At 62.4% G+C, this 57,671-nt stretch carries 54 protein-coding genes (2 of these 54 running past the window's edge); 9 read left to right on the top strand and 45 right to left on the bottom strand.

The window, feature by feature from the left end:
* The 5 genes from P3G66_RS05520 to P3G66_RS05540 all read right to left on the bottom strand — a co-directional run.
* Positions 1–327, bottom strand: the 5' portion of a protein-coding gene (locus P3G66_RS05520; protein WP_007735104.1) for a tyrosine-protein phosphatase. The gene continues 588 nt to the left of window position 1, outside the view; 327 of the gene's 915 nt are visible here — the first part of the coding sequence; it begins with the start codon at positions 325–327; its stop codon lies beyond the left edge, outside the window.
* Positions 328–434: 107 nt separating this feature from the next.
* Positions 435–590, bottom strand: coding sequence for a hypothetical protein (locus P3G66_RS05525; protein ID WP_155419219.1), 156 nt, complete (start codon positions 588–590; stop codon positions 435–437).
* A 50-nt stretch (positions 591–640) separates the two neighbouring features.
* On the bottom strand, positions 641–2,230 hold the full coding sequence (locus P3G66_RS05530) for an amidohydrolase (protein ID WP_065455803.1): 1,590 nt from the start codon (positions 2,228–2,230) through the stop codon (positions 641–643).
* Positions 2,227–3,723, bottom strand: a complete 1,497-nt coding sequence (locus P3G66_RS05535) for a sodium:solute symporter (RefSeq protein WP_276116300.1) — start codon at positions 3,721–3,723, stop codon at positions 2,227–2,229. Before P3G66_RS05535 ends, P3G66_RS05530 begins: the two co-directional genes overlap by 4 nt.
* A complete protein-coding gene (locus tag P3G66_RS05540; RefSeq protein ID WP_003942271.1) occupies positions 3,720–3,977 on the bottom strand; it encodes a DUF3311 domain-containing protein in 258 nt (85 codons plus the stop codon). The genes P3G66_RS05535 and P3G66_RS05540 overlap by 4 nt, the downstream gene beginning before the upstream one ends.
* Before the next feature lie 196 nt (positions 3,978–4,173).
* Between P3G66_RS05540 and P3G66_RS05545 the strand changes: the two genes are divergently transcribed.
* Complete coding sequence (locus P3G66_RS05545) at positions 4,174–5,376, top strand: helix-turn-helix domain-containing protein (RefSeq protein WP_042922652.1); 1,203 nt, start codon at positions 4,174–4,176, stop codon at positions 5,374–5,376.
* A gap of 16 nt (positions 5,377–5,392) precedes the next feature.
* Here P3G66_RS05545 and P3G66_RS05550 read toward each other — a convergent pair whose 3' ends face one another.
* Complete coding sequence (locus tag P3G66_RS05550) at positions 5,393–6,313, bottom strand: alpha/beta hydrolase (RefSeq protein ID WP_042922586.1); 921 nt, start codon at positions 6,311–6,313, stop codon at positions 5,393–5,395.
* 176 nt (positions 6,314–6,489) lie between these two features.
* Here P3G66_RS05550 and P3G66_RS05555 point away from each other — a divergent pair, with 176 nt between their 5' ends.
* Complete coding sequence (locus P3G66_RS05555; protein ID WP_064444503.1) at positions 6,490–7,953, top strand: cellulase family glycosylhydrolase; 1,464 nt, start codon at positions 6,490–6,492, stop codon at positions 7,951–7,953.
* 51 nt (positions 7,954–8,004) lie between these two features.
* Here the strand turns inward: P3G66_RS05555 and P3G66_RS05560 are convergent, their stop codons facing one another.
* The 3 genes from P3G66_RS05560 to P3G66_RS05570 form a co-directional block, all read right to left on the bottom strand.
* A complete protein-coding gene (locus tag P3G66_RS05560) occupies positions 8,005–8,667 on the bottom strand; it encodes a GAP family protein (RefSeq protein WP_042922581.1) in 663 nt (220 codons plus the stop codon).
* A gap of 313 nt (positions 8,668–8,980) precedes the next feature.
* The gene (locus tag P3G66_RS05565) at positions 8,981–10,408 is read right to left on the bottom strand and encodes a hypothetical protein (RefSeq protein WP_047271399.1); all 1,428 of its coding nucleotides are present in this window, start codon (positions 10,406–10,408) and stop codon (positions 8,981–8,983) included.
* Between the two features lie 103 nt (positions 10,409–10,511).
* Positions 10,512–12,176, bottom strand: coding sequence for an alpha/beta-hydrolase family protein (locus P3G66_RS05570; protein ID WP_047271397.1), 1,665 nt, complete (start codon positions 12,174–12,176; stop codon positions 10,512–10,514).
* A 234-nt stretch (positions 12,177–12,410) separates the two neighbouring features.
* On the opposite strand from P3G66_RS05570, the gene P3G66_RS05575 reads away from it, so the two are divergent.
* Positions 12,411–14,735: a LuxR C-terminal-related transcriptional regulator gene (locus P3G66_RS05575; RefSeq protein ID WP_051720813.1), complete on the top strand. Its 2,325-nt coding sequence runs from the start codon at positions 12,411–12,413 to the stop codon at positions 14,733–14,735.
* An 82-nt stretch (positions 14,736–14,817) separates the two neighbouring features.
* Here the strand turns inward: P3G66_RS05575 and P3G66_RS05580 are convergent, their stop codons facing one another.
* The 22 genes from P3G66_RS05580 to P3G66_RS05685 form a co-directional block, all read right to left on the bottom strand.
* Entirely contained in the window at positions 14,818–16,635 is a 1,818-nt protein-coding gene (locus tag P3G66_RS05580; RefSeq protein WP_276116301.1) for an ABC transporter ATP-binding protein/permease, read from the bottom strand.
* Between the two features lie 31 nt (positions 16,636–16,666).
* Entirely contained in the window at positions 16,667–17,416 is a 750-nt protein-coding gene (locus P3G66_RS05585; RefSeq protein ID WP_276116302.1) for a DUF6390 family protein, read from the bottom strand.
* The gene (gene hypE / locus P3G66_RS05590) at positions 17,416–18,486 is read right to left on the bottom strand and encodes a hydrogenase expression/formation protein HypE (RefSeq protein WP_058038669.1); all 1,071 of its coding nucleotides are present in this window, start codon (positions 18,484–18,486) and stop codon (positions 17,416–17,418) included. Before hypE ends, P3G66_RS05585 begins: the two co-directional genes overlap by 1 nt.
* Positions 18,476–19,588: a hydrogenase formation protein HypD gene (hypD, locus tag P3G66_RS05595; protein WP_276116303.1), complete on the bottom strand. Its 1,113-nt coding sequence runs from the start codon at positions 19,586–19,588 to the stop codon at positions 18,476–18,478. The genes hypE and hypD overlap by 11 nt, the downstream gene beginning before the upstream one ends.
* Positions 19,585–19,884 (bottom strand): HypC/HybG/HupF family hydrogenase formation chaperone, encoded by a 300-nt coding sequence (locus P3G66_RS05600; protein WP_003942168.1) that lies wholly within the window; start codon positions 19,882–19,884, stop codon positions 19,585–19,587. Before P3G66_RS05600 ends, hypD begins: the two co-directional genes overlap by 4 nt.
* Positions 19,885–19,900: 16 nt before the next feature.
* A complete protein-coding gene (gene hypF / locus P3G66_RS05605; RefSeq protein ID WP_073512266.1) occupies positions 19,901–22,189 on the bottom strand; it encodes a carbamoyltransferase HypF in 2,289 nt (762 codons plus the stop codon).
* Positions 22,186–22,473: a HypC/HybG/HupF family hydrogenase formation chaperone gene (locus tag P3G66_RS05610; RefSeq protein ID WP_073512267.1), complete on the bottom strand. Its 288-nt coding sequence runs from the start codon at positions 22,471–22,473 to the stop codon at positions 22,186–22,188. The genes hypF and P3G66_RS05610 overlap by 4 nt, the downstream gene beginning before the upstream one ends.
* A gap of 3 nt (positions 22,474–22,476) precedes the next feature.
* Entirely contained in the window at positions 22,477–22,971 is a 495-nt protein-coding gene (locus P3G66_RS05615) for a hydrogenase maturation protease (protein ID WP_003942183.1), read from the bottom strand.
* Positions 22,972–23,145: 174 nt separating this feature from the next.
* Entirely contained in the window at positions 23,146–24,507 is a 1,362-nt protein-coding gene (locus tag P3G66_RS05620; protein WP_042450716.1) for a hypothetical protein, read from the bottom strand.
* Positions 24,504–25,142, bottom strand: coding sequence for a DUF6084 family protein (locus P3G66_RS05625; protein WP_276116304.1), 639 nt, complete (start codon positions 25,140–25,142; stop codon positions 24,504–24,506). Before P3G66_RS05625 ends, P3G66_RS05620 begins: the two co-directional genes overlap by 4 nt.
* The gene (locus tag P3G66_RS05630; protein ID WP_042922570.1) at positions 25,139–25,759 is read right to left on the bottom strand and encodes a DUF5947 family protein; all 621 of its coding nucleotides are present in this window, start codon (positions 25,757–25,759) and stop codon (positions 25,139–25,141) included. Before P3G66_RS05630 ends, P3G66_RS05625 begins: the two co-directional genes overlap by 4 nt.
* 19 nt (positions 25,760–25,778) lie before the next feature.
* Entirely contained in the window at positions 25,779–26,681 is a 903-nt protein-coding gene (locus P3G66_RS05635; protein WP_030535602.1) for a NifU family protein, read from the bottom strand.
* Between the two features lie 3 nt (positions 26,682–26,684).
* A complete protein-coding gene (locus tag P3G66_RS05640) occupies positions 26,685–28,478 on the bottom strand; it encodes a nickel-dependent hydrogenase large subunit (RefSeq protein ID WP_007735075.1) in 1,794 nt (597 codons plus the stop codon).
* Between the two features lie 54 nt (positions 28,479–28,532).
* A complete protein-coding gene (locus tag P3G66_RS05645) occupies positions 28,533–29,648 on the bottom strand; it encodes a hydrogenase expression protein HypE (protein ID WP_256669892.1) in 1,116 nt (371 codons plus the stop codon).
* Positions 29,649–29,829: 181 nt separating this feature from the next.
* Positions 29,830–30,636 carry a hydrogenase nickel incorporation protein HypB gene (gene hypB / locus P3G66_RS05650; protein WP_042450725.1) on the bottom strand — a complete coding sequence of 269 codons (807 nt, stop codon included), beginning with the start codon at positions 30,634–30,636 and terminating at the stop codon, positions 29,830–29,832.
* A gap of 2 nt (positions 30,637–30,638) precedes the next feature.
* On the bottom strand, positions 30,639–30,968 hold the full coding sequence (gene hypA, locus P3G66_RS05655) for a hydrogenase maturation nickel metallochaperone HypA (RefSeq protein ID WP_073512368.1): 330 nt from the start codon (positions 30,966–30,968) through the stop codon (positions 30,639–30,641).
* Positions 30,969–31,128: 160 nt separating this feature from the next.
* The gene (locus P3G66_RS05660; RefSeq protein WP_007735070.1) at positions 31,129–32,823 is read right to left on the bottom strand and encodes a cutinase family protein; all 1,695 of its coding nucleotides are present in this window, start codon (positions 32,821–32,823) and stop codon (positions 31,129–31,131) included.
* 181 nt (positions 32,824–33,004) lie between these two features.
* Positions 33,005–34,117 carry an alcohol dehydrogenase catalytic domain-containing protein gene (locus P3G66_RS05665; protein WP_007735068.1) on the bottom strand — a complete coding sequence of 371 codons (1,113 nt, stop codon included), beginning with the start codon at positions 34,115–34,117 and terminating at the stop codon, positions 33,005–33,007.
* Positions 34,118–34,145: 28 nt separating this feature from the next.
* The gene (locus P3G66_RS05670) at positions 34,146–35,504 is read right to left on the bottom strand and encodes a pitrilysin family protein (protein WP_073512270.1); all 1,359 of its coding nucleotides are present in this window, start codon (positions 35,502–35,504) and stop codon (positions 34,146–34,148) included.
* Between the two features lie 127 nt (positions 35,505–35,631).
* Entirely contained in the window at positions 35,632–37,902 is a 2,271-nt protein-coding gene (locus tag P3G66_RS05675; RefSeq protein ID WP_003942275.1) for a polyribonucleotide nucleotidyltransferase, read from the bottom strand.
* A gap of 438 nt (positions 37,903–38,340) precedes the next feature.
* A complete protein-coding gene (rpsO, locus tag P3G66_RS05680) occupies positions 38,341–38,610 on the bottom strand; it encodes a 30S ribosomal protein S15 (RefSeq protein ID WP_007735061.1) in 270 nt (89 codons plus the stop codon).
* A gap of 158 nt (positions 38,611–38,768) precedes the next feature.
* Entirely contained in the window at positions 38,769–39,749 is a 981-nt protein-coding gene (locus P3G66_RS05685) for a bifunctional riboflavin kinase/FAD synthetase (protein ID WP_003942148.1), read from the bottom strand.
* A 117-nt stretch (positions 39,750–39,866) separates the two neighbouring features.
* On the opposite strand from P3G66_RS05685, the gene P3G66_RS05690 reads away from it, so the two are divergent.
* Positions 39,867–40,613 carry a metal-dependent transcriptional regulator gene (locus tag P3G66_RS05690; RefSeq protein ID WP_030535607.1) on the top strand — a complete coding sequence of 249 codons (747 nt, stop codon included), beginning with the start codon at positions 39,867–39,869 and terminating at the stop codon, positions 40,611–40,613.
* A gap of 9 nt (positions 40,614–40,622) precedes the next feature.
* Here the strand turns inward: P3G66_RS05690 and P3G66_RS05695 are convergent, their stop codons facing one another.
* The 12 genes from P3G66_RS05695 to rimP form a co-directional block, all read right to left on the bottom strand.
* On the bottom strand, positions 40,623–41,099 hold the full coding sequence (locus P3G66_RS05695) for a GNAT family N-acetyltransferase (protein WP_054188567.1): 477 nt from the start codon (positions 41,097–41,099) through the stop codon (positions 40,623–40,625).
* Complete coding sequence (truB, locus tag P3G66_RS05700; protein WP_020907442.1) at positions 41,096–42,016, bottom strand: tRNA pseudouridine(55) synthase TruB; 921 nt, start codon at positions 42,014–42,016, stop codon at positions 41,096–41,098. The genes P3G66_RS05695 and truB overlap by 4 nt, the downstream gene beginning before the upstream one ends.
* Before the next feature lie 24 nt (positions 42,017–42,040).
* Positions 42,041–42,700 carry a 4'-phosphopantetheinyl transferase gene (locus tag P3G66_RS05705; RefSeq protein WP_003942126.1) on the bottom strand — a complete coding sequence of 220 codons (660 nt, stop codon included), beginning with the start codon at positions 42,698–42,700 and terminating at the stop codon, positions 42,041–42,043.
* A 13-nt stretch (positions 42,701–42,713) separates the two neighbouring features.
* On the bottom strand, positions 42,714–43,637 hold the full coding sequence (locus tag P3G66_RS05710; RefSeq protein WP_073512271.1) for a metallophosphoesterase: 924 nt from the start codon (positions 43,635–43,637) through the stop codon (positions 42,714–42,716).
* Positions 43,622–44,959, bottom strand: a complete 1,338-nt coding sequence (locus P3G66_RS05715) for an MATE family efflux transporter (RefSeq protein WP_269616211.1) — start codon at positions 44,957–44,959, stop codon at positions 43,622–43,624. The genes P3G66_RS05710 and P3G66_RS05715 overlap by 16 nt, the downstream gene beginning before the upstream one ends.
* 76 nt (positions 44,960–45,035) lie before the next feature.
* Positions 45,036–46,028, bottom strand: a complete 993-nt coding sequence (locus P3G66_RS05720) for a bifunctional oligoribonuclease/PAP phosphatase NrnA (protein ID WP_054188570.1) — start codon at positions 46,026–46,028, stop codon at positions 45,036–45,038.
* Positions 46,029–46,040: 12 nt separating this feature from the next.
* On the bottom strand, positions 46,041–46,520 hold the full coding sequence (gene rbfA / locus P3G66_RS05725; RefSeq protein ID WP_003942248.1) for a 30S ribosome-binding factor RbfA: 480 nt from the start codon (positions 46,518–46,520) through the stop codon (positions 46,041–46,043).
* An 810-nt stretch (positions 46,521–47,330) separates the two neighbouring features.
* Positions 47,331–47,621 (bottom strand): DUF503 domain-containing protein, encoded by a 291-nt coding sequence (locus P3G66_RS05730; RefSeq protein WP_003942205.1) that lies wholly within the window; start codon positions 47,619–47,621, stop codon positions 47,331–47,333.
* A gap of 113 nt (positions 47,622–47,734) precedes the next feature.
* Positions 47,735–50,680 carry a translation initiation factor IF-2 gene (gene infB, locus P3G66_RS05735; protein ID WP_030535614.1) on the bottom strand — a complete coding sequence of 982 codons (2,946 nt, stop codon included), beginning with the start codon at positions 50,678–50,680 and terminating at the stop codon, positions 47,735–47,737.
* A 108-nt stretch (positions 50,681–50,788) separates the two neighbouring features.
* Positions 50,789–51,139, bottom strand: coding sequence for a YlxR family protein (locus P3G66_RS05740; RefSeq protein ID WP_019748063.1), 351 nt, complete (start codon positions 51,137–51,139; stop codon positions 50,789–50,791).
* Between the two features lie 44 nt (positions 51,140–51,183).
* Positions 51,184–52,215, bottom strand: coding sequence for a transcription termination factor NusA (gene nusA, locus P3G66_RS05745; RefSeq protein WP_003942738.1), 1,032 nt, complete (start codon positions 52,213–52,215; stop codon positions 51,184–51,186).
* On the bottom strand, positions 52,212–52,832 hold the full coding sequence (gene rimP / locus P3G66_RS05750) for a ribosome maturation factor RimP (RefSeq protein WP_063316556.1): 621 nt from the start codon (positions 52,830–52,832) through the stop codon (positions 52,212–52,214). Before rimP ends, nusA begins: the two co-directional genes overlap by 4 nt.
* A gap of 271 nt (positions 52,833–53,103) precedes the next feature.
* Between rimP and P3G66_RS05755 the strand changes: the two genes are divergently transcribed.
* Positions 53,104–53,553, top strand: coding sequence for a hypothetical protein (locus P3G66_RS05755; RefSeq protein ID WP_063316736.1), 450 nt, complete (start codon positions 53,104–53,106; stop codon positions 53,551–53,553).
* Entirely contained in the window at positions 53,550–54,005 is a 456-nt protein-coding gene (locus tag P3G66_RS05760; protein ID WP_080726667.1) for a ferritin-like domain-containing protein, read from the top strand. Before P3G66_RS05755 ends, P3G66_RS05760 begins: the two co-directional genes overlap by 4 nt.
* A 53-nt stretch (positions 54,006–54,058) precedes the next feature.
* On the opposite strand, the gene P3G66_RS05765 is transcribed toward P3G66_RS05760, so the two are convergent.
* Positions 54,059–55,483, bottom strand: a complete 1,425-nt coding sequence (locus P3G66_RS05765; protein ID WP_075833004.1) for an MFS transporter — start codon at positions 55,481–55,483, stop codon at positions 54,059–54,061.
* Positions 55,484–55,566: 83 nt separating this feature from the next.
* Here P3G66_RS05765 and P3G66_RS05770 point away from each other — a divergent pair, with 83 nt between their 5' ends.
* The 3 genes from P3G66_RS05770 to P3G66_RS05780 all read left to right on the top strand — a co-directional run bounded on the left by P3G66_RS05770 (position 55,567) and on the right by P3G66_RS05780 (position 57,623).
* On the top strand, positions 55,567–56,202 hold the full coding sequence (locus P3G66_RS05770; RefSeq protein ID WP_003942694.1) for a helix-turn-helix domain-containing protein: 636 nt from the start codon (positions 55,567–55,569) through the stop codon (positions 56,200–56,202).
* A 93-nt stretch (positions 56,203–56,295) separates the two neighbouring features.
* The gene (locus tag P3G66_RS05775) at positions 56,296–56,793 is read left to right on the top strand and encodes a nuclear transport factor 2 family protein (RefSeq protein WP_161121019.1); all 498 of its coding nucleotides are present in this window, start codon (positions 56,296–56,298) and stop codon (positions 56,791–56,793) included.
* The gene (locus P3G66_RS05780) at positions 56,790–57,623 is read left to right on the top strand and encodes an SDR family NAD(P)-dependent oxidoreductase (RefSeq protein WP_003942723.1); all 834 of its coding nucleotides are present in this window, start codon (positions 56,790–56,792) and stop codon (positions 57,621–57,623) included. Before P3G66_RS05775 ends, P3G66_RS05780 begins: the two co-directional genes overlap by 4 nt.
* Here the strand turns inward: P3G66_RS05780 and P3G66_RS05785 are convergent.
* Positions 57,585–57,671, bottom strand: the 3' portion of a protein-coding gene (locus P3G66_RS05785) for a DMT family transporter (RefSeq protein ID WP_007735024.1). Its footprint extends 870 nt past the window's final position; the window shows 87 of its 957 coding nt (coding positions 871–957); its start codon lies off the right edge, out of view; the stop codon is at positions 57,585–57,587. The two genes, P3G66_RS05780 and P3G66_RS05785, sit on opposite strands and share 39 nt — an antisense overlap.

Consider the following 57,671-nt stretch of genomic DNA (forward strand, 5'->3'; position numbering starts at 1 on the left):
AGTCTCATTGAGCGAGCTGAGCTTGTTGGAACGGAACACCAGGCCTGTCCGGACGGTCCTGCCGTCGGTAGTCCGATACCCGCCGATATCGCGGAAGTTCCGCGCCTCGTCGAGCCTGATCTCGGCCGCGGACGGCGGTGGGATCTCCGGCAGCGGCGGTTGCTCCCCGGACGATCCGAACTGACTCGAACCCAATTGCAGGTCGCCGCTCGAAGCGGAGGCGAGTGTGGGGCCTGTCAGGGCCGCACCCATAGCGACCAGCGCAGCGAGGGCGATTCCGAAAGGGCGCGCCCCTCGGCGGCGCGTGTAGACAGTTGTCACCTTCATCCTCTCATTCGCTGTGCGGGATACCCCGCGCCCCGCAAACTCCCGTGCGAGATTACAAGGGTGGCACGCTCCTCGTCCCGACTTTGCTCCAGAAACCGGACATGTGTTCAGGTGCCCGGCCAGCCGCCATCCTGCAGGAAGAAACTCTTGCCCGTCACTGCGTCGCCATCGACCACGCCGGGCCCGATCGAACGACAGACCGCGGCCGCGGCGGCAGCCGTAACTGCACAGCGCCGAACAACTTCACTGTCGAGCAACTGCACGAATCTCCACCTCGAGCTGGTATCCGTTGGGACGAAATCAATCTCATGCGCTACCGGCCGTCGACCATGACCAGTGCAGGCTGAGGAATGTCGGACGAAGCGTCTGCGAGAGCAGCAAGAGTGCCGTCGAGCGCGACAAGGTCCGCACGACGACCCGGCGCCAAGATCCCCACCCGTCCTTCGTCATGGACCAAGTACGCACTGTCCACAGTCATGGCCTGCACTGCACGCTGCACTCCGATCCGTTGGTGGGCGCCAAGCACGGCACCGCCCATGGTCAGCCGATTCACAGCAGTCCTAATCGTCTGGAGGGGATCCATCGGCGTTATCGGGCAATCCGAGTGCAGCCCGAATTTCAAGCCGATGTCATCGGCGCACGCCAGCGGGTCCAGGTTGCCGGCTCTCTCAGGACCGAGGAAACGGTCACGGTGACGATCGCCCCAATGAAAAACATGGTTGACGAAAAAGCTCACCCCGATCTCGGCATCACGTATCGCCTCGAGATCCGCAGGCCCACTCACCTGGCAGTGCTCGATACGGTGCCGCGCTCGACGTCCGTCACTGCGGTGCGCACTGCGCAGCGCCGCGATGGCGGCGGCTACAGCCGCATCGCCGTTGGCGTGCACCGCGACCTGACCTCCCTCGCGGTGCACCTGGAGAACCATGTCGTCGAGTTGCTCCTGCGGATAGAGCAGATCACCGTGATGGTTCGGGCTGCAGGTATACGGAGTTCGCAAGGCTGCAGACAATCCTTGAATGGACCCATCCGCCCAGAATTTGGCGCCGGCCAGGCGGAAGCGTGACCCTGGGGCCGGTGCAGCCGTGAAAGCGATGTTCCTTTCCTCCAGTTCTGCGATCGCGAGATCACCCCGAAGGAAGCCAACCGTGTGCACGGGCATCTCGCCCATGGTGTCCAGGGCACGATAGGCGGCCAACTCCTGCATGCCCGCCGACAGGCCGACCCCTAGATCGTGGACGGTCGTGATTCCTCGCGAACGCGCCAGTGTCAAGCTACGCAGCAACGCGGTCTGCACCTCTGCCTGTGTCAGGTCTGGTATCGCGCCACTCAACCGTGCCACGGCGTCGATTTCCCAGGCCATCCCTGTGAGCCTCCCGTCCGCCCCACGCGGAAACTGCGAGTCCCCGGGATCCACCGTCGATTCGTCGATGCCTGCAGTTGCAAGCGCAACAGTGTTTGCCACCGCAAAGTGCCCCGAGATGTGCAGAACGATGATCGGGCGGTCGGTGCAGACTGCGTCGAGGTCATCGCGTGTGAGATGGCGACCTTCTCGAAGTTGTGTGTCGTCGTACCCCCATCCACGTATCCAGCCGTGAGTGGGAGTTGAGTTCCGCAGAGCCCCTTGGATATCCGTGATCGAGGCGCACGGTGGCGTCCGGCAATCAGCCCATCCGTCAGTCAAGCCGGAGTAGGTCGGGTGAATGTGCGACTCGATCAGCCCCGGGATCACAGTAGCGCCGGCGAGATCGAGCCGACGAGTTTCCGGTCCGGTGTACTCCCCCATGTCCTTTCGACTTCCGGTGGCGACAACCAGGCCTCCATCGAGGACGAGCGCCTCAACCTGGGGTGACGCTGCGTCTTGGGTGAGGATTGCATCTGCGGTGAGTAGTGTCCGAGTCATCGGATATCCGCCTTCGCGGTCGGGACTGCGGGGCAAGGCACTGGTGCCGATCGATTTTCTGCACGGAGGCCCGAAACCGCTTCGACAGGAGGCCACATCACCCGGGTGGCGGACACGAACAACACGTTCAGAACAAGGGCTGCGGCACCGATGTTCATGCCTTTGTCCGCCAACCACATCGATACCGTGCCGTGTGTGTCGAGGTACAGCCAGAGCACCAGCACGTCGCCGAGCACCACGCCCATCGCGAGCGCTGCCGGTCGCAGCTTCCACCCGAAGATCATCGTCGCGAACACCACCACGGCCTGGGTCACCCCGTAATACGCGGTATTCACCAGCGTCAGCAGCAATTGGGGTGCGGCGAGGGTGAGGATCAGCGAGAGGCCGAGGTAGGCGACTATGACCCCGCGCACCCACACTCTCTGACGTGATTCGGGTATTCCAGGAACGATGTTTCGCGAGACGATCGAGCCGATTCCCAGCGCCGAGCCACACAGAACAACGATCGCGCACAGTGCCGCACCACCCGCCACCACTCCGGTCAGCCAGTCCGGGAGCACGAGGCGGGACAGTTGCAGGAGGACCTCGTTGGACTCTGCGCCCTCGAGCTTGTTGGGCAGCAATGAAATTGCTCCGAAGGCAGCAGCGACGAGGAAGGGATACATGAGCATGTACAGCGGGTTGAATCGGGCGACTCGCTTGAGGGTTGCCTCGGACTTCGCCGATAGCACGGCCTGCACGATGAAGGGGAAGACGAAAAAGCCGAGTGACTGGAACACAATTGTGGTGAGCACGAAGGTCAGCGACGAACCGGTGACGGTGGATTGCGAGGCCTGCCCGGCCCCATGGGATGCCGCATCGGCAAAGAGCTTCGTGATACCGCCGGATTTGGCCGTGGCGGCCAGTCCGATCAGGATCGCTCCCAGCAGCAGAGCTGCGTCCTTGACGTAAGACACGAACGCCGGTGCACGTACACCCGAAAGCAGGAGGAAGAGCAGAGCAAGCGCAGCGCCGACGAAAACTGCCACCGTCGGGTTGATGGTGATGCCAAGTCCGCTCAGCGCGACCTGGAGGCCGGCAAGCTGCAACTGCCCCCAGGGAATGAGGAAGACTACCGAGGCAATCGCGATTGTCAGTTCCAACCCGCGCGACCGAAAGTGCCGCCCGGCCACATCGGGCAGCGTCATCGCGTTGTACCGCTTACCTCCCCGCCAGAGGTAGGGCGCAAAGAAGTATCCGATCGGATAGGCAAGCAAGATGTATCCGATGAACCAGACGCCGTAGCTTGCCCCGTGGGCGTACACACCGCCGGGGAATCCAATGAGCGTACCGATGCTGTAGGCCTCACCTGCTCCCAGGATGAAAACCAGCACGGGACCGAAAGATCGCCCGCCCACGAGGTAGTCGGAGATCTCTTTTTTGCTTCCACGGCGTGAAAGCACTCCGGCGCCGAGCGCGAGGAGTAGCACGAGCGTAAATGTTGCAGCGATCATGTCGGATCCCCGATCTCGGTCTTGGCCTGAGCCAGTTCGTTTCGTTCCGCTTCCTCGAAGTCCTTGCGGTCAAAGAACTTCCATGCCATGTGGAGACACAACGAGGTCAGCGGCATCCACAGGAAAAGCCACGCGAACAAAATGGGAAATCCGAGAACAGTCAGTTCGGATCCGGAGAGCGCAACTATCCCGCCCAGCACCCCGACGAACGGAACTCCGATTGCGAGCAAGGCACTCTTCGCCTCGTTGGACATGATTGTGGCTCCTTAGCCGTTGATCGATCCGGAGCAGATGAGGCGAGGGGCGTTTTGCCGTCGAATCGTCGTCCGGTCTAGCGTTGAGTGTGCCTCCCGTCACTATGGCGGGACCATGGGTGAACCCCGGAATCCACGACGCTCGTTCGTGAAATTCACGGGACGCAAGACCAAGCACGCACAAAGGAGTAACCCCGTGGACGTAACCGACGTCGAAGAAGAAGACACGATCCGACGGTTGTGTCGCGAGGTTTCCGACGAGCTCGAAGCGCTCACCGAGCGCGCGGTACAACAGATTCGCAGCGAACTCCCGGCCTACTCCGCGGTACCAGTGGCCGAGCAAGGCAACTACATCCGCAAACAGTTGTCCGCAATGCTGTGTGCCGTCGCCGAGAACGAAACGATCACCACAGAAGACACCGACCGAAACCGCGAACTCGGGCGCCGTCGCGCGATGCAAGGGCTCCCCCTCTCCGATGTCATCGAGACCTATCACATTGCATCTCGTGAGCTCTGGGACACGATGGTCCAGCGGTCCACGAAACCAACACACGAGCTGCTGCAAGCAGGCGGCAAACTCTGGGACCTCGTTCACGCCGCGACGAGCGCAGTCGCAGTCGGACACTCCGAGGCAACGCGCAGCGAGCAGGCCATCCGCGCCGGCGTTCGATACCGATTCTTCGAAACACTGCACAGTGCAACGGATATGGAACTGAGCAACGCCCGAGAGCTGGCACAAACCCTCGGATTCGATACACAGAAATCGTTCCAAGCACTGTCGGCCGTCGAGGAGGAATGGTCAGAAGCACAAGTGGAAAACCTGCAACGAACCCTGGATTCCGTGCATGCTGTCGCGCATTGCAGTCGACATGGCTCCCGAGTAATCGTGATGTGTCAGGGCGAACCAACCGAAGTCATCCACGCAATCATGCGAGATCATCCACGAACTTCACTAGGTATCGGGATGCCCCGGGTCGGGCTCGTCGGCGCAGCTCAAAGCATCAAAGACGCCGAGCGCACATTGCAGTTGGCGACAGCGCCGGGCACGACGGTCAGTTTTGCCGACGAATGGCTCATCGCCACTCTTGCCACCCACCAGGACGAGCTGCTGCCGCTTCTACAGGCTGGGGCGTCCGTGGCCGAAGAGCACTCACATCTGATGGATGCCGTCCGCGCCTTCGCCCGAAGCGGGTTCTCCGTCAGCGCTGCCGCCCGTGACATCCACCTGCATGCGAACTCTGTCACGTATCGACTCGACCGCTGGCAGCATCTGACCGGATGGGATGCGCGAACCCTCGACGGCCTGATGAAATCTATCGTGAGCCTCGAACTGTTTCATCGCCGAACGCTCGACCACCATCTGACACCGAACACGCGCCGCGTGTCCTCGGCACGCTGAACCGCGCCCGTGCTTGTCACTCCGACTCGCCGTCGAGACATTGCCCAAGCCAGGCACCCATATCCGACGCAGCGCGGCGGGCAACAGGCGTTGGATGGTTTGTAAATCCATGCGGGACATCAGGATAGAGACGCAAGTCGACGTCGTTTCCGGCCGCCGACAGTCGCGCCACCATGGCAAGGTTCTCTGCCAGGACCACGTCTTCTGATCCAACGACAACGAGGGTCGGCGGCAGGCCGCTGAGGTCGCCGAATGTCGGAGAAATATCCGGAAGAGTGCGATCATCGACATGGCCGACGTAGGCTTCGATGAAGTATTCGTCGCTGATGGTGCGGCCCGCGGGAGTCTGGGCACTGACGTCGTACGTGCCCGCTTCCAGCACCGCACCCGAAAATGCCTTGGCCAGACCTCGATCACGAAGGCGCAGCAACGTCGTCGTCACCAAGGTTGCTCCCGCCGACATGCCACCGATGGCGAGCCTGGTCGTCCCGAACCGTTCGGCAGCGACATCAAGCAGCCACAAGGCGACCGCCTCACAATCGTCCGGCGCTGCCGGCCAAGGGAATTCCGGTGCAAGCCGGTAATCGACGGTAACCACTACCACCCCGACCTCGTCGGCAAGTCTCATGCTTCGGGCGTCAGCGCTGGCCGCTGAACTCATGTAGAAACCCCCACCCGGAAGATACAGATAGACCCCGTTGACATCGCCGTCTTTCGGAGTGACTACGCGCACCGAAACGGATCGGCCCTCGATGTCGAGTGTGTGTTCAACAGCCCGGCTCGCCGTGGGATCAACCACCCTGGATGCTCGCACCACAAGCAGTTCTTGCAGGGAACTCGGACCGACACCGGCAGGCCGCGACGCATAGAACGCTCGCGTACTCGCCAAATCGTCACGAGGCATTTGTTCGATCAGATCAGTCAATGCAAGCTTCACCAGGGCTCCCTCGGGTCGAGACTTGTCGACAATGATGACACCTCCAGCAGGAGCACGTGTCCGACGTGTTCTCGGCAACGCGGGGCCGTGACAGGTATGAGCAAACCGCGCCGGAAAGAGGTCTTCTCACGCTAGCCTCGACTCGGAATTGGACGTTTGTCTAGAAAGGTCGATGGATGCGTGCGCTGTTGCTTGCCACCCTCGCAATCCTGGTCCTCCAGATTGCAACTCCGGCGGCGAACGCTGCACCACCGGATCCGGGCTGGACTCTCCCCCAACTGACCGTCGCAGATCGAACGATCAAGGACGTCGACGGACGAACGGTGTTGCTCCGCGGCGTGAACGCCAACGGTCTCAATGACTACGCAACCAACGGCACCGGTCTACCCACCGTTACGCCGCTGGGAAGAACGGACTTCGCGCAGATGGCAGCGCTGGGCTTCAACGTCGTCCGGCTCAACGTCGCGTGGTCCCTCCTGGAACCGACCCGCGGTGCATTCGACACTGCGTACGTCGACCGCGTTCGAGTAGCGGTCGAGGATGCAAAAGACCACGGCATCTACACCGTTCTCGACATGCATCAGGATGCATGGGGCCCGTACGTCGGCACTCCGAGCGACCAGTCGTGCCCGTCATTCATGCGGCCGGGAGTCGGCTGGGACGGCGCACCCGAGTGGGCAACCCTGACCGGCGGATGGACAACCTGCAACATCGGTGGGCTCAGGGAAGCCGCACCCGCGATCGCCCATGCCTTCCAGGCGTTCTACGACGACGAGCAAGGAATCCAGAGTCGCCTCGTCGCGACGTGGGCGCGGTTGGCTGCCGAGTTCAAAGACGAACCAGCTGTAGCCGGATACGACCTGTTGAACGAACCGAACCCCGGCCTGCGCGATCCATTCACGGCAGCTGATCAGATCGGGCAGTTCTACAAGCGGGCCACCGACGCCATCAGACAGGCCGAAGCAGGAGGATTTCCACACCTCGTGTTCTTCGAGCCCAGCGCGATCTGGTCGGCTTTCGGCCTCGACGCGCTGCCTCCACGCCATTACCTGACCGATCCCCTGGTGGTCTTCTCGCCCCATCTCTACAGCGAATCGATAACGGTCAGTAGCGAATTTCCCGGAATCGAAGACGGATTCAAGATCGCCGACCTCGCTGCCGCCTGGTACGACGCACCGTTGTGGACGGGTGAATGGGGTTGGTTCGGCGACGCCGACGAGCAGAGAGCAGACGTCGACCGCTTCGTCGATGCCACCGACAGGTACCGGATGGGCGGTGCGTGGTGGTCGTGGACACAAGCGTGCGGTGACCCCCACCCGGTTCGCGACGGCAATACCCACCAGCCGCAGGGAAATCTGAATCGCATCGACTGCCCGTCCGGTGAATCACTCGGGCTCGTAGAGGGATTCGCCGCGCCACTCTCGCGAGCGTATCCGCGGGCAGCGCCCGGCTCGCTGACGGAGGTATCGCGTGACGGGTTTGACGGGAGCGGCACCGGACGGGTCGAGGCCTGGTACCCCGGCACCGACCGGCCACAGCTCGAGACCACGAATCTCTCCGACGTCCGACTGTCCCCGATCGAGGGCGGATGGCAACTGATCGGTCACGCCGACGGCGACTACGCGGTCAAGCGCGCCTGATCGAACGATCATCCGGGAATCGCGCGTTCACACCACGCGAAAGAGCGGGTATCAGAAGATTCCGCCAATTCCCTTGCCGATCAGAACAACTCCGACGACCAAGATCAACACACTCATCACCGTGGTGTTGTTGTCCTCGAGCCAGACTTTGAGATTGGCCAATGGCTTTCGCAGGCGATCAGCAGCCACCAGGTATCCGATGACCGGGATCGCGACAGTTGAACTGGCGATGACCGTGAATACGAGAATCGAGGTGATCGCTCCGCTGGTCGCCAACGACGCCGAGCCGATCGACACTCCGGCCGCGATGCACATGAGCAGGTTCTTCGGGTTGATCGCGGCGAGCGCGAATCCAAGGCCCAATCCCTTGACCGCGGTCATCTCGTCGACGGCTTGCATCCACTTCGGTGTTTCGTGCTCGCCGCTGCGCCCCCGCCACTGCTTGACCCCGACGGCCAACAGGAGGACACCGAGAGCTAGTTTGATCCACGAAACCGTGGCGGACGGTCCGTCGTCTGACGTGCTGACGGCACTGGACAAGATGACGAAAAGAACTGTAGCGATGAAGATTCCGAGTAACCAGCCCACCGCGAACCCGGCGCTGGTGCTACCCGCTCGCTTGGAGAGCAACATCAAGATAGTGGCGATGACGGCCACCGGCGACACGGCGACACCGACGGCCAATGGGAGAAGTTCTCCGACAACGGAACCCATGTCAAAACTCATTTCTGATTGCGGCAAGCAGGATAGGCAGTAGGCGAGAAAAGCCGCCCCTGTCCGCCACGACGGACAACAGAGCACAGCCGATACCGCTGCGCGATAATGCTGACACTGCGAGCGCCTGCGTAGTTCATGCCTCATTCGAAAGGGATGAGTGCCTGAACCGCAGGCCTCGATTCCCCACCGAAGATCGCGAAAAGACTTGGCCAACGGTGTGTCGGCTGCGCTCGCAGCAGAGCGCAGCCGACATCATCGAGGAGGATCACCAGACACAATCTCGAGTAGTGACCTCACGCGTAGGGACGGGTTACTTCGCGCAGCCACTGCCCTCGAACGCGAGCTTGGACGTATATTGCCCGTCCGGCAAATACTCTCCCATCACTGCCTTCTCGTCACCGGGCGTCTTGGTGTCGTGTGCAGCGTGGCTGAAGTCCTTGGCCGGCAGCATGTTCCGCATGATCAAGAGGGAATCGTCGGGATGCCCTGCGCCGTCACCGGCCGGCGAGAGCGAAAGCCATGACACCCCACATTCCTTCGTAGCGTTTGCGGGTCGGTCTTCAGGGAGCGACGCGACAATCGTGTAGCGACCATCCGCATCAGTGGCCATCTGCTCGTCGAACAGACACGTCGCTACCTTCGTCGTTGCCAGCGATTCATTGCTGCACATCGACCAGAACCGCATGTCGACTGCGCTGTCGAGATTCTTTGCGCCGCCTGTCGTCTTCGGAGTCCTCGGCAACTCTCCCCGAAGTACTAGAACTTCGCCGAACCCACGGTTGACTTCGGCGGTGACGTAGCTGTTGTCGATGTTGGAGTACTGCCCGCCCACCCGCTGGGGTGTGCCATCGCATTTGCCGAGATAGGTACAGCCGAGCGTGAACTCGGCGCTGTAGTACGCCCGCCAGACTGGTGTCTGCTCGGAAGGGAATGTCGCAGGCTTGCCCGGTTGGTCACGCAATGCCTTGTACGTGTCCAGCGACAGCGAAGCCGGCTTCAAGATTCCGTTGTCCGCACCGACCGCTGAACACAGATCCTGCCCGCGCAACACCTGACCACCGGAAAGGTGCAGCTCTGGCTCCGGCAGTCCAACGCCGCCGGTGAGATCACGCCCGTTGTCCGGCAGGTAGATGCGATAAAGCAGGCTTATCCGGTCCTGACCTGGCACACCGGCATACAAGGTGTTGGGTTTCGGCTCAACAGGCGAGGCCTCGTTGAGGACGGAAGCCGTGTACGACCTGGCACTTTCGTTCGATCGATCGGCACCGGGAAGATAGGTGTTGCGCGAACCTGCGTCGGGAGCTGTCGAAATGTCATTGAGGACGGCGGTCGGCATCGCGGTTGCTGCGTTGTACGAGTTCAACGACTGATAGCGCGCATGCGCATACTGCCCTCGGATAACCAACTCGGCGTTCTCGGGGATTGTGAACTGCGCAGCCCAGTAAATCGCCGCAGTGTCAGGAAAGGCGTAGTTGAGCTGTGGGTCCGCGCGCTCGGGATTGATCGGCACGGACCAGAAGCAGGTCGACACCGGATGCTCGACGTCCGGTCCGCCGGATCCGAAATCGACAGAACCAGATTCGGATCCGCTAGCCGAACCGGTTCCTGATCCGGATCCGCTCGACGAGCCGAAATCGACAGATCCGACCGCCGGCGCGGCAACCGCGGACCCAGCCCCGGCAAATACAGTGATCGCGCTCAGCGCCACCGCAGCTACGAGTGTTCTTGATGAATGCATCGCGCTCCTTGTTAGATAGCTGACAAACAGTGATAGAACGATCTAGAGCGAGTACTCCCGGTCCAACGACGAGAGACCGTCACGAGGTCCGCACTCCGCACTACTACTTGGTGGGTTGAAAGTCGTTCGTCAGAGCGCCGCGAATCGCGTCGGTGTCCGACTGAGACCAGTTGTCGGGGTGCAGGATCCGCGCCCACATGTCCGCCGCCTCGGCACCGTAGTTGTGCCCGTGACCTGGCGGAACGTCCGCCGAGAAGACCATGTCGAGTGTCACCTGCCAGAATGTCACGAACGGTATCCACGTCATTCCCGGATCGACATCACGGCCGAGAGGCTCGGCAAGCCAGTCCGGCTTGTTCAGAAGCAGGTCGAAAGACCACCAGACAATTGGGTCGCTGGCGTGCTGCCAGTACATGACGCGTGAGTCGTTCCACGGCGCATCCAGTTCGAGATCCTCCGGATAGGCAGCGAAACGAATCGACTGCCCGTCGTCGATCACCGGCACGGCTTCCCGTGAGCCGGAGTCACGACTGCTGGTGATCTCCTGCCATTGAGCGGTGAAGTTCGGAGTCCCCGACCACAACGCCCCATCCACCCGCGTCGCCATGTCCTGTGCTCCCGCGAACGCGGCCTGTCCCCCGTACGATCCGAGGCTCTCGCCGAAAACGACAAGCTTGGGGCGCTTGTCGAGCGGCAGATCGATCCACTTCGCATAGACAGAGTTGAACAGCGCCCGGCCTGCGGCCATCGGGGTTTCGCGATCGGCGATGAATGCCAAAGGGCTGGGAAGGAACGAGTACTGCATCGCCGCGATGGCGGTGTCGCCGCCCTGGACGTATTCGAAAGCGGACGCCACGTCGTCGTTCACCCAGCCGCGGCCGGTGGTGGTCACTACTGCCAGGACGGCACGGTCGAAGCCGCCGGTGCGCTCGAGTTCGTTGACGACCCGCTGCGCGACACCGTCGACGGAATCCGACGACTCACGGCCGGCGTACACGCGGATGGGTTGCTTCGCGTCCCGGCCGGTCAGCGCGGAAATCTGCACCGCAGACGGCCCGCTACCCATGAAAGTGCGACCCTCCTTGCCCAGCGAATCCCATGCCTCGGCAGACATGGGTGAACCACTGCGTTCGGCGATCAGAGGCTGGTCGATACCATCGGGCGTGTCGTTGTCCGCGCCGGAGAAACTCCAGTTCGCAAAAGCGATGAGCCCGTTGTAGAGGGCACCGTTGACGACGAAGATCGCCAACGCGAAGACGACGACCAAGCTCGCGACTTTCGCTGCTTCCTTGGGAACAAACCGCAGAGCAACGGCAGCGAGCCCTCTGGTGAGATACCGCAGACCACGACCCACCTCCAACAAGGTCAACCACACCACCAGCGAAATCAGCAGCACCAGAAGATAGTTCGCCCGGTTCACGCGAGGCGCCTCGACCAGATCACGGACGATCTGCTGCCACCACGAACCCAAGATCAGAAACAGAGGCACCAATATCACTGCCAGTACGGCGAGTACGGCCCAACCGATCCGCTTGGTCCGGTCCGACCATCTCGGTTCGACTCCGCATTTGCGGATCATCCACGCCACGCTCACACCGATGCCGTACCCGGTGGCGACGGAAATACCGGTTGCCACGCCCTGCAGGTACCACGCGCGCGGTAAGAGGGACGGGCTCATCGAGAGGACGAAAAACACCAGACCGAACGACAACCCGACCGAGTGCAGCGTCTTGCCGTAGCGCCGCACACCTTCCCACACACGTTTCATGCCCGAATCGTAAGTGCGCCAGAAAGATGAAATGCGCCTCTCATCCCTTTCGAATGAGGCGCGAACTACGTCGGTGGAAAGTGTTCGCTATTCCGCGTCATGCACCGAAAAGCTTCGACCCAACGGCAATCACGGACAAACACCGGTGGTGCGTTGACAGATTTCACACACGCGAGTCCGCGTACACTGTGTGGGGTCAATCCACTCAGCACGTACAAATTCGGCGCGATTCTCATGGCGGCAAAACGAGGAAACCTACCGATCGAACTGAGCAGTTTCGTCGGTCGCCGGTCCGAGGCCAAAGAAGTCCGACGCCTGCTGTCGGACTACCGGCTCGTGACCCTTACGGGCCTGGGTGGGGTCGGCAAAACCCGCTTAGCGCTCCGTGCCGCCGATGATTCCTCTCGTGCGTTCCCCGGGGGCGTCTGGTTCGTCGACTTCAGCGAACTGCGGGAGCCGGCACTTCTCGATCAGACGATTCTTGCCGCACTCGGAGTACAAGACCGATCTACGCGGTCACCGCGATCGGTACTGATCGGCCGTCTCGTCGACGAACGGGTCCTGCTTGTTCTGGACAATTGCGAACACCTCATCGGCTGGGTGGCCGACACCGCCGCCGAACTCCTCCGGTGCTGTGCCCGATTGGCACTTCTGGCGACCAGCCGAGAACCGCTCGACATTCCCGGCGAGATGGTATTACGGGTGCCGCCTCTGCGATTTCCCACCGAGGCGCCGTCGCCAACCGACACCCGTGATGGTGATGCGATGATGCTGTTCGAGCAGCGGGCACGTTCCTCCGTGACGGACTTCCGCATCACCAGCGAGAACAGCGCGGCTGTGGAGAAGATCGTCCGCCGGTTGGAAGGACTACCGCTGCCGATCGAGTTGGCGGCTGCCCGACTGAGGGCGATGTCGGTCGATCAGATCCTGCAAAAACTCGACGACCGCTTCCAACTGCTGACGCGGGGCAGCCGGAACGCTCCAGCGCGTCAACAAACGCTTGCACAGAGTATCGACTGGAGCTTCGATCTGTGTACGCCGCCGGAGAAGTCGTTGTGGGCGAACTCGAGCGTATTTGCGGGTAGCTTCGATCTCGGGTCCGTCGAAGGAATTCTCGCCGACGAAGCACAGAACGACGACTTGGGCGATCTCGTGATGTCCCTTGTCGACAAGTCGATCCTCATCCGTGAACAAAACGGCTCGTACGTCCGCTACCGCCTACTCGAGACTCTTCGCGACTACGGGCGTGAACTGGTGTCAGTCGACGAGTGGGTCTCGCTGCAGCGCAGGCACAGTGAGTGGTTCAGGCAACTCGTCTTCCGCGCCGGAGTCGACTGGACGGGGCCGCACCAAATCGACTGGATGACGCGGATCGACCGCGACTTACCCAACGTGCGCACCGCGTTGGAATTCGGTCTGACCGAACCCGACTCGGTCGAAGCCACATTGCGTACCGCAAGTGCCTTGCATGATTACTGGCTTGCACGTGGTCGATTCAACGAAGGTCGCTACTGGTTGGGTCGCGCCCTGGCCGAGGTGCCCGAACTGACCGAGGGCACTCTCGGTGAGGCGGTAGTCGAGGCCGCCGCGACAGGCGCACTGCTGGCAGCCCTCCAACGAGATATCGCTTCGGCGACAAGCATTGCCGAAGAGGCTCGGCGACAGGCCGAGATGCAGCGGAACGACGACGGTCGCATACTGGCGCGGTACACGCTCGGATTCGTCGCGGTCGCCGACGGCGATCTCGTGCGCGGCGCCGAGTACCTGGAGCAGGCTGTCGCGGCATTCCGGGCAAACGACGACATCGCCCGTCTGGTACCCGCGCTCTACTGGTTCGCCTTCGTGGTCGACGCACTCGGCGAAACTGACCGGGCTGCAAGTATTTACGAGGAGGAGTTGGCCCTCACCGAATCGCGCGGCGAAATCTTGTGGCGGTCGATGACGATGTCGGACTACGGATCCGCCCTATGGCGTCATGGCAACCACGCTCGCGGTATCGAGCTACTCGAAGATTCTCTCCGATTGCTGCGAGGGCTGGGTAACCAGTTCGGATGTGCATGGTGCCTCGAGGAAATCGCGTGGACGCTTGTCGACCGGGACGCAAAGCTGGCAGCCACACTGATGGGAGCTGCCAACACGCTGTTCACCGCCACGGGCAGCCCGATGGACACCTTCAGGAGCATGGTCCCGTACCACGAAAACAGCGTGACCGAGGCTCGTAACCGGCTCGGAGACAGGGTGTTTCAAACAGCATTCGATCATGGACGAGCTCTGACTCTCGACGACGCAGCGGCCCGCGCGCTGAGAGGGCAACCGCCCGGTGGATCACCGAAATCGGCGGCCGACGAAGTGCTGACTCCGCGGGAGCAGCAGGTGGCCGAACTCGTCGCACAGGGCCTGACAAACCGAGCAATCGCGGACAAGCTGGTCATTTCTCAGCGCACTGTCGACGGCCACGTCGATCACATACTGAACAAACTGGGGTACGGCTCGCGCACCAGGATTGCGGCCTGGGTGCTCCAGCGCACAAACGACTTCCGCAACCCTTCGACCTCGTGACGGTCGGTGTCTTCGATCGATCGCGGCGCGGCGGGTAACCCGGCCGAATCCTGTCGCAAGAATCCGACCGTCGAAAGTTTTCTCAGCCTTCGTGATCAGCGAGAGTCCAGTGTCCTGCACCGCGCAGTTCGAGTTGTCGATTGTGAAAAACGTCGAGAGTGCTGCGATGCCCGACGCTGACAATGATGCTGTCGGGCAGTTCACGGCGAAGGATGTCGTAGAGCGTGTACTCGAGGCCTTCGTCGATTCCGGATGTCGCCTCGTCGAGAAATGCGGTTCGCGGTCGGATCAGGAGGACTCGGGCGAACGCCAACCGTTGTTGTTCGCCCGGCGACAGAATTCGAGTCCAATCAGCCGGCTCGTCGAGCCGACCGATCAAATGTGCGAGATGCACCTCGGCGAGCGCGTCGTGGAGCCTGCGGTCGTCGAAGTCCGAGCGCCCGGTGTTCGGCTGACCTGAGGGCAACTGGTCCGGATATGCCAAACCCGCGCGCAGAGAACCCAATGGTAGGTATGGCCGTTGTGAGAGGAACAGGACGTCTCCGACCGGGGTGGTCACGGAACCGTTTGTGTACGGCCACAACTGCGCGATGCTGCGGAGCAGCGTGGTTTTGCCGCTACCCGACGGACCCTTCACCAGCAGTGCATCGCCGGGCCCCAGTGACATGTCGAGTTCGGAGATCAACGCCTCACCAACCGGCGTGCGCACGTCGAGTCCCCGAACAACCAAATGACTACCAGCGGAGAACGCGTCGAGCACGGGAAGTGCGCGGGCACGACGATTGGCATCGGCGAGCCCGGTCAAACGGATCAGTGTGGCCCGGAAACTTGCAAAATCGGCATAGGACTCTCGAAAGAACGACAACGAATTGTGCACCTGGCCGAATGCTTGAGCAGTTTGCATCACGTCGCCGAAAGTGATCTGCCCGCTGAACAATCGAGATCCCTGGACCAGAAACGGAAACACCACCGCTGTCTGATCCACTGCCAGATTGAAGCCACTGAACTTGAGCGTCCGGAAGACGATTGCCCACATATTGCGGATCACTGCAGCAAAACGTAGTCCGAGCGTGCGTCGTTCGACGTTCTCTCCGCGATAGAAGGCGATGCTTTCGCCGTACTCCCGTAGTCGAACCAACGCGTACCGGAAGGTGGCGCCGAGTTTCTCGTTCAAGAAGTTCAGCATGATCAAAGGCCGGCCGATCCAGAATGCGAGTGCCGTGGTCACCAACACGTAGATGTAGACGAGAAAGATCATCGCTCGCGGAATCTCGGCACCGAAAACAGTCAACGGCCCGGACAGATCCCACAGGATCTTGGTGAAGCTGACGATCGACACCATTGCGGCGACGGCGCCCATGGACAACGTGCGGGACGACGTCGCGAATGCGGTGATGTCTGCCTGAATACGTTGGTCCGGATTGTCGACGGGGTTCTCCAGGAAGTTTCCGCGATAGTAGGCGCGGCCGTCGAGCCAATCGTCGGTCAATGTGTCATTGAGCCAACTGCGCCAATTGATATCGAGTGTTTGGCCTACCAGGTAGACGACGAGTGAGCTAGCGACGTGGACTGCGGCCAATATCGCGAACACTCGCAGGTAGTGCCAGAAAGCGGTTTCGTCAAGGTTCTGAATGGCGTCGTAGAAATCCTTGTACCAGTACGAGAACAACACCGTCACGCGGACACCGAATATCGTGAGCAGCAGCAGTAACGCGAGAATCGACAGCGGAATGACGGTGCGCCGGGGATCGAAGTAGGGCCAAGCCATTCGCCGAAACTGGTTGCCCCAGACGGTATACCGAGCAAGCAGCAGCGCGGTGACGACGAGAACCACTACCGTGATCGCATATGCCTCTGCCAACCACAGTGCGCTGTCCGTTACCGCGCTACCCCAATTCACCGTAGCCTCCGTCCTGGAGGGGAACTGACGATCACATATCGGTCGACAGCATTCGGTTCGCGATCCGCAATCCCGAGTCTTCCGCGGCATCCAATGCACGTGATTGCTCTGCCGTTATCCTGTCGCACACCCAATCCCAGTGCATCGTCACCACAGCGCCGGGGACGGGCATCGCCGCAAGCGCGTTGCCCTCGACCCTCCACCGCACTCTCTGCGTTGCCGGTCGGCCGCGTGCGAGTTGCTCACCGTCGAACTCGAGCGGGGACGAAACCACCAATGCATGCTCCTCGCCGACATCCTCGACCACTCCCCATCTGATCCGGCAGTTCTGGAGGACGGACAGTGGGACCGCACCGCGCTTCCGAAGAAGCTTGACCCACGGATACACCAGAAATACGTGAAAACTGTGGTGCGCGAGCGCGCGGTCCCGACCCCCGAGGACGGGGAGGAACCCGGTGTTCTCGCGTTCACCGAATGCCCCCCTCAAGTGCTGTAACAACTTCCCCGAATCGAGAGAGCCGAGGAGATCACCTCCCACCCAATAGGCTTCGATCACTCGCGAATCCAGGGGGTCGTCGATGCCCGCTCCTACAGCCAATGCCTCGAGGTACGGCCACGCACCGTCGAATTGACGAGCGTGATCACGGTCGCCGCTGCCCGAGTTGCCGCTGGCCAGACGAAGCAGCACTGAAGGATCGTCGGGTCCGCAGTAACCCAACTCGTTCGGCGGATACGCGTAGCGGGCAAACAATGCCGGCCCGTTCATACCGACGGCAGTCATCAGCAGATCCGAGGAAGTTGTTCACCTGCCGGCAAATCCACTACCCGATTGCCTCCCAATGCCGTACGCGCCACCACCATTGTGCGATGTTCGGCCACGCACTCCCCGATCACGGCGGCTCCCACACTCAGTGGATTGCCGTGCATCGCTTCCAGAACCAGGGCGGCATCTTCGCGTGGAACGAAAGCGATCAACTTGCCCTCGTTTGCGACGTACAACGGATCCAAGCCGAGTAGCCCACAGGCGTCGCGCACGTCAGCGGGAATCGGCAGATCTCGCTCCACCAGCGCAACCCCGATGTTCGACGCCTGAGCGATCTCGTTGAGGGTCGCGGCGACTCCGCCCCGCGTAGGGTCGCGCAGGACGTGGATGTCGACACCGGTGGCAATCATGTCGGCCACCACGCCGTTCAGGGCCGCACAATCACTGCGCACTTCGGTCCCGAATTCGAGACCTTCGCGACAACTCATCACGGCCACGCCGTGAACGCCGATGTCGCCGCTGACGATCACGACGTCACCCACTTGTGCGCGAGTGGGGCTGATGTCCACCCCGTCTGCGACAATCCCGATTCCTGCGGTGTTGATGAAGACTCCGTCGCCGTGACCGGCATCGACGACCTTGGTATCACCTGTCACCAGCCGAACGCCGGCAACGTGCGCGGCCTCACCGAGCGCCTTCGCGATTCCCGCGATGTCGGTCAGTGCCGTCCCTTCTTCCAGGATGAATGCCGTCGACATCACCAATGGCTGCGCTCCAGTCATCGCCAGGTCGTTCACCGTTCCGTTGACAGCGAGATCGCCGATAGTTCCGCCGGGAAACACCATGGGTTTGACGACATACGAGTCGGTCGAGAACGCGAGCCGCACCCCGCCGACGTCGAATACGGCCGAGTCACCGAGTTCTGCATCGGCAGCGCTTCCGAACGAGGGCAGGAACAGGTGCTCGATGAGCTCGGCGGACATCGCTCCTCCACCACCGTGCCCCATGACGATGTTCGGCGAATCACGCAGCGGCAGTGGGCAGACCCACGCCGACAAGTCCACGACAGCGGTCTCCTCAGCCGGCATGACCCGCCTCCTGAAGTTCCAGGCGCCGGTACAGGTAGTACGCGGCGCACGCCCCCTCGGACGACACCATCGTGGCACCGAGCGGATTCCGCGGAGTGCATTCCTTCCCGAAGGCACTGCACTCGTGTGGCTTGATCAAACCTTGCAACACTTCTCCGGAACGGCAGACGCTCGACTCGTCAGTGTGGATATCGGTCACCGAAAAACGCTCTTCGGCATCAAAATACGCATACTTCGGTGCCAGCTGCCAACCGCTGTCCGGGATCGATCCGATGCCGCGCCACGTCCGGTCCGACACGGCGAACACATCCTCGAGCATCGCTTTCGCTGCGGTGTTGCCCTGCGCGGTGACGGCACGGGCGTAGGCATTTTCGACCTCGTATCGACCCGATTCCAACTGCAGCACCGTCTTTCGGATGCCCTCCAGCAGATCCAGCGGCTCGAATCCGGTGACGACGATCGGGACCTTGTACTTCTCGGCCAGCGCCGGGTACTCCGACGTTCCCATCACACTGCACACATGCCCGGCCGCCAGAAATGCCTGCACGCGGCACTCTGGCGAATCCATGATCGCGGCCATCGCCGGCGGGACCAGAACGTGCGAAACGAGTAGCGAGAAGTTCTCGATACCCAGGCGATTGGCCTGATAGACGGTCATGGCGTTGGCCGGCGCGGTGGTCTCGAATCCGATCCCGAAGAACACCACTTGCCGGCTCGGATTCTCCTTGGCAATAGTCAGTGCATCCAACGGTGAGTACACCACCCGCACGTCACCGCCGGCGCTCTTGATGCGGAACAGATCCGACGAACTCCCCGGAACTCGCAACATGTCCCCGAAGGAGCAGAAAATGACATCGGGTCTTGCCGCGATTTCGAGAGCTTTGTCGATGATCTCGAGCGGGGTGACACAGACCGGGCATCCGGGTCCGTGGATCATCTCGATCTGTTGGGGAAGTAATTGATCGATGCCGTGTCTGATGATCGAATGTGTCTGACCACCACACACTTCCATGATCGCCCATCGCCGTGTGGCCAGCGCACGGATCTGATCCAGCAGTTTGCCGGCCAGTTCCGGATCGGAGAACTCGTCCAGATATTTCATGATTCCGTCTCCTTCGGTTCGATCCCCGCGGCCCGGGCAGCCCTTTCGAACCCGTCACCGAATTCCTCTTCCAGTACGCCGAGGTGCTCGAATTCCGCCAGCGTGCTGCGAGCGGATTCCTCGTCGAGTCGCTGGATGGCAAATCCGACGTGCACCACGACGTACTCGCCGACTTGGGCGCCCGGAATGTACTCGAGGCACACTTCTTTTCGGACGCCACCGAAGTTCACCACCGACATCGTCGTTCCGTCGCGTTCCTCCAGGGACTCGATACGTCCCGGTACGGCTAGGCACATGACACAACTCCTGACCTCATGACGAACTCCCCACCAGCACTTGGCCGTAGGCGAGACCGCCGTCGTTCGGCGGCAACTCCAGTCCTGTCAACGGCGTGAATCCAGCGTCTGAGAGCAGAGCACACGCCCGAACGAGCAGTAGAGGGTTCTGAAAGACACCTCCGGTGAGTACTACCTCGTCCACTCCCGCCAGTTCCCGGCCACGAATTGCCCACTCGAGCACCAGGTGCGCTACGGATTCGTGGAAACGGGCGCCGATCACTTCAGCGGGCAACTTCTCCCGGAGATCGCGGACAACAGCCCGAATGACCGACCGCGGATCTGCTGTCCACGAATCGTCGTCCGACTGCGTCCAATCGAAGGTGTACCGCGAACCAGCGCTGTCGACTCCCCTCGACACCCCCTCCAACTCGATGGCAGCCTGCGCTTCGTAGTCGACCCTCTGTCGGACCCCGGTCAGCGAGGAGACTGCGTCGAACAACCGCCCCATGCTGGAGGTGTCCACGCACCCGAAACCGGTTTCCATCTGGTGAAGTAGGACCGACTGCTCTCGGGGCGGACAGGCTGCCACGGGCGCGAGGTCGGATTCCCAGTCCAACCCGGCATGCCACAGGTGGGCGAGCGCCATTCGGTACGGCCGTTCCACTCCGGCATCGCCCCCGGGCAGCAGTACGTATCTCAGATGCGCGAGACGGCGATAACCCTTGTACGTCGCCAGCAGTAGTTCCCCTCCCCACACTGCGCCGTCCGCCCCGTAGCCGGTGCCGTCGAACGCTATTCCGAGAACTGGTTCGCTCCCGTCCCGGCCGTTCTCCCCCATCACGGAAGCCACATGTGCGTGGTGATGCCCGACGATGCGCACCGGTCGGTCGCCACTACGACTGCGAGCCCAAGAAGACGAGCGATATCGAGGATGTTCGTCACAGGCAATCTGGTGCGGCACTACTCCCGTGATCGATTCGAAGTGACTCTCCGAGGCAGCAAAACCGTCGATAACAGCGAGATCGCCCATGTCTCCGATGTGCTGACTCGGCCAGACATACGCACCCTCGGCAAGACAAAAGGTGTTCTTCAGGTCGGCCCCGACCGCCAAGGTGGGCGGTAGATCGAACGGCGCCGTGACGGGCAGCGGTGCATATCCGCGCGAGCGACGAAGCACCTGTCTTCCACTGCCGACTATTCGCATCACCGAGTCGTCACACGGCATCAAGATCGGACGGTTGTGGGTCAACACCCCGTCGGCCAGGTCACCCAATCGTTCGAGATCGTTGTCGGAGTACAGAATCGGCTCACCGCCGATGTTCGCCGATGTCATGACCAACACCGCTGGGCCCGCCTCTTCTCCGGCCAAACCCAGAAGAAGATGCTGAATCGGGTTGTAGGCCAGCATGATTCCGATATCCGGAATGCCGGGGGCAATCAAGGGGGAAAGCGCGTATCCAGACGCTTTGGCAACCAGCACAATCGGGCGCTCGCGCGAGGACATGGCATCAGCCTCGGCATCCCCGACCACACCCAACTCTCCGGCTTCTGGCACATCGCGCACCATCACCGCCAACGGCTTGCTTGCTCGATGCTTGCGTTCACGCAACTCGTGAACCGCGCGGTCGTCGCGGGCATCACAAGCCAGGTGAAATCCTCCGATTCCCTTGACAGCAAGAATCTTCCCGTCTCGCAGTAGGGATCGGGCTCGTAGCAGTGCACCCTCACCGGTCACGGCGGGCGCGTCCCCTTCCACGAACGATAGCGTTGGACCGCACTGCGGGCAGGCAATCGGTTGCGCATGAAACCGGCGGTCGGAGGGATCCACGTACTCCGCCGCACAGTTCGCGCACAACGGGAATCGCTTCATCGTCGTAGCGGCCCGGTCGTAGGGCAGCGATTCGATGATCGTGAATCGCGGACCGCAGTTGGTGCAGGTGATGAATGGATGACGATATCGCCGATCGCTCGGATCAGTCAGTTCCCGGAGGCAGTCGTCGCAGATCCCGACATCCGCCGGCGCCAAGGTTCGCCCGACCGACCCCGCATCCGTCTCGACTATGCGAAACCCCTCACGACCAACCGGCCGCGAGTCCTCGCGCTCTACCGACTCCACCCGTGCCAGCGGTGGGGGGCGGTTTCGCACCCGAGCGACAAATGCATCGATTGTCTCTCCGTCGCCTTCGACGTCGATCACGACACCGAGAGCAGAATTTCCCACCGAACCCGACAGTCCCAGTTCGGTGGCGGTCGCATGGACGAACGGCCGGAAGCCCACCCCCTGGACTACGCCTCGAACGATGACACGGCAGGCGATCTTCATGTCCCGACCTCGCCGTTACCAGTATCGGAGTCGACTACCTCACCGTCGTGGCCACCACGGCCCATCAGTTCGAGGCCGGCCCGAGCGTGGCGAGCTCCCTGCTCGTCGACCTTCTCGACTGCAAAGCCCATGTGGATCACCACCCAGTCACCTGCCGTGATGGTGCCTTCGTCGAGCATTCCGATGTTGACCTTGCGTGGTGCCCCCTCCACGTCGACGAGAGCGAGTTGACCTCCGTATCCGTCCAGTAGTTCGCGTACCCGTCCCGGAATCCCCAGACACATGACTCACACCTCCGGCCCCAGTGTGGTGGCATCACAGTCCACGTCGATGGACCGGACGAGTGCCAGCACCGCCGAAGCGGCTTGCCCTACCGAATCACGCATCTCCGCACTCAATCCGATTCCGTCGCCGATCGATTTCGCATGTGCCCCCACCACGAACGTCCGCGGGAGTGTTCCGCCGAGGGCCTGCAGGCTGGCAAACACCGAACTCGGATGCATCGAGTGCGCGTCGAAACCTCCTTGCGGGCCTTCACTTTCGGGGTCCACTTCGATGATCGCGAGCTTGCCCGGAACTCCGGTCGCCGGTAAGGCATCGATCAGGACCAGGGCGTCCCACGACTCCAACAAGTCGTACGCCAGATGCACGCCCCGAATCCCGTAGTCGACCAGGCGAGCTCCCGATGGGAGATTCTCATGCTGCAGCGCCCGAACAACTTCGGGGCCGAATCCGTCGTCTTCGAGAAAAATGTTTCCGACACCTGCAATCAGCACGCGCACAGCGCTTTACATCTTTCGCATTCGCAGATAGCGCTGGATGTCCGGCATCGACACCACCAGGACGATCGCGGCTGCGATCGCGGTGGCGCCGAGAAGTGCCGTCGACAGCAATCCCATGCTCCTCATGGCGAGTTCTCCTCTCGATAGCTGTGAAGTTCGATACCTGTGAGTACGTCACGCGCTGTCGCGCGGCATCGGCTCTATCTCGTCCGGCGCGAAGTACAGGTAGCGGCCGTACCAGTTGTGCAGATCGGCGGCCGGATCGTCCAACAGTGTCACCCCAACATGAATGTCGCCGTCCACGTCTTCATGAATGGTGGCGACGTGGGCGATCCGGCCGTCGAAGAACAGGTCCTGAGCATCAGCGCGGCGTGAGGGGTGGAGCCGAACCGTACTTCCACCAGAGACACGGACGCCGTTGATCAGAACTGCGTCGGTGCGTGGTTGAACACTGGTGTCGGCTTCCGGGGTCCACCAGTCCACACCGTCAGGCACCTCGGGTATCAGATCAGAACCGGCATTCGAATCTCGCAGCACGCCGTGCAGGCCGGCTAGATCGTCGTCCGTCAATCGCTCACATCGGTCGATGATGTCGGCAGCTCTGGAGTCGGTAGCTCGCGCCCGCGCCTTTTCCTCGTCGGTCATGGCAAGGATTCTCAGGGTGAGAATTTCGTCGATCTCGGTCGAGTCGAAGAGAGATCCCTCGCTCTGCGGCGCAATCTCGGGAAAGTCGTACAGGATGATCGGTGACACCAGAACGGTGGGCGATGTGCCAGGGTGAGTGGGGTTCTCGGTCCCCGCAAGCACCGGATAACAGCGATTTTGCCGCAACTGCTCCGAGTGATCTGCTTCTTCGAACAACGACAGGAACCTCGAGCCTGTGCAGTTCACAATGACGTGAGTCCCCAGCATCGATTGCGCGGTGGCCGTGCCCTTGTCCCGTGCGTCGACGCTCGTGGCGTTCATGATCTCCACCGAAATCACCGTGCGTCCGTCCCCGGCGGAGGCGCTCACCGCCAAGAGGCCATTCACCGGAAGCCGTGTCCGAATGATCCGTCCGACCACCCTGCCCCGAGAGTCCGACAGAGTCTCTCCTTCGACAACTCCGGCCGCACAGAAGGTTTCTTGGACGCCGGCCTCGAGTTCGTCCAGACCCCACGGACCCAACACGATCTCGGACTCGGTGGCTTCGTCCCACGAGATGGACTCCCGCTCGTCGACTACCAACCGATCGACCGGGATCCACGCCCCGCCGGCGCCGAGTCGTTCAACCGTCCGCGACTGGTGGTGCAGAAATCTCACAGTCGCAGTCACTTCGACGCCGTTCCGCTCGAATTCGCCGAGCAGACATTGCGCGGACATCGACGGTTCCTCGCCGACTCCGACCTCGGCGGCGCCGGGCGGTCCGAGAACCCCGAACTGCCAACGGGATTGATTCTTCGCCGAGCCGGCCCGGTAGGGATAGAGAAGATATCCCTCGTACAGGACGGCGTCGGCCACGGCCCGAACGTCGTGATCCATCCCCGTTCGAGTCATCGCGGCACCTGGCTCGCCGTCAGCAACTGCCGCACGGCTGAATCGAGGTCCGTGAGGCCGTGCGCTGCCTTGAACCGCACGAGATCGGCAATCGTCTCATGGTCGAGGCGTACCCAACCAGACGCCGGATAATGCGCAGCCATCAGCTGTTTCCACACGTCGACCGGCAATTCGTAGGTAGCAGATCTGTCCCACGGGATCTGCTGCACGGAGAAACCACGCGGTCCGTCGGTGAATACCGTGCCGCTCAGTAGAACCACGATCGGAATCGTTCCGTCTCCGAGTGCGTGCATGTACTTCGACGCCGTCACCGAGAAGTCGTACGTACACGCCATGGGCAAGGCCGCGACCGTTGTTCCGGTGAATCCTTGAACGACCGTGGAACATTCCATCCACAGGAAGGTGCGCAGCGTACTCGACCAACGCTCCCGCGGACCGAAGAGATCGCGCAGACCTTCGCCTTCGGCGTCGGAGTACGGTCGGCGGTGTGGTTCGATTCGTACCTGCGCGCGCAGAGCCACCGCACGGACGGTCGTGCCGGTGGATTCCGACATTCTCAATTTCACCGTCAGATTCGGCGTAACCGCGTACGGTTCCACCTCCATGTTGTCGATCGAGAAGTCGAGAACAGTCATGCCGACCTGCTTCGCGCCTCGACGCGCCCGAAGAACTCGTCCACTGCGCGTGCGGCATCCTGGCCACCGTCGAATCCGCGCCACACGGTGCGCAATCGTCCCACCAGTTCGTAACAGGCGTCGATGGGAACAACGAAGCATCTCGGCGATTGTCCTGACGTGGGCACCGACACGATCAACGCCTCGACGTCGGCCCGCATCTGCGCGAGCCCCGGATTCTCCTCGAGCACAGTCTCGAACGAGTCGATGGGCAACTCGGATTCGGTAGCTCCGGCCGGTCCCGGATAGAAGACTATGTACTTGTCGAGGAGTGAGTTGCGGAAGAAGAATGCCAGGCCGACGGGGATTTCCAGAGACTCCCACCGGCCAGGGCCGAGGTCGAAGTCCGGAAACTCGAGGTACCGATCGGGAACCGCTTTGTATCGAAGGTCCGCGTCGACCGGTGCAAAGAGTAGATAGCACGGTCGGCACACGCACATCAGGCTCCGGACCTGTACGTCCACGACGTGCTGGTGTTCGTCGCCTATGCCCGCCGCACACATCTCACACCTCGGTCCGGTCGGAACGACACGCGACGAGGCGATTCGTGTGAGCACCTCTCCCACAGTGACTTTCATGACGGGGCTGCGTTCACGGCTAGGTCACCGGTATCACAGACTCGTCAGCAAGCGCGACCGAGAGCACTCCGTCGCGAATCAGCACCGGCACAGGCGCCAGGTGCTCGGAGCCGGTGCCCACCCGCGCTCCCGCCCCGTACACACTGAAGTGGGCAGAGCACGTCGGACAGGTGAGGACAGCGGCGTCTCGGGCAGGACGGCCCATCATGCGTTCGAGCACAGCCCCCGCCATCGAGTGCTCACACACCGGGCAATGGTCGCGATACGCGTACAGATCGTCACCGGAGCGGCAGACCAACAGATCGGTGCCCGACACGCGGAAGCCCGCGACCTCTCCCACCTCGACTTCGGCGAATTCGGGGACCTCCACCCAGTGCGTACCTCCCCCGTCGGCGTGAACGTGCGAGAACAGGGACTCGACCGAAATCACACCCGACTTCAGCTCGTGCGAATCCGGTGTTTCGACATCGATTCCGGTGGTCTCGGGTGCCGCCGCCTGCACCGCGTCCTGGACCGCGGTTTCGAGGGTCACCGAGGACGAAGGGCAACTGTTACAGCTTCCGAGAAGCCGTAGTCGCACCACGCCGTCCGCCACCTCGATCAGTTCGACGTCGCCTCCGTGCGAACCGAGGTACGGACGCACGCTGTCGAGCGCAGTGCGGACGCGGGTCTCCACGTCGTGCGGGTGAAGTCCGTGCACCAGTAGCAGGCTGGACACCAGATCGTCGCGAACCATCGCATCCATCGTGGCCGGATCTGCCAGAGCGACGGTGCGTTCGAGTGCTGCGCCGTACAACTGCACGACTTCACGCACCAGTTGCTCGGCGCGATCTCTCGCCACCGGGCCTGCGCCGGCGTTGGCCTGCAACAACGTCTCGATGCGCTCACCTGCTCCGCGCCAGTAGTCGGCCGATTGCTCCATCGATCACTCCCCGGTCACGGACTGCGTCGGAGAGTGCAACTTCTCCAGGGTCTTGCCACCGCCGAGATACATGTGAACACCACACGGCAGGCAGGGATCGAAACTACGCACGGTCCGCATGATGTCGATGCCCTTGAAGTGGTCTCGATCGTTCTCCTCGAAGATCGGCTGACCCTGCACGGCATCCTCGTACGGACCGGGGGTTCCGTAGCTGTCGCGCGGGCTCGCATTCCACGGTGTCGGTGGGTACGGGTGATAGTTCGCGATTTTTCCGTCACGAATCACCATGTGGTGTGAGAGAACTCCGCGGACGGCTTCGGTGAATCCGCAACCGATACCCTCGTCCGGGACCTCGAACGACTCCCACGTCTTGGTCCGGCCGGCCCGGATCTCGACAAGCGCCTTCTCGGCGAAATGAAGGGCAGCCGCGGCTGCGTATGCCTGGAAATACGTTCGCGCGCGGTTTCTTTCGAGGGTATTGCTGCCATGTTCGGGAATCTTCCACTCGAGCGAGACAGGACCCTTCAGTGCTGTTTTCGGAAGATTGATCTTCACACTGTGTCCGGTCGACTCCAGGTATCCGATGTCGACCAGGCCGGCCAGAGCGGTGCTCCACAGACGAGCCAATGCTCCCCCGCCCGTGTCCAGAGCAAGGTTGTCTTTTCCGTCGAACCATCGCGGTGACATGACCCAGCTGTACTTGTCCTCAAGGTTCCGCTTCTGCGGGTGGGGGTTGGTGTGCTGATTCCACGGGTGCCTGCGATCGACCGGGTTACCCAGCGGATCGGTTTTGACGAACATCTCCTGATCACTCCAGTCCTCGTAATACGAGGAGCCCAGCATGATTCGGATACCGAGGTTGATGTCCACCAGATCCGTGGTGACCAACTTTCCGTCGACAACCACACCGGGAGTGACAAACATCTTCCGGCCCCAGTCGGTCATGTCCTTGTAGGAGAAATTGCAGTACTCGGGGTCTTGGAACGATCCCCAACAACCCAGCAGGGTCCGCCGCAGGCCAACCTTTTCGTAACCAGGCATCGCCTGGTAGAAGAAGTCGAACAGGTCGTCGTGCATCGGCACGACCTTCTTCATGAATTCGACGTACCGCATCAGCCGCGACATGTAGTCCGTCATCAGTTCGATCGTCGCGACGGTGCCGACGCCGCCGGGATAGAGCGTCGACGGGTGAACGTGCCTTCCCTCCATCAAGCAGAACATTTCGCGAGTCGAACGCGAGACTTGCAACGCTTCGCGATAGAACTCACCCGTGAACGGGTTGAGAGTCCGCATGATGTCCGCGATCGTGCGATACCCGTGCTGCTCCTCGTGCGGGCAGCGCGTGTTCTCTGCCTGCGCCAGCACACCGGGATTCGTCTCGGAGACCATCTTCTCGCAGTAGTCGACGGCGACAAGATTCTCTTGAAAGATGTTGTGGTCGAACATGTACTCGGCGGCCTCGCCGAGATTGACGATCCACTCGCCCAGATGCGGCGGCTTGACGCCGTACGCCATGTTCTGTGCGTAGCACGAGCATGTGGCGTGATTGTCACCGCAGATGCCGCAGATACGACTGGTGATGAAATGCGCGTCGCGCGGGTCCTTCCCCTTCATGAACAGGGAATACCCACGAAAGATCGACGACGTGCTGTGACACTCCACCACTTCGCGATTGGCGAAGTCGATCTTGGTGTAGATACCCAGACTGCCGACGATTCGGGTGATGGGGTCCCACGCCATCTCGACAAGACCGTCGCGGTCTGCAGTCGAGGTGGGTTCGGGAACGATGGCCGTCATTGCAGTGCCTCCCAGAGACGTTGCTCACGAACTGATTTGAATGTATCCGGTCGGTCACCACGTACGCGTTGCACCAGTGAGTAATTTCGACCCGCGCTCGCGCCAGTGCGGTTCCTTGTCCAACGTGTTTCCGGTGATCCGGCGGAGACTGTGGATCACGGACCCGTACATTCCCACCGCATTGGTGGAGAGTTTGCCGCCAGGTGGTTCATCCATGAACGGCATGAACTTGTCGGGGAATCCCGGCATCGTGCACCCGATGCAGATCCCGCCGACATTAGGACACCCGCCGACTCCGTTGATCCAACCACGTTTGGGGACATTGCATTTCACGACCGGTCCCCAACATCCGAGTTTGACGATGCACTTCGGTGACCCGTACTCCGTCGCGAACTCACCCTGCTCGTAGTACCCACCACGGTCACAGCCCTCGTGTACGGTGGCACCGAAAAGCCACTGCGGGCGCAGGGATTCGTCCAAGGGAATCATCGGCGCCTGATCAGTGGTCATGTACAGAAGGTAGGTCAGGGTCTCGGAGAGGTTGTCCGGCTGAATGGGACACCCGGGAACGCAGACGATCGGGATGCCCGCCTTCGATTTCCAGGTCCACCCGAGATAGTCCGGCACGCCCATCGCACCGGTCGGATTGCCGGCCATCGCATGTATGCCGCCGTAGGTCGCGCACGTACCGACCGCAACTACCGCAGTGGCTTTCGGTGCCAGCTTGTCGAGCCATTCGCTCGTGGTGACCGGTTGGCCGGTTTCGCGATTGTTCCCGAAGCCGCACCAATACCCCTCGTCGTGAAGTTTCTCGTTCGGTATCGATCCTTCGACGACAAGAACAAAGGGTTCCAGTTCTCCGCGGTCGGCTTTCCAAAACCACTCCAGGAAATCGTCAGCGCCACCCTGCGGTCCGCATTCGAAGTCGATGAGCGGCCAATGAACCGCTACCTGCGGCAGGCCGGGCAAGGCGCCGAGCGCGATCTCCTCGATACTGGGTTGCGTGGCTGCAGTGAGCGCCACCGAATCTCCGTCGCAACTGAGACCGGCATTGATCCACAGCACGTGGATCAGAGTTTCTTCCGCTTTGGCCGCTGCGCTTGCGGGGGTAGCTGCGCTTTCGGAGGCAGGTTCCGCCGTGGTGCCAGCAGTCGATTTTTGTGTGTCCATGTCAGCCGCTTTCACGGGTGCACTTGCGCCTTGACTCTCAGCGCCGCGACTGGCCTGACACGCTATGGCCTCAAGACTCTGTGGCCTCGAATTGCCGCGGCACCGAAACGCTGACGCCACCGGAGTCGAACCTCGGCCCACTTGCGTGGCACCCACTCATTTCATTAACTACCCGAGCAGATCAGTTGTCAACGGCCACCGGAGAAATCGCCGAACGACTACCGATCCACTCGTACCACTCGTCCATGCCCTCACCTGTCGTGGCAGACAAAACAACAACGCGCACAGCAGGATTGAGTATTCTCGCCTGCTCGACGCAGGCATCGACGTCGAACTCGACGTATGGGAGCAAGTCGATCTTGTTGATCACCACGAGGTCCGCGACAGCGAAGATGTGTGGGTACTTTTTCGGCTTGTCTGCCCCCTCCGGCGTCGAAATTAGGACAACCTTGCCTTCCTCGCCGAGGTCGAAGAGCGCGGGGCACACCAGGTTTCCGACGTTTTCGATCAGAAGCAGCGATTCTTCAGCGGGATCCAAGGCGCGCAGTGCGCGGTCGATCATCGCGGCATCGAGGTGACATCCGGCCCCGGTATTCACCTGCACCACCGACGCGCCGGTCTCTCGGATCCGCTCGGCGTCGAGCCGGGTTTCCTGGTCACCTTCGATCACGGCTATCGGTCGCTGACATCCGAGCTCCCGGATAGTTCGCGCCAGCAATGTCGTCTTCCCCGCGCCGGGGGAACTCATGATGTTGAGCGCCGTGATTCGGCGGCTCCGCATCCACTGACGATTGTGAACCGCAATGCCGTCGTTCTTGGCGAGCACCTGTTGCTCGAGAATCACGGTGTGGTCGGGGTGGCCGTGCTCATGGTCGTGCTCGTGACCGTGCCCGTGCCCGTGACCGTCGTGTTCCTGCTCGTGTTCTCCATCTGCGACTACCGACACCCGAGGTCCTGTGGTGTCCCCGCACCCACACGTCGCGCACATGCTCAGCTCACTTCCATCGACAGGATCCGTAACTCTCGGCCGGCAAGCACCTCGACATCAGCACTGCCGCATTCACACAGCAAGAACATGTCGGGCGGCGAGAACATCACGCCGCAGCTTTTGCATCGCGCGCTGGTTGCAATCTCATCGATGTGCAAGCTGGCACCTTCGGCGTGAGTACCCGCGGTGACGACGTCGAAGCAGAACAGCAGAGAGTGTGGAACCACCGCGCAGAGTTGCCCTACTTCAAGCCGCACGCTCGATACTCGTCGCTCGCCGGCACGCTCACACACGGCTTCGACCACACTCTGCGCAATGGACAGCTCGTGCACGGTGAAACCCACGATTCGTGATCCGGAAACCTCCCTTCCACGATAAGCACCAACGGTCGTTGTGCGTAACCCGTACACGAAAACAGGCTGCGATCCGCAACTAATTGCGGATCGCAGCCTGTGACAGCGTTATTCGTGTGACGAACGCCGGCGAGAAGGATTACGGGTTCGGAACCGGCACCTTCGTCGTCGTGGTCGTCGACGTCACTGTCGTAGTCGGGGGCGCCGTCGTTGCATCCGTTCCCGCTACCGGTGTGGTCGGAACTGTCGACGTCGGCGTCACTGCCGCCGAACCCGTCGGAGTGGCAACCGCTCCCGATGTGACCGACGCCGATCCTGCCGCAGGCACCTGTGACGTGGTTGCGGGCGCTCCAGCAGATCCCGTGGAGCCAGTGGTCCCGGCCGGTGCCTGACCGGTTCCGGTGCCTTCAGCCACCGCGGCGTCGCCCTCAGCATTGCCGTCAGCCATGTAGGCATCGACAGCAGCACTGATCTGTTCCGGCGTCGGCTTCGCAGTTGTGTCGACGGGCTTTCCTTCCTTCGCCTGCTGGGCGAGGTAGGTGAGCCAGGCCGCTGCGTACTCAGCTGAAGTCAACGGCTTGCCGTTGGCCGCATCCGCATCTCGCCAGTAATCGAAGTGGTGTCCGACGTCTGGAGCGAGTGTCTGCTGGTAGGGGTCGCTCAAGATCACGGGAATCGTGTTCTGGTTGGTAGCAATCAGACCGACAATCTCCTTGAAAAGCTTCTGCGGCAGATATGCCAGCGGAGACACCTTGTCGGTGGACACCGTCTCGCCCTCGGCTACCGGCGCCGGCGCGGGTGTTTTTCCGGGCTTGTACTCCGGATCCGAGACCTTGAGCATCACCTGAAGGAATGTCTCGTCACTCTGCATCCAGTTGGGATTGGACGAAATGTCTGCGAACGCCTCGAAGACGATCTGGCCGAACACCACCGCGACGTCCTGACCGGTGGCCGGGTTCAGACCCTGCGCTTCGAGTTGGTCGATGTTCAACTGCCGACCGACATTTGCCGCCAAGATCAACAGAGAGATGTTGCTGGGAGCCGAGCAGGTGAAGTCACCGTCCGAGCAGAAGGACGCGACCTTGCCGTTCAGCTTGCCGAAACCTCCGGCAGTGCCGGGGAGTACACCTTCGCCAGGTGTCGCGGAGGTGCCGTTCTGGTACTTCGTATTGAAGTTATCCGGGTTCGTGAACGGATTCGTGGCACCGAGGAACGTGCCGTCGCCCGCTTCACGGCCTGCATCCGCCAGCATGACCACACCGACAACCTTGTCCGGGTCGACCCCGAACTCGTTGTTCTCCTGCGTACCGATGTCCATCGCGACGCGACGCACCACATCGGCGCCTTCGCTGTACCCGACGATCGAGAACTGAGTCTTCGGGCATTCCTTGGCGATGGCACTCATCACGGACTGCGTATTTGCAGCGCCGGCAGCGACGGCATCCTCGTAGGACGCCATGTTGGCCGGGTACGCGATATACACAGCCGCGTACGAGCCGGGCTTGTTCGCGTTGACGGAGCCTGCCGGGTTGATCACCTGGTCGACGCGTTCACTCTTGTAGTCACCGGACAGGGCGGCCGGCAGCGGCTTCCCGTCGGCTCCCAGCAACATCTTCACCGTCGAAGCGTCCGGTGTGTCGTGTCGACCGGCAACCGCGATGCTGACCATGTCGTGACACTCGGTGACCGACGACGTCAATTGTGTCTCGATCGTGCGTGACTCCGGAGAGTCCACAGCGACCGCAACCGCGACCAGTGCGGCCACGCCGAGCGCTGCGGGCGCTACTGCACCCGCCAGTATTCGATGTCGCGAAAAGAACCCACGAACCGGCATATCTTCTCCCCAATCAACTTTTGGAAAACGTACGACCGACCCCCGGGGCGTCACGCAACGTCATTCGAGTAGTCGTCCAGTACGAGAGGAGCGTTACAACGGGTAACGATTTTCCGTGGCGACTCGGGAGGGAATCGGGAGCGCAAACGCCTCATTTCCGCTGCATAACACCGACGTGCACCTACTCTGCGTCGAAGATAATGACCTGTCGGATTGCTTTTCCGTCGGCGAGTTCGTCCATGCCCGAATTGATGTCGGCCAATTCGATTCGCGAGGAAATGAGCTTCTCGACCGGCAGCTTCCCGTCGCGCCACAACTGCGCGTAGATCGGGATGTCGCGGGACGGGACCGCAGATCCCAGGTAGCTGCCGATGATGGTCCGCGCTTCGGCGACCAGTCCGAGAGGTGAGATCGACGAGCGCGCGTCAGGCGCCGGCAACCCGACCGTGACGGTCGTGCCACCCGCTGCCGTCGCAGCCACCGCTGTCTCGAAGGCCCGAGCATTTCCCGCGGCCTCGACGACGATGTCTGCGCGAACGCCACTCTCGGACAGGCCGGACGGTGTGAAGACCTCGGTCGCGCCCAGTTCCAGCGCCTGAGCCAGCTTGGATTCCAGTGCGTCGACACCGATGACGTTCTCGACCCCGAGTGCCCTCGCCGTCAGGATTGCGGCCATCCCGACGCCACCCAAGCCGACCACCATCACGGTGTCTGCCGGGCGAGGCTTCGCCGCGTTGAGGAGCGCTCCCCCACCGGTCAACACCGCGCAACCGAGTACGGCTGCAATTTCGGCCGGGATGTCGTCGTCGACGGGAACAACCGACTTGGCGTTGACCACAGCATGCGTCGCGAAACCCGAAACACCGAGATGATGTTTGACGTTCTCGCCGGAGCGCCGCAGTCGATGCGCGCCACCGAGCAAACTGCCGTCGTTGTTGGCAGCGCTACCCACCGTGCAAGGCATCCGGCCGTCAGTGGCGCATCCCGCGCATTCACCGCACCGCGGAAGAAAAGTCATCACGACGCGGGTGCCCACCGACAACGAATCAACTCCGTCGCCGAGTTCGATGATTCGACCTGCCGCCTCATGGCCCAACAACATCGGCACGGGTCGTACCCGATTGCCGTCGACCACGGAGAGGTCGGAGTGACAAAGCCCGGCAGCTTCGATCTTGACCAGGATCTCACCCGGGCCCGGGGATTCGAGATCGAGTTCCGAAATCGAAATCGGAGTCGACTCTGCGAAGGGACGCTTCCGGCCGATCTCTTCGAGCACTGCACCACGGATCTTCAACTGCACACCCCGATTTCGATAGTTCGAACTACTTGCCCACGATCCCGCGTACCGACGCGGGGAGGTCACGAACCCGCTTGTACGGACCCACGACGGCGGCTGCAAACGGCCTCGTCAAGAGCACCTGCGCCACCTCGAGCACCTCTTCGGAGGTGACTGCGTCGATGGTCGTGAGCGTCTGCGCAACACTGCGATGGTTGCCGTAGTTCAGTTCACTGCGACCGATACGGTTCATGCGTGAGCCTGAATCTTCCAGTGCCAGAACCAATCCGCCGCGCAGCGATCCCTTGGCGCGGGCGATCTCGGCATCGGTGATTCCGTCCGTCGCCACGTTCGCGAGTACCTCGCGGATAACCGTGGCAACCTCCCCGAGGTTCTCCGGCTGGCAACCTGCATACACGGAGAACGCTCCGGTGTCCGCGAAGGTGTCGACGCCGGAATAGACGGAGTACGCCAGCCCGCGCTTCTCCCGAATCTCTTGGAACAGACGAGAACTCAGCCCACCGCCCACTGCGGCGTTGAGCACCGACAGCGCCCAGCGATGGCCCTCGTGCCGGCCGAACGCGCGTACCCCGAGCGCAAGGTGGACCTGCTCGCTGTCGCGGTGGGTCAAGCTCAGTTCAGGCATCGTTCGCAAACGCAGAGTGCCTTCGCGCCGCGGCGCCGGCTTGACCCCGCGCTCGAGATGTCCGGCAAATGCACGGCGAGCGAGCGTCACAACGTGCTTGTGGTCGACGTTTCCCGCTACGGCCAGCACCATCCGCTGCGGTGTGTAACGCCGAACATGGAAGGAATGCAACTGATTGCGCGACATCGACTCGATCGATTCGACGCTACCGATGATCGGACGGCCGACAGGATGATCGCCGAACAACGCGGTCAGGAACGCATCGCCGAGCAAGTCTTCCGGATCGTCGTCACGCATCGCGATCTCTTCGAGCACTACTTGCCGCTCGACGTCGACGTCCGCGGTTCTGCAACGCCCTCGCAGCACGACGTCGGCGACAAGGTCAACCGCCATCGGAAGGTCGTCGTCGATCACGTGCGCGTAGAAACAGGTGTGTTCCTTCGACGTGAATGCATTGAGTTCGCCGCCCACACCATCCATGACCTGCGCGATGTCCAACGCCGTCCGTGACGGCGTCGACTTGAACAGCAGGTGCTCGAGAAAATGCGCGGCACCGGCCACACTCGGCTGCTCGTCGCGCGAGCCGACTCCGACCCACACACCGACGGAGGCGGAACGCACACCGGGAATGAACTCGGTGACGACGCGCAGGCCGCCGGGAAGGACCGTGCGCTGTACTCCGGATTCGGGAGTCGCATCGATCGGCGATTTCAGCACAGCGCTGCGGCTGCGCGTGGTGTTGGGAGTGGTCTTTGCCATGAAAAGGTTCAGCAGTCCTCGGTGCAAGTGGTCAATCAGGTATCTACAGGCTCTGTGTCTACAGACAGTACAGATGCGGCCCCGCACGGAAATCCGCGCGGGGCCGCATCAGAGTACGAAGTGAGATCTACTCGGAAGCAGCCTCGTCGGCGGCCGGAGCGGCAGCCTCGTCGTTGCCCTCTTCGACCGGGATCAGCGAGATCTTGCCACGTGCATCGATGTCGGCGATCTCGACGCGGATCTTGGATCCGACGTTGACCACGTCTTCGACCTTGGCAATGCGCTTACCGCTGCCCAGCTTCGAGATGTGCACCAGTCCGTCGCGTCCCGGCAGGAGCGAAACGAAGGCACCGAAGGCGGTGGTCTTGACGACCGTGCCCAGGAACCGCTCGCCGACCTTGGGGAGCTGCGGGTTGGCAATGGCGTTGATCATGTCGATCGCGGCCTGTGCAGACGGTCCATCGGTGGCGCCGACGAACACGGTGCCGTCGTCTTCGATGGAGATGTTGGCACCGGTCTGCTCGGTGATGGAGTTGATCATCTTGCCCTTGGGGCCGATGACCTCACCGATCTTGTCGACGGGGACCTTGATGGCCGTCACGCGGGGAGCGAACGGGCTCATCTCGTCCGGGGTGTCGATGGCTTCCGCCATGACCTCGAGGATCGTGGTCCGTGCGTCCTTGGCCTGCGAGAGTGCACCGGCGAGGACCTGCGACGGGATGCCGTCGAGCTTCGTGTCCAGCTGCAGGGCCGTGACGAAGTCCTTGGTACCTGCGACCTTGAAGTCCATGTCGCCGAAGGCGTCTTCGGCGCCGAGGATGTCGGTCAGCGCGACGTAACGGGTTTCGCCGTCGACCTGGTCGGAAACCAGACCCATGGCGATACCGGCAACCGGAGCGCGAAGCGGCACACCGGCGTTGAGCAGTGCGAGCGTGGACGCGCACACCGAGCCCATCGAGGTGGAACCGTTGGAGCTCAGAGCCTCGGAGACCTGGCGAATCGCGTAAGGGAACTCTTCGACGCTGGGCAGAACCGGCATGAGGGCGCGCTCGGCGAGTGCACCGTGACCGATTTCGCGACGCTTCGGCGAACCGACGCGGCCCGTCTCACCGGTGGAGTACGGCGGGAAGTTGTAATGATGCATGTAGCGCTTGGTGGTCTCGGGACCGAGCGAGTCGACCTGCTGAGCCATCTTCACCATGTCGAGAGTGGTGACACCCAGGATCTGGGTCTCGCCGCGCTCGAACAGTGCGGAGCCGTGTGCGCGCGGGATGATCGCGACCTCGGCGGACAGCGAACGGATGTCCGTGACGCCGCGGCCGTCGATGCGGAACTGATCGCGCAGGATGCGCTGGCGAACCAGCTTCTTGGTGAGCGAGCGGAACGCTGCTCCCAGTTCCTTCTCGCGGCCTTCGAAGTTGGGTGCAACCTGCTCGAGAACCTCGACCTTGACCTCGTCGGTCTTGTCGTCGCGTTCCTGCTTGCCGGCGATTGTCAGTGCGGCATTGAGCTTTTCGGACGCAGCAGCCTCGACGGCAGCAAAAACGTCGTCCTGGTACGCCGGGAAGACCGGGTAGTCACCCGTGGGCTTTGCAGCCTTGGATGCAAGTGCTGCCTGTGCAGCGCACAGGCGTGCGATGAACGGCTTGGCGGCCTCGAGGCCCTCGGCGACAATGGCCTCGGTCGGTGCCTGAGCGCCGTCGGCGATCTTCGCGATGACGTTGTCGGTGGCCTCGGCCTCGACCATCATGATCGCGACGTCGGCGTTGTCACCGCTACCGGAAACGACGCGGCCGGCGACGACCATGTCGAAGACGGCGTTCTCGAGCTGATCGACCGTCGGGAATGCAACCCACTGGCCGGTCTTGTTCTCGTCCGAGACGATGAGTGCAACGCGCACGCCACCGACGGGTCCGGAGAACGGCAGGCCGGCGATCTGCGTCGACGCGGAAGCGGCGTTGATGGCCACGACGTCGTACAGATCCTGGGGGTTGAGGCTCATGACCGTGACGACGACCTGGATCTCGTTACGGAGACCGTCGACGAAGGACGGGCGCAGCGGCCGGTCGATGAGGCGGCAAGTCAGGATCGCGTCGGTGGAGGGGCGTCCCTCACGACGGAAGAACGAACCGGGGATGCGGCCCGCTGCGTACATACGCTCTTCGACGTCCACCGTCAGGGGGAAGAAGTCGAAGTGCTCCTTGGGGTGCTTGCTGGCGCTCGTGGCGGACAGCAGCATGGTCTCGTCGTCCAGGTAAGCAACGACGGCGCCGGCGGCCTGCTGAGCAAGGCGTCCGGTCTCGAAACGGATGGTGCGGGTACCGAAGGACCCGTTGTCGATCACGGCGGTGGATTCGAACACGCCTTCGTCGACCTCTACTACGGAATTCTCTGTCATTCTTTTCTCTTCACTTCCCTCTCGTCTTCGCCGTACCCGCGCGGGCGTTTCCACCCTCCTGGTGGAAACTGCGCACCGAGGGACGTCCCCCTCTTGAATTGCAGACGCTCCTTGCGATGCGAGCGATTTCTGCTTCGGGACGTCACGACGTTCGGGCGGCCGTCGATCGAAGTCCGCCGGAGCTTTCGGGCTCTTGCCCGGTCCGGAGAACCACTACCGACAACCGACACCACGTTCTCTGGTGCATACGGTGTGCTGGCTGCGTACTGCACAACTGCGCCTAGACAACTGTGCATAGCGCCGACAGCGGAAACTGCCTTGCGGCAGCTAACGCCGAAAGCCAGCGAAGCCAAGTATATGCGTGGCTTCGCCGGCTGACGGAGTGTTCGGCAAACCGAAGCATGCCGTGTTGCTTTCGATCAGCGTCGTGAGAAAAATCTAGCGACGCAGGCCGAGACGCTCGATGAGCGTGCGGTAGCGAGCGACGTCGGTCTTTGCCACGTACTTCAGCAGACGACGACGGCGACCGACCATCAAGAGCAGTCCACGACGCGAGTGGTGGTCATGCTTGTGGGTCTTGAGGTGCTCGGTGAGATCGGTGATGCGCTTGGTGAGCATTGCCACCTGAGCTTCAGGCGATCCCGTGTCGGTCTCGTGCAAGCCGTACTCGCCGAGAACGGCCTTCTTTTCTTCCGTGGTCAATGCCACTTGATTCACTCCTGTGATGACGTTTGCGTGAAAGGAACTAGATCGGGCGCGGCCACCGCAAACCGCAGCACGCACCGAGAGAAGATCCTACCAGCAACAATGAGGCGCTCTCGCCCACCTGGAGCGAATGTGGCGGCCGCCACTGACACAGGAGGAACTCAACCGACGCTACGTTCTGCATCCTCACTCAGAATCCGGCGTGCGCGTTCGACATCTCGGTTCATCGCCGTGATGAGCGACTCGATCGAGTCGAACTTCTCCATACCGCGAATCCGCGAAACCAGGTCGACCGCGACGTGTTGTCCGTACAGGTCTGCTTCGGTGTCGAGAACGTATGCCTCGACGGTTCGGGTCCGGCCGGAGAAGGTCGGATTGGTACCCACAGACACCGCGGCTTGGTATCGGCGACCGGGAACGACGGTTCCGAGTTCCTCGCCGGCACCGAGCACCGTGAACCACGCCGCGTACACGCCGTCGGCCGGAATCGCCGAAAACATCGGCGGTGCAACGTTGGCCGTCGGGAACCCCAACTCGCGTCCACGCTTGTCACCGTGGACGACCACACCTTCGACACGATGTGGACGGCCCAGAGCTTCGGTAGCCGCTTCCATGTCGCCTGCGTCGACGCACGAGCGGATGTAGGTCGACGAGAACGTCACCGCATGCTCGGCGAGCAGCTGGACGCCGTCGACGGCAAAGCCGAAGCGAGCGCCCATTTCACGAAGAAGATCGACATTGCCGAGCGCCTTCTTGCCGAAGGTGAAGTTGTCCCCCACCACGACCTCGGCGACATGTAGACGTTCGACGAGAATCTCGTGGACGTAGCGCTCCGGCGTCAGCTTCATGAAATCAGCAGTGAACGGCATCACGCAGAACACGTCGATGCCCAGATCCTGAGCCAATTCCGCACGCCGTTGCAGCGTCGTCAACTGGGCTGGATGACTACCCGGCCGCACAACCTCCATGGGATGCGGGTCGAACGTCATCAACACGCTCGGAACACCACGTTTGCGGGCAGCGGTAACCGCTCTCGCTATCAATTGGGCATGCCCACGATGCACACCGTCGAACACACCGATAGTGAGCACACAACGACCCCAATCGGCCGGAACTTCGTCGAGACCACGCCATCTCAGCACGATTGGCAGCCTACGGGTCCACCGGCGGCGGGTCACGTTCGGACCCGCCCAGCGAATCACCGCTGTGCTGCCGCTCACGTACGGAAGTTCCGGATTTCGTAGCCTAAGCTAAGCGTTGTGGCAGCTCACAAGACCGGAACCTCGGAAGCATCATCGACGTCGGATGGCGACAGCACTTCGGCGCACGACGCGGCAATCGACACGCTCGCACTCTCGTCGGTGGCCCAGGACTACCTCAAGGTCATCTGGACTATCCAGGAGTGGTCCCACGAGCGGGTTTCCACCAAGCTCCTGTCCGAGAAAATGAGCGTCTCGGCCTCGACGGTGTCCGAGGCGATCCGCAAACTCTCGGACCAGGGCCTGGTCGATCACGCCCGCTACGGATCCATCGCCCTGACCGACAGCGGCCGCGCCGCCGCCGTCTCCATGGTCCGGCGCCACCGGTTGATCGAGACCTATCTGGTTCAGGAACTCGGATACGGCTGGGACGAAGTCCACGACGAGGCCGAAGTCCTCGAACACGCCGTTTCCGATCTGATGATCTCGCGGATGGACGCCAAACTGGGCTTCCCCGAACGTGACCCGCACGGTGATCCCATTCCCGCCACCGACGGTTCGGTGCCGACTCCCCCGGCCCGCCAGCTCAGCGACTTCGCCAACGGTGAGCGGGGCCGCGTTGCCCGGATCTCCGATTCCGATCCCGAAATGCTCCGGTACTTCGATTCCGTCGGCGTCAGTCTCGATGTCGAGATCACCGTCGAGGAGCGCCGCGATTTCGCCGGGACAGTGTCCGTTCGACTCGGCGACAGCCCCAACACCATCGACTTGGGAAGTCCAGTCGCTCAAGCAATTTGGCTCGTCTAGCCGAGGTAGTCAAAGCGGCAGTCGGTATCGGCGTTCCACGGGCCGGACGCCGTCGGTCCGGGTCCAGTCGGCGAGCCTCTCGTCGACGTACACCCACCCTCGACGCTCGTACAGCGCGATCGCCGGCAGAGCGTCGTCGACGACGTCGAGCACCAGTTCCGACCGACTCTCGGCTGCGAAATCCGTCACGGCATCAAGTAGCGCATCGCTGAGGCCGTGTCCACGTGAGCCGGGATGAACGAACAATCGCGACACGGCTATCGATCCCGCGGTTGTGGGCGCACCTGCGACCTCGCTGTCGACGGCCACATGACCGACAACACGACCGTCACTCTCACCGACCCACGCCTTCACCACCGTGGGCGAACTGAGCCAGCGGCGCGGGTGTTGCGGCCACGTGTTCGGATATCCGTCGCACTCGTGGACCTGTACCAGCGCATCGACGCAACCGTCGAGGTCGCCGTCGACACGCTCGCGGACGATCACCCGCGAAGCGTCGCCGGTCGCACGACCATCACCGAACTGGCGCGTCGACCCTTCTCCTGCAGAAGCGCAATCGTGTGACCGGTGGGATCGATCGCCGCACAGATCCCCTTCATCCCGATCGGCTCGAGCCAGCGCCCCTGGCTGATCGCCTCGGCTTCCTCCGCCGTGATCTGCCGATGCGGAAAAGCCGTCTGCGCGGCCTGATCGATGTCGAGGCTCACACCCGGCTGATCCGCGAGATCTTCGAGCGTGCGCGCATGTTCGAGAGTGAACGGCCCGACGCGGGTGCGGCGCAGTGCCGTCAAATGACCGCCGACGCCCAATTCACGACCGAGGTCGCGGGCAAGCGAGCGGATGTACGTACCGGACGAGCACTCCACGTCGACGTCCAGATCGACGAAGCCACCCGGGACATCTCGCCGAGCCAGAACCTCGAAAGTCGACACCGTTACCGGACGCGGCGCCAGCTCGACGGTTTCTCCCGCACGCACCAGAGCATGTGCGCGCTGACCGTCCACCTTGATAGCGCTCACGCTTGCCGGGATCTGCTTGATGTCCCCGGTCAGCGTGGCCACGATCGCCGCGATCTCCGCGTCCGTCACCTGCGAAGCGTCTGCGGAGGTCAGGACCTCCCCCTCGGCATCGTCCGTGTCCGTCGCTGCCCCGAGGCGAATGGTCGCCGAGTACGCCTTGGTTGTCAGCGCCAGGAGTCCGAGCAACTTGGTCGCACGCTCGACGCCGAGAACGAGAACACCGGTCGCCATGGGATCCAGCGTCCCGGCGTGTCCCACCTTCCGGGTGTTCAACAACTTGCGGCACCGAGCGACCACGTCGTGGCTGGTGATACCCGCCTCTTTGTCGACAATCAGAATTCCGGCGCCGACAAGACCGGAGGAAGGCTTTTCACGAGCTGACACGTGTGCCGATTCTGCCAGTCGCGCTCACTGCACCGAAATTGCCGTCAGGATGAGTCCGTCCGACACCAACCACCTGCCGTCGAAAGAGGTGAGCGGCGGACCGGACGTCGCCTCACCGGGGACCAGCAGACGCGAGTTGAAAGTGCCGGACGTTTCCGACTCCGCCTCGAACGTGATGTGGGCGTCCTCGAAACCCAACCAGCGCCCGGTGAGCGGAAACCACGCCTTGTACGTGGCTTCCTTCGCGCAGAAGAGCACTCGATCCCAGTGCACCGGACCGCCGGTTTCCTGAGTGTCCAACCACGTTCGTTCCGCCTCGATGCTGACCGCGGGCAATACCCCGTCCGGCAGCGGGCCGTGCGGTTCGGCGTCGATACCGAGTGAGCGGACCTGCATGGAGTACGCCAGGACAGCGCCGCGGTAGCCGTCGCAATGGGCGAGGCTCCCGACCACTCCCTGCGGCCAGAGCGGCGCACCACGCTCACCGCGCATGACAGCGGCAGACGGAACACCGAGCTTGCCCATCGCCTGACGCGCAAGGTGCCGGGTGGTCACGAACTCACGACGACGCTTCTCGACCGCGCGGCCGATCAACGCTTCCTCACTGGGGTGCGGAACCAGACCGGGCGGATCGACGAAGGCCTCGGCCGTCGCAACTCCACCGGGAAGAATCTGTTCGATCACGTAGCGATACCTCTCAGCGTCCGGCGCGCATGCGCTCGACTTCGGCTTCCTGCTCCGGCGTGACCTTGAAGTGGCCACCCCACTTGTTGAGCGTTCCCGGCGGGTACTCCGGAACGGGAAGAATCTGACGCAACAACTTCTCCGGCAGTCCACGCCGACGCCACTCGCGCGGGTATCCGAGTGAGACTTCCTCGAAGCGGACGCCGTCGTAGTACGTGGTTCGAGGGATGTGCAGGTGCCCGTACACCGAGCACACCGCGTTGTACTTCACGTGCCAGTCGGCGGTCGCGGTGGTTCCGCACCACAGTGCGAACTCCGGATACATGAGTACGTCCGTCGGCTGCCGGACCATCGGGAAATGGTTCACGAGAACGGTTCTTGTGCCTTCGGGAAGCGCATCCAACCGCGCCTGGGTGTACTCGATCCTCGCCCGGCACCATGCGTCGCGCGTGGCATACGGCTGCGGTGAGAGTAGGAACTCGTCGGTGGCGACGACGTTCTTGTCACGCGCGATCTCGAGCCCGTGTTCCTTGTCTCGCGCACCTTCCGGCAGGAAGGAGTAGTCGTAGAGAAGAAACATCGGGACGACCGTGACCGGTCCCTCGTCTCCCTCCCACACCGGGAACGGGTCCTCGGGTGTGATGACGTCGAGTTCGCGGCACATGTTGACCAGGTACTCGTAGCGCGGCGCTCCGTGAATCTGAACCGGATCCTTGGCGGTCGTCCACAGTTCGTGGTTGCCCGGAATCCAGATGACCTTTGCGAATCGGCTGCGAAGGAGCTTCAACGCCCACCGAATTTCGTCAGTTTTCTCGGAAACATCTCCGGCGAGAATGAGCCAGTCGTCAGGCGAATCCGGAAACAGTTCCTCCGTCATCGGCTTGTTGCCGTTGTGACCGACATGAATGTCGCTCACCGCCATCAGCTTTGCTGCCACGATCCCTCTGCTTCCTCAGTTGAACTTCCGCGCTTCGCCGTCGCCGGACCTGTCACGGCCCACTTGCCGGAAAACGCTCGCCACGACACCGCGACCATCCGAAGTACTACGAACACGGTAAGCCCTGCCCAAATTCCGGCGAGCCCCCAGTCGTAGGCGAGAGAGAGCCAGATCGCGGGCAGAAACCCGAGAACTGCGCACAGCATGGTCGCGTTGCGCAGAAACACCACGTCCCCGGCGCCGAGTAGAACACCGTCGAGTGCGAAGACGATTCCCGCCACCGGCATGATCGCGACGAAGAACCACCATGCGATCGACATCTGACCGAGCACCTCGGCGTCGGACGTGAAGAGTCCGGGGATCACGGAGTGGCCGGCGGCGAAGAAGATCGCGAGCACCACGGCAAATACCGTCGACCATGCGGTGATCCGCCAGGTCATCCTTTTCGCCGCGGCTGCGAATCCACCGCCGAGCGCCGCTCCGATCAGCGTCTGAGCTGCGATCGCCAAGGAATCGAGAAGGAGCGAAACCAGGTTCCACAGTTGGAGGACGACTTGGTGTGCACCGACTACGGCCGCACCGAACCTCGACGCCACTGCAGCCGCGGAAACGAAACACGCTTGGAATGCGAGGCTGCGCAGAATCAGGTCACGGCCCATCAGCATCTGCGCCCGCATGATCGCAAAATGTGGTCGAGCCGAAACCGGTTCACGAAAGAGCGCCCAGGCGAACAGCACACCCGAAACACTCTGGCCCACCAGATTCGCAACAGCTGATCCTTCGAGTTCCAGACGCGGAGCACCGAGCAAGCCGTGCACCAGAATTGGACACAACACCGCCGAAATACCCAGGCCGACAAGGACGAACCGCAGCGGTCGCACCGTGTTCTGAACCCCGCGCATCCAGCCGTTGCCGGCCAGGGCCACCAGGATGAGTGGAACACCCAACACCGCTATCCGGAGCCAACTTTCCGCAGCCGCGGCGATGTCGGGAGTCCCGGCCACCGCCGAAGTCAGCGGGCCGGCGATCACCTGCACGATCACGACCAAGGCCAGGCCGATCGCGGCCGCCAGCCAGGTCGCCTGAACACCCTCGCCCACCGCATCACGCTCGCGCCCCGCTCCGTGCAGCCGTGCCGCGCGCGCCGTCGTCCCATACGACAAGAAGGTCAGCTGCGTACTCACCAACGACAGGATCAGACCACCGACCGCCAACCCGGCCAGCGGGAGTGCCCCGAGTCGGCCGACCACGGCGATGTCGAACAACAGATATAGGGGTTCGGCTGCCAGTACCCCGAGTGCCGGAAACGCCAGGGAAAAGATTCGACGCCCAGTGACGTCGAAATCAGCTGCCGAAGATCCTGCCGAGGTGGCGTCAGATTCGCTCAATGCCGCGGATTCAGCCGAGTGCCGCGACGAGCGCGGCAACAATCTCGTCGCTGGAACTGGTCGACGTGTATCCGGCCGACAGCCGGTGCCCGCCGCCACCAAGACTTTCAGCGACCGCCGACACGTCGATCGCCGACTTTGCACGCAACGAGATCGACCAGCTTCCGGAAACCGACTCTTTGAGTACGGCGGCAACTTCGGCTTCCGAAGTGGTTCGCACGATATCGACGACGCTCTCGATCTCCTCGGAGCGAAGATCGCCGATGTCACTGCGTCGGATGACCGCGTACACCAGCCCACGGCCGTCCGCGGCTTCCGGGACCAGCACCGCGGACCCGAGTACCGAAGCCAGCATCGGCAACCACCCGAACGGATGGGTGTCGAGCAGCTTTCGCGCAATCGCGTCGCCGTCGATGCCGGTCGCCAGCAAACGCGCCGCGAGCACGTGCGGAAGCGGACCTCCCCACCGGAAGGAGCCGGTGTCGGTGACCAGTCCGGCATAGAGACAGTGCGCGATATCGCGATCGATCGCGACTCCCCACGCATCGAAGAATCGTGCGATGAGCGCCGTCGTCGAAGCCGCGGCTTCGTCGACGACGTTGATACTTCCGAATTCGGAATTGGAGCGATGGTGATCAAGGACGATCGTGCGATTCGCGCCGGCGAGTCGACTCGACAACTCACCGAGACGGCCCTCGCTGCCGACATCCACCGTCACCAGTACATCGACACTTTCCCGAACATCAGTGGGCGCCACGAGCAAGTGGAGACCGGGGAAATCGCGCATCGACTCGGGCAGCGCCGACGGCCGACTGAACGCGACCTGCACCGAAATGCCCCGACGCTCGAGAACGAGACCGAGCGCAAGTCCGCTGCCGATCGTGTCCGCATCCGGCTGCACATGGCAGAGAATTGTCACCGTGTGTGCCGATTCGAGAACCTCGGCCACCTGAGCGAACTTCGCCTCGCAGGGGTCGACGTCCGAAAGTGCGGTGATCGTCATTCTCGGTGCGCGTCAGTCGGCTTCACGAACATCTGGCGACGCCTCGTCTTCGTCCGAAGCCACTCGCGGCTCCTTGTACGGATCTGCATCTCCGGCCGGTTGTGCATTCTCACGCGCCTTGGCGACCTCGTCGTCGGCGGCCTTGGCACGGGCCAGCAGTTCTTCCATATGACGCGCGGTGTCTGGAACGGTATCGGCGACAAACGTCAGAGTCGGTGTGAAGCGAACTCCGGTTCCGGCACCGACCTTCGAGCGGAGAACACCCTTGGCCTTCTCGAGACCTGCGGCGGCGGCTTCCACATCGGGTGCGGAATCAACCTTCTCGCCCATGACTGTGTAGTACACCGTCGCGTCGTGCAGATCGTTGGTGACCTTGGTGTCCGTGATGGTCACGAATGCGAGTCGCGGATCCTTGATCTCGTGATCGATCGCGGTCGCGACGATGGTTCCGATACGCTTTGCCAACTTGCGTGCCCGGGCTGGATCTACCATGACTGTCAGTCTCCTCTACCTGGCCACTCGAATCGAGGTGACTCGATCGATCAAAGTTCTGGTTAACAAGAATTATTACCGACAACAGTCTCGTCCATCGGCTACCCGGCAACCAAATCACCATCCACCCGCGCCTGCCGAACCCACAGCACAGACCGATCGCCCTTTTGTTGGTAACGTCCGGTCGATGACGCGATCAAGAATCACCGCATCGATAATTTCCGGAGGACTCGTTGCGACTGCACTACTTTGCTCGCCGGCAATCGCGTCGGCCGACCACAGCGAGTTCACACCGCTTCCATTGACATATTCGTTGGGAAGGAACAACACCCTTCCTTGTAGCGGACAACTCACGGGCTACGTCCAAACGCCGCACGACCGTCCAGGCATTGCAGTCGTTTCAGTCTCCTGGACTTCCTTTTTCGACAGCCCGTGTTCGATCACCGCCTACGTCAATTATTCGAACCGCGACACTCGCACCGGTGGAACGAGAGCAATCGACTTGACGCACATCTCTGACGGATCCGGTTCGCTGCGGGGTGAATCGAGCCGCCAGATATCCATTGAGGTCGGGGCGGGCAACGCGGGCCTCAATCTGACCAGCGAATCGCTCACATCAACCTTGATCGATCCGGGCGCGTCTACCGTGCGGTTCGTAGTTGCATGAAGTAGTGCGCCGCCTACGGGGAAGTCCTCGCCAAGGGCGCCCCGCGAATCACGCGCTTCCTCACCGGAGCCGAATCCCTTTCCGACGAACTCGATTCGTTACGGCGCCTGGAAGAGTGGCTAAGCGACACAGATCGGTGACGCTCAGTCTTCCGGGCCGAAAATTCGCCTTCGCACAGCCAGCAACTGAATCTCCGGACGCTCGGCGACCGCCCGCTCACAATGATCGAGAACGTCGTGCAGGTGATCGACGGACGAACTGACCACACCGACGCCCACGAGCGCACGACGCAGGCGTCCCTGCTCCCCCGCCTCCGCTGCACTCACACCGAATCGACGGAGTTCCGTCAGGATCGGCGACAGCATCGAACGCTTTTCCTTGAGTGAGTGGACATCGCCGAAAAGGATGTCGAACTCCAGTGCCCCTACAAACATTTTCCCCCTATACAGAGCCGAATGGACTCTCTCGGACTTGTATGTTCAAGTCCGAGAGAGTCCATGTCAGCTAGTACTCACGTGCGTCCGCCCCAACGCCCGTGTCGACATAATCAGTCGCGCGGCTTCTCGCGAAGCTCGTAGCACTCGAGAACGTCACCGATCTTGATATCGGAATAGGTGACGGTCAAACCACATTCGTAGCCTTCGCGAACCTCGGTAGCGTCTTCCTTCTCCCGCTTGAGCGAGGAGATGGTGACCGTCTCGGCGATGACCTTGCTGTCGCGGATGAGACGTGCCTTGGCGTTGCGACGGATGCTGCCTGAGGTGACCAAGCAACCGGCAATGTTGCCGATCTTGGACGAACGGAACATGGCGCGGATCTCTGCCTTGCCCAGCTCGACCTCTTCGTACACCGGCTTGAGCAGACCCTTGAGTGCCTTCTCGACCTCGTCGATGGCCTGGTAGATCACCGAGTAGTAGCGAATGTCGACGCCCTCGCGGTTCGCCAGCTCCGTTGCCTTGCCTTCGGCGCGGACGTTGAAGCCGATGATGATCGCGTTGGACGCAGCAGCCAGGTTGACGTTGGTCTCCGTGATGCCACCGACACCGCGGTCGATGACGCGCAACTGCACCTCGTCGTCGATCGGAATTCCGAGGAGAGCCTCTTCGAGGGCCTCTACGGTTCCCGAGTTGTCACCCTTGAGGATCAAGTTCAGCTGTGAATGTTCCTTCAGAGCTGCATCGAGATCGTCGAGGCTGATGCGCTTACGACTCTTCGCTGCAAGCGCGTTGCGCTTACGTGCGTTGCGACGGTCCGCGATCTGACGAGCGATACGGTCCTCGTCGACCACGAGCAGGTTGTCGCCTGCACCGGGGACCGACGTGAAGCCGATGACCTGGACCGGACGTGAAGGCAGTGCCTCGTGGACGTCCTGACCGTGCTCGTCCACCATGCGGCGGACGCGGCCGTAAGCATCGCCGGCAACGATCGAGTCGCCGACCCGCAGCGTTCCGCGCTGAATGAGCACGGTAGCGACGGGGCCGCGGCCACGGTCGAGGTGCGCCTCGATGGCAACACCCTGAGCGTCCATGTCCGGGTTGGCGCGCAGATCCAGGGAAGCGTCGGCCGTCAACAGCACTGCTTCGAGCAGTGCGTCGATGTTGAGACCCTGCTTCGCCGAGATGTCGACGAACATGGTGTCTCCGCCGTACTCCTCGGCCACCAGTCCGTACTCGGTGAGCTGCTGCCGGATCTTGTCCGGGTTCGCGCCCTCCTTGTCGATCTTGTTCACCGCGACCACGATCGGCACGTCGGCCGCCTGGGCGTGGTTGATCGCTTCCACCGTCTGCGGCATGACGCCGTCGTCGGCTGCGACAACAAGGATCGCGAGGTCGGTGGCCTTGGCACCACGAGCACGCATGGCCGTGAAGGCCTCGTGACCCGGGGTGTCGATGAACGTCACGAGACGCTCGTTGCCCTCGAGCTCGGTCAGCACCTGGTAGGCACCGATGTGCTGCGTGATGCCGCCGGCTTCGCCCTCACGGACATTCGCCTTACGGATCACGTCGAGCAGACGGGTCTTACCGTGGTCGACGTGGCCCATGACGGTGACCACAGGCGGACGGGACTCGAGGTCCTCTTCTCCGCCGGCGTCCTCGCCGTAGGTGAGGTCGAAGCTGTCGAGCAGCTCGCGATCCTCGTCCTCCGGGCTGACGACCTGCACGACGTAGTTCATTTCGCCGCCGAGCAGCTCCAGCGTCTCGTCGTTGACCGACTGAGTTGCCGTGACCATCTCACCGAGGTTGAACAACGCCTGCACGAGTGCTGCGGGGTTCGCGTCGATCTTGTCCGCGAAGTCCGACAGAGATGCGCCGCGAGCGAGACGGATGGTCTCGCCGTTGCCGCGTGGCAGCCTGACGCCGCCGACTGCGGGAGCCTGCATGCTTTCGTACTCGGCGCGCTTCGCCCGCTTCGACTTACGTCCACGGCGAACTGCTCCGCCGGGACGACCGAATGCACCTGCCGCTGCGCCGCGCTGACCGGGACGGCCACCGCCGCCGGGACGACCGCGGAATCCACCGGCCGGAGCTGCTCCACCGGGAGCACCTGCACCAGCACCGGCGCCGGGAGCGCCGCCACCGCGGTATCCACCGCCGCCGCCACCCGGACGACCACCGGGAGCGCCACCGGGACGACCCGGACGTCCGCCGCCACCGGGCGCGGGACGAGCGGAACGAGCAGGCATTGCACCCGGGTTCGGGCGAGGAGGCATGGAGCCGGGGCTGGGACGGGGTCCGCCCTGACCTGCAGGCGGACGGGGTCCACCCTGACCGGGAGCCGGACGGGGACCGCCCTGACCCGGAGCCGGACGAGGTCCACCCTGACCCGGAGCCGGACGGGGACCGCCCTGACCCGGAGCCGGACGAGAACCGCCCTGACCTGCGCCCGGACGCGGTGCGCCGGGAGCCGGACGAGGTGCCGGACGCTCGGCGGGTGCCGAGGAGTACGGGTTGTTACCGACGCGAGGTGCCTTCGGTCCCGGACGCGGTCCGCCGGGCTTTGCGCCGGTGGACGGTGCGGCCGGAGCCGCGGGGGCTGCCGGTGCCGACGCTGCGGGAGCAGCCGGAGCCGGACGTGCCGGCTGTGCTGGTTTCGGAGCGTTGAACGTCGGGGTGGGGACCGGCGCTGACGGTGCTGCCGGAGCAGCGGCTGCGGGAGCCGCGGGGGCTGCCGGGGCCGGAGCTGCGGGAGCAGCCGGTGCGGGTGCGGCCGGCTTGGGGCCGGGACGCGGTGCGCCAGGCTTTGCAGCCGACGGCGACGGTGCGCCGGGCTTTGCCGCGGGGCGAGCCGCCGGAGCGGCTGCGCCGGTCTCGGACTTGGTTTCTGCTCCGCCTGCCGACGGGAATGACTCCCGCAGACGACGGGCGACGGGCGCCTCCACTGTGGATGACGCAGACTTCACGAACTCGCCTTGCTCCTTGAGCGTTGCGAGTAGTTCCTTGCTGGTGACACCGAGTTCTTTAGCCAACTCGTGCACGCGGGCCTTGCCTGCCACTGCTCTCCTCACTGATGAGGTCGAGCAGGAGGCATCCCACAGATGTGGGTCCCGCACGACCTCGGGTTATCGCCGATGGACGTTCATCGTTGGTGCTTCACGGTGTGCTCATGAGTGCTTGTGCCTGTTCTTCTCGAGAGGTACTGCTTTTGTGTGAACTGCGTCGACCAGCTGGTCGACAGCGGACGTGTCCAGATTTCCGGACACTCGCAGTGCTCTGCTGAATGCTCGGCGCCGCTCTGCCAGGCTCAGACAACTCGGATCCAGGTGCAGCCATGCACCTCGACCGGGGAGTCTTCGCGATACGTCGGGGACGAGCGGGGAACCCTCCGGCCCCTGCTCACCAACCACGACCCTCAACAGATCGACAGCCGACCCTTGTTCCCTGCATCCCACACACGTTCTGACCGGCGAACCGGGTTTCACGCGCGCAGAATCCGAGGACTCACGTCGAACCATTGTCCACTCTACCGCCGAACCGTCTCGATCACTGCATTCCACCGTTATCCGTTGGACGTGGCGGGCCGGTCGGACGCGTCGCCAACGGGTGCCGCATCGCTACGAATGTCGATACGCCAACCCGTCAACCGCGCAGCCAGGCGGGCATTTTGACCCTCTTTTCCGATGGCCAACGAAAGCTGGAAATCGGGCACGATGACACGGGCCGCACGAGCCTCGGGATCGACGACAGTGACGGAGACCACTTTCGACGGGGAAAGTGCGTTGCCCACAAACGTCGCGGGATCTTCGTCGAAGTCGATGATGTCGATCTTCTCCCCCGCGAGTTCGCTCATGACGTTGCGGACGCGCTGACCCATCGGGCCGATGCATGCACCCTTTGCGTTGAGCCCCTGCACACGTGAGGCGACGGCGATCTTGGAACGGTGCCCCGCTTCGCGCGCGACGTTGATGATCTCGACGCTGCCGTCCGCAATCTCTGGAACCTCGAGTGCGAACAACTTGCGAACCAGGTTCGGGTGGGTCCGCGAGAGGGTGATCTGTGGGCCGCGGGCTCCGCGAGCAACCCCGACGACGTAGCACTTGATGCGCTCACCGTGCTCGTAGTTCTCGCCGGGAACCTGTTCTGCAGGCGGCAACAATCCTTCGGCGCCATTGGATTCGCTGCCGATTCGGACGACGACCATTCCGCGGGAATTCGCACGCGTGTCACGCTGAATGACACCGCCGACGATTTCACCCTCATGGGTCGAGAACTCACCGAAACTGCGCTCGTGCTCGGCGTCGCGCAGACGCTGCAGGATGACCTGGCGTGCGGTGGTGGCCGCGATGCGTCCGAATCCCTCGGGAGTGTCGTCCCACTCCTCACCGATCATGTTGCCGTCGGCATCGGTGTCGTGCGCCATCACTCGCACCGAACCGGTCTTGATGTTGACATCGATCCGAGCGTTCTGCTTGTGCCCCTCGGTGTGGCGGTACGCCGTCAGCAGCGCGGTCTGGATCGTGGCGATCACAGTTTCGATCGAGACACCTTTTTCGGCTTCGATCGCTCGCAACGCTGCAATGTCGATATTCACTTGTCGAACCCTTCTTCGTTTTCTACGTCTTCTAATTCTGTTTCGTCGTCTTCGACACTGTCCACGCCCGAGTCCTCGGTGAGGTCAACCGCATCGGAGGGAACTGCGCGCCCCTCCGGGATGCCGCCCGCGAGTTCCAACTCCGCCTCACTGGGCTTCGAGAACTCCACCTGAACTACAGCCTTCTGAACGTCGCCCAGTGCAATCTCGCGCACGGTCAGTCCGCCACGGCCACCGATGACAACTGCCACGGAATCGTCGTTCAACGTTCCGATACGGCCCACCACGGTCTCGCCGGCCAGATCGATTCGCGCTTTACGTCCGCGAGCCCGACGCCAGTGACGATCGAGCGTCAGTGGGCGATCGATTCCCGGAGAGGTCACCTCGAGGGTGTACGGCGTTTCACCGATTTCCTCGAGGGTGTCGAAAAGTTCCGAAACGAGTCTGCTGATCTCCGCGGCGGCATCGAGCTCGATCCCGGCATCGCTGTCGACCATGATGCGCACCGCGCTGTGCTTGCCCGCACTGGTCACGACAACGTCTTCGACGTCATAACCCTGGGCGTGCACGAGTTCGGAGATCAGCTCGATCACCCTCTCCCTGGATGGCACCGGCATCTCGCGAACTCCTCATTTCAGTTGTCGTCGATTGTCCGACTTGTGTCGACTGTCGACGTGGGCGGCTGCGAGCATGAAAAGACACCAGGTGCCACATGCTGCAAGCATCCAAGAGTACCGCTCATTGCGCGTCTCCGTGACCAGAGTGCCCGACGCACGTCACACTTGAACACGTGCCGCGGATTCGAACGATCGGCCGACCACCTGGCACGATGGACTGGTGCTGACGCCCATGACTACTACCCCACTCTCCCGGCGGAGTGCGCTCAAGATGACGGGAACAGCAGCGTTGGGCGCTGCTGCCTTCTCGTTGTCCGCCTGCACCGATAACGGCACAGCGGAGGCGGCTGCAGAAGTCGACCAGCTGACGGCCCAGGCCGATCGAGCCCGCTCCGACGCGGCAGCCGCAACCGCCGCCATCGCACTCGCACCGGACAAGTCGGCATCACTGACCACGATCAGCGCCGAACGCACAGCGCATGCACTCGAACTCGACGCCGAGATTGCGCGAGCAGCGGGCAGCGGCGCCGCTACGACCACAGCGCCCCCGTCGACCTCGGTCGCAAACGCTCCTGCGGGCGTCGAAACCTTGAGTACCTCGCTGGCCGATTCGGCGCGCAGTGCCGCGGACCTCGCTCGGACGATGTCCGGCTATCGCGCGGGCCTGCTCGGTTCGATCAGCGCGTCGTGCTCGACTCAGGTTGCGGTGTTGCTTCCGTGATCACTTCGCACACCCGTCGATCCGAGAGTTCTGCCTTGCTGACCGCAATCGAATCAGAGAATGCCGCGATCTTCGCTTACGGAGTGGTTGCCGCGTTTTCGAATCCTGCCCGTGTCAACGAGGTTGCCACGCACACAGCAGCGCACCGCGCGCGACGTGATGCGCTGGTTGCCCTGTCGACCGACGCGGGCGTGACCCCGCCGACAGCCGCGGCAGCGTACGAGATCCCGTTTCCGGTGACGGACGCCGTTACCGCGGCACAGCTGGCAGCACAGATCGAATCCGACACCGCCGTGACCTACCGGGCATTCGTCGAACAGGTCGATACCGACCAACTCCGCACGTTCGGAATCGACGGCCTGACCGATGCGGCAATCCGCGGTGCCGGATGGCGGTCCGCGCTGGGAACCGCTCCGGCCACCTCAGCGTTCCCGGGGGACCCGGCTTCGTAACTGCTGTGCGCCTTTATTAACCGCCGGAGGTTAATAAAGGCGCACAGCAGTGCTCAGGCCTTGCGATGCGAGGGCACGAACCATGCCGCGACCACGGCCACCAACACGAAGCAACCGCCGACGCGCAGTGCAGGTGTCAGCGCATCTCCGTAACCGAGGGGCGTGAGGGCACCGCCGGCGGCAAGGAAGACTGCAGTGAGAACCGCGATTCCCAGTGCAACACCGATCTCACGAAGCGTCGAGTTGGTCGAACTGGCCGTTCCGTGATCAGGCTCGTCCATGTCGACGAGTACCGCCGTCGAGCTCGGCGCGAAGGTCAGGCCCATGCCGATGCCCGCCATCAGTAGAGCCGGAACCAGCGACCCGTACGTCACGTCGGGACCGATCAACGCTGCCAACCAGAACAATGCTCCGGCCTGGAGCAACAGACCGGTCAGCAGAAGCGAACGGAGCCCGACCTTCGGCGCCAGAAAACCGGCGAGAGGCGCGAAGATCATCGGCGCTGCCGTCCACGGAAGCGTCCGCAGGCCTGCTTGGAACGGGCTGTAGCCCATCACGATCTGGAGGTACTGCGAGAGCAGGAACACCGCCCCGAAGATTCCGATCGAGAAGGTCAAGCCGATGACGTTCGCCATCGAGAAGCTGCGTGAGCGGAACAGACGTAGGGGCATGACCGGATGCGAGGTCTTCATCTCGCGAAAAACGAACAGTGCCAACGCGACTGCGGAACCGACCAACGACGCAACTACTCCAAGCGATCCCCAGCCGTCGTCGTTGCCGTGAACGATCCCCCACACCGCCAGGAACACACCGAGTCCGGCGAGTGCGACACCGGGAAGGTCGAGAGGTTGTGTGCGACCGGTCGATTCACGCAACGCATACAACGCGAGAGGAACAGCGACGATCGCAACCGGCACGTTGATCCAGAAGATCCCCTGCCACGAGAACCCGTCGACTACCGCTCCACCGACCACGGGACCCATCGCGATCCCCAGGCCGGAGACGCCACCCCACACGCCGATTGCCATGGCACGCTTGGCTTCCGGTACCGCTGCCACGAGGAGAGTGAGTGAGAGCGGCATGATCGCGGCAGCGCCGGCGCCCTGAAAGGCTCGGGCCGCGATGAGCAGGCTTGGTGTCGTCGACAACGCCGAAGCAATCGACGCCGCCGTGAACAGCCCGATCCCGAATACGAACATCTTGCGGCGCCCCCACCGATCGCCGAGCGTCGTCGCCGAAAGCATCAGCGTCGCAAAGCAGAGCGTGTACGCATTCATGAACCACTGAAGTTGCCCGACGGACGCATTCAGCTCCTTCTCGATCACCGGCAGCGCGCTCGTCATCACGAGGTTGTCGAGGGTGGCCATGAACATGGGCAGAGAGGCAGCAACCATCGCTATCGCGATCGGAACCTTACGTCCTCCACTGCTTTCCGACCCGGATGCGGCGTCCGATCCGGACTTCGTCAAAACGGTCATCGTGATTCCTCGAGTGAAGGTGCCTTAAGGCATCGAATGATTACTTAGGTCGAAACTAAGCTATCCGGTGATAACGTGTCAACATGTCGATCGGTGCAGCTGAACCACGTACCCGCAGGATGAGCGCACCGGAACGTCGCGCGTTGGTCCTTGCCGCGGCAACGCGAGCATTCGCAAAGGGTGGATACTCGGGGACCAGTACGGACGCCGTCGCCAAGGAAGCCGGTGTCTCGCAGCCCTACGTCGTGCGCATGTTCGGAACCAAGGCAGATTTGTTCCACGCAGTGTTCACGCGCGCGCTCGACGAAATCGTCCGCACCTTCAACGACAAATTGGATACGGTCACGATCGATCCGAGCAATCCGCAGTTCTGGGCCGAACTCGGATCCGCCTACGGCGAGCTGGTTCTCGACCGAGATCTACTGCTTGTCATGTTGCACGGCTTCGCCACCAGCACCGATGATGTCGCCGCCGTCTCCCGGAACGCCATGTCCGGCATCTACACCTTGCTGCGCGAGCGCACCGGTTGCACACCCGAGCAAGCGCGTTTGTTCATCGCGAACGGGATGCTGATCAACAATCTGCTCGCAATGATGGCGCCCGAACACGCCGAAGAAGATCCAGCCCTCGGCGAGCTCTGGGGCAGCGTCTTCAGCGACTCGACTGCGATCACGCTCACCGGCGACGAATCCTCGAGCGAAACCGACACCGATTCCTGACCGGTCACTGGGAAAAACTACACACATGTGACTGAGGACACCCTACAGTCGATCCGACATGTCTCCGGGAAACCCAGACGAAAAGGACCGACGTTGGATCTCGCACAACGCCTCGACGCGCTCGAACAGATCGAGGAAATCAAGAAGCTCAAGCACGGCTACTGGCGAGCATGTGATGCCAAGGATCCAGTTGGGTTCCGCAACAGCTTCATCCGTTCCGGAGCGTCGATCGACTACGGCCGCCTCGGCGCCTTCGACGACGCGGGGCCGATGGCGGACATCTTCGAGAAGATCGCTCTTCGCAAGGTCGACGGCCGGTACGCGGTCCTCGACATGCATCACGGATCGCATCCCGACATCACACTGACCTCGGAGACGTCGGCGGTGGGGCGATGGGCTCTGCAGTTCCGCCAGATCGACACCGTCGGGCGCACCGAGAAGTTGATGACCGGCGAATACGACGACAAGTACGTGATCGAGGACGGTATGTGGAAAATGAGTCAATGCCATTTCACGGAGACGTGGTCGATCACCACTCCCCTTTCCCCGGACGCTGACATCGCCGAGGGTTCGTTGGGTGGGCCGCGATGACGACGAACGGAAAAGTTGCGCTCGTAACCGGTGCCAGCCGGAGCGTCGGCAAGGGCATTGCCCTCGCGCTGGGAAGCGACGGATGGACGGTGTACGTGACGGCCCGAGGAACCGTCGGCGACGACGGCCCACTCGATCGCACCGCAGCCGAGATCACCGAGCGCGGTGGTCACGGCATTGCCGTGCAGTGCGATCACGCCGACGATCAACAGATCGTCGACCTGTTTGCACGCATCGCCGAGGAACAGTCAGGCCGCCTCGATCTTCTGGTCAACAACGTCTGGGCAAACCCGGCGGGTTATGCAGGCTTCGCCGATCCGTTCTGGAAGAGGCCGATCGACGATTGGGATTCGCTGATCGGAATCGGACTGCGCGCCCACTACGTTGCTTCGGTGGAAGCGGCGAAGTTGATGGTTCCCCGGGGCAGTGGAGTGATCGGCAACATCTCGTCGTTCGGCACCCGCGGGTACCTGCACTCTGTGCTGTACGGGATGTCGAAGGCAGGTTTGGACAAGATGGCCGCGGACATGGCTGTCGAATTGAAGGGGACCGGCGTCACCGCACTTTCCTTCTGGCTCGGGTTGATCCGCAACGAGCGGATGGAGGCGAGTGGGATCGAGAGCTTCGAAGGCTTCTCACTGGCCGAGGCCGAAACCCCGGAATTCGTCGGCCAAGTCATCACTGCATTGGCCAACGATCCAGAAGTGAACGCGCGCAGCGGTCACACACTGATCACCGCCGAGACGGCCGTCGAGTACGGAATCACCGACGCCAACGGGAAACAACCGGCGTCACACCGCAGTGCCTTCGGTGGCGGCCCGCTTTTCTGATTCATCAGTAGCAGTGGTCGCGTCGCGTGCCGGCACAGCACGCGGCGC

It is taken from the genome of Rhodococcus sp. C3V, from assembly GCF_029269915.1.
Classification (GTDB): Bacteria; Actinomycetota; Actinomycetes; order Mycobacteriales; family Mycobacteriaceae; genus Rhodococcus_F; species Rhodococcus_F qingshengii.

Coding starts and splice junctions, on each gene's coding strand:
- P3G66_RS05660 (WP_007735070.1), bottom strand. CDS start 32,823: ATGCCGGTTCGTGGGTTCTTTTCGCGACATCGAATACTGGCGGGTGCA.
- P3G66_RS05610 (WP_073512267.1), bottom strand. CDS start 22,473: ATGTGTCTGGGGATTCCGGGACGGGTACGCGAACTACTGGACGGATAC.
- P3G66_RS05720 (WP_054188570.1), bottom strand. CDS start 46,028: ATGACGATCACCGCACTTTCGGACGTCGACCCCTGCGAGGCGAAGTTC.
- P3G66_RS05535 (WP_276116300.1), bottom strand. CDS start 3,723: ATGATCGCTGCAACATTTACGCTCGTGCTACTCCTCGCGCTCGGCGCC.
- P3G66_RS05540 (WP_003942271.1), bottom strand. CDS start 3,977: ATGTCCAACGAGGCGAAGAGTGCCTTGCTCGCAATCGGAGTTCCGTTC.
- P3G66_RS05770 (WP_003942694.1), top strand. CDS start 55,567: ATGTCGATCGGTGCAGCTGAACCACGTACCCGCAGGATGAGCGCACCG.
- rimP (WP_063316556.1), bottom strand. CDS start 52,832: ATGCCGGTGCCATCCAGGGAGAGGGTGATCGAGCTGATCTCCGAACTC.
- hypB (WP_042450725.1), bottom strand. CDS start 30,636: ATGTGCGCGACGTGTGGGTGCGGGGACACCACAGGACCTCGGGTGTCG.
- P3G66_RS05640 (WP_007735075.1), bottom strand. CDS start 28,478: ATGACGGCCATCGTTCCCGAACCCACCTCGACTGCAGACCGCGACGGT.
- P3G66_RS05780 (WP_003942723.1), top strand. CDS start 56,790: ATGACGACGAACGGAAAAGTTGCGCTCGTAACCGGTGCCAGCCGGAGC.
- P3G66_RS05755 (WP_063316736.1), top strand. CDS start 53,104: ATGACGGGAACAGCAGCGTTGGGCGCTGCTGCCTTCTCGTTGTCCGCC.
- P3G66_RS05675 (WP_003942275.1), bottom strand. CDS start 37,902: ATGACAGAGAATTCCGTAGTAGAGGTCGACGAAGGCGTGTTCGAATCC.
- P3G66_RS05620 (WP_042450716.1), bottom strand. CDS start 24,507: ATGACTCGAACGGGGATGGATCACGACGTTCGGGCCGTGGCCGACGCC.
- P3G66_RS05570 (WP_047271397.1), bottom strand. CDS start 12,176: ATGAAACGTGTGTGGGAAGGTGTGCGGCGCTACGGCAAGACGCTGCAC.
- P3G66_RS05600 (WP_003942168.1), bottom strand. CDS start 19,884: ATGTGCCTAGCCGTACCGGGACGTATCGAGTCCCTGGAGGAACGCGAC.
- P3G66_RS05730 (WP_003942205.1), bottom strand. CDS start 47,621: ATGTTTGTAGGGGCACTGGAGTTCGACATCCTTTTCGGCGATGTCCAC.
- hypD (WP_276116303.1), bottom strand. CDS start 19,588: ATGAAATATCTGGACGAGTTCTCCGATCCGGAACTGGCCGGCAAACTG.
- hypE (WP_058038669.1), bottom strand. CDS start 18,486: ATGCCGGCTGAGGAGACCGCTGTCGTGGACTTGTCGGCGTGGGTCTGC.
- rbfA (WP_003942248.1), bottom strand. CDS start 46,520: ATGGTAGATCCAGCCCGGGCACGCAAGTTGGCAAAGCGTATCGGAACC.
- P3G66_RS05645 (WP_256669892.1), bottom strand. CDS start 29,648: ATGGACACACAAAAATCGACTGCTGGCACCACGGCGGAACCTGCCTCC.
- P3G66_RS05625 (WP_276116304.1), bottom strand. CDS start 25,142: ATGACTGTTCTCGACTTCTCGATCGACAACATGGAGGTGGAACCGTAC.
- P3G66_RS05575 (WP_051720813.1), top strand. CDS start 12,411: ATGGCGGCAAAACGAGGAAACCTACCGATCGAACTGAGCAGTTTCGTC.
- P3G66_RS05565 (WP_047271399.1), bottom strand. CDS start 10,408: ATGCATTCATCAAGAACACTCGTAGCTGCGGTGGCGCTGAGCGCGATC.
- P3G66_RS05765 (WP_075833004.1), bottom strand. CDS start 55,483: ATGACCGTTTTGACGAAGTCCGGATCGGACGCCGCATCCGGGTCGGAA.
- P3G66_RS05635 (WP_030535602.1), bottom strand. CDS start 26,681: ATGGAGCAATCGGCCGACTACTGGCGCGGAGCAGGTGAGCGCATCGAG.
- P3G66_RS05740 (WP_019748063.1), bottom strand. CDS start 51,139: ATGGTTCGACGTGAGTCCTCGGATTCTGCGCGCGTGAAACCCGGTTCG.
- P3G66_RS05555 (WP_064444503.1), top strand. CDS start 6,490: ATGCGTGCGCTGTTGCTTGCCACCCTCGCAATCCTGGTCCTCCAGATT.
- P3G66_RS05670 (WP_073512270.1), bottom strand. CDS start 35,504: ATGGCAAAGACCACTCCCAACACCACGCGCAGCCGCAGCGCTGTGCTG.
- P3G66_RS05560 (WP_042922581.1), bottom strand. CDS start 8,667: ATGGGTTCCGTTGTCGGAGAACTTCTCCCATTGGCCGTCGGTGTCGCC.
- P3G66_RS05530 (WP_065455803.1), bottom strand. CDS start 2,230: ATGACTCGGACACTACTCACCGCAGATGCAATCCTCACCCAAGACGCA.
- hypF (WP_073512266.1), bottom strand. CDS start 22,189: ATGAAGATCGCCTGCCGTGTCATCGTTCGAGGCGTAGTCCAGGGGGTG.
- P3G66_RS05585 (WP_276116302.1), bottom strand. CDS start 17,416: ATGACTGCCGTCGGTATGAACGGGCCGGCATTGTTTGCCCGCTACGCG.
- P3G66_RS05630 (WP_042922570.1), bottom strand. CDS start 25,759: ATGAAAGTCACTGTGGGAGAGGTGCTCACACGAATCGCCTCGTCGCGT.